The sequence below is a fragment of the Paraburkholderia sp. J8-2 genome (genome assembly GCF_905220195.1).
In the GTDB taxonomy this organism is placed as follows: Bacteria; Pseudomonadota; Gammaproteobacteria; order Burkholderiales; family Burkholderiaceae; genus Paraburkholderia.
Genome location: NZ_CAJMZA010000010.1, coordinates 112260 through 169930, shown reverse-complemented (window position 1 = coordinate 169930; position 57671 = coordinate 112260). Strand labels below are relative to the sequence as shown.

Genomic DNA, 57671 nt, shown 5'->3' with positions numbered 1-57671 from the left:
CGAGTAGACCGCAATATTGAAGATGTCGAGTATATTTCCGCTTCCAGCGGCAAATACCGCTGTCCAAATCTTTCGCCTCGAAATCAGGATTTCCAATTTTCGCTCCTTCAGACTGTACCGCTGCGACGACAGGTTCCTGCGTTATAGGCTATCGTCGCAACGCTTTAACACAACGATGGGCTCATCGCGGAAATAGATCAAAATACGTGACGAATGCCCGCAGTAACTACGAGTTGGTCTGCACTACTTGAGGGAGTCAAAGCGGTGATAGCCGCAACAGCTCGCTTGCCGGTCGAATCGACGCCACTCGCGTGCTGGTAGACGGCAACCGAGTAAAGACTCGTTGACTTGGACAGTGCGTAGTCTGCGCCAAGATTCACCGATCGGTAGGCTACGCTTCCAAGACCAGCCCCCGGACTTTCCAGGTAGTTGAACGCGACCCCCAATTGCAGTGCTGGCACGACCCGCCACTTGAAGTTGAGTTCACCATCATTGAAATGGACATTTCCGCGATATTGGCTTTCCGCCGCATTCAGACCAGTAACCGCCGTTGAGCCCAAACCGAGGAATCCGATGTTGCTATAAACGAGCGCCAACGTCGCGCCGCCAATGGTGTATGAAGCTGCGACACCGGCAATCTGCTGCGTGTGGGCTGTCGAGTAGCCCGCGAAGACGGGTGAGGTTATATTGTTGGCCGTTGTGCTGCTGGACGGAACACCGCCCCAGAAGCTGAAATTTGGCTGCCGGGAATTAAGATAGCCGGCGGCGAACTGGAAGCCGCTATACGCATACGTCAACCCCAGCGAATAAATCTGCTTCTGCGAAGGAGCTCCGCTTACCCCACCGAAGGAATAGTCCCCACTGAGGTGAAGACCGAGAATGGACGGCGAAAAGTACTTGACCGAATTATTCAGGCGATTGCTGCTGTCGAAGTTGTCAATGTCGCCGGGGTGCGTACCCAACAAACTACCCGATGCCGCCCAACTGTTGCCAGATGTGAACGGGCCGACAGCAAGCGTTGACGCTGCATATTGCCGGCCGAAGGTTGCCGTGCCCGCGCTCACCGACGACAGCCCGACAAAGGCCTGACGACCGAAGAGAGCGCCGCCCTGCTGGAACGCTCCGGTGGTTGTATTGAATCCGTTCTCCAGGGTGACGATGGCCGATAGACCACCACCAAGATCCTCTACGCCCCGTAGACCCCAACGATTTCCTGCGCTGTTTCCTCCTGACTGCATGATCTGACTATGTCCGCCGCTATTCGACACGTAAGATAGGCCACCATCCACAACTCCATACAGCGTGACCGAACTTTGTGCCCTGCTTTGAGCCGCCCATAGCGCCAACCCCGCCAGTGCGAAACACATATGCAGTCGCTTGACGGTGAATATGCTTGATTTCACTTTCTTCTCCAGACTGATCTATTAGGGAAAACAAGAACCCATCTGATAATCTATTGGTGATCCTAAATGTATAGATTTGAAGATGCTGTAAAAAACAGCGTGTTAATACGTCATCGGTGCGAGTTCATATACATGAACACATAACATCTATATGAACAGACAGTAGCATCGCCATTTTCAGTGGTCAACGGGTAAAAAGCCGTAGGTTTCCGACCGTGACCGCTCTTGGCAGCGTGTTGATATCGAATGGGACTCAGCGCGTTGAGCTCGCGCGGCGTCGGCGTCGGATCAAGCTGATCAGCAACGCCCCATGGCCATAGTTCTTTGACGCGGTTGACAGGATGCTCGGCGACGCCAGCGGTGACCTGACGTTAAGAAGGCCACGAAATCACGGGCCATACAATTCTCGATTTTTGTCGTGCGCCGCTATACCGATTGGGCGCGCGTTCAGTCGCATGCTGCTGCTCCGCTGAACGCTCGACCGGCGGCCGTTACATGGGCGACTTTGAAGTGTCCATCCGGGGAGGAGAATTCACTGATTTTCAGGGAGTCACTTCACGGCCTCCCCGAGCGATATTTATCTGGTTCAAACCTGAGAGCTTGGGGACGGCGACATGACCGACGATTCCTTCCGCGGCCGCGTGAATGCAGATGATCGCTCTGGGTCATCCGCTCGCGGTACTTGTGACGCACATACTGCCAGGGCAGGTCGAGGCGTTGGTTTCGCCGCTGCTTGAGTGTCGCGATTGCGGCGGTTCTACCGAAGCAATCGCCCCTTCCCGCTTGTCGGGCACCGAACCTCCCCGGAGCCCGCACAGCGCCGTGAACAGCCGCCGGGCTGCCAATTCGCCAATTCGCCCGTTGGCCGGCATGCCGTGTTCAAGCACGCACAACCCGTTAGACGAACTAGCCTGCAGCCCCATCCGCGGCGGGTTCGGGCAAACGCAAACGCTGTCCGAATTGCGAGATGAGCACTCCAAGCTTTGTTCAAAACACTCCCCCGGACGGGAAATCATGCGCGCGCGAAACGCCTGCGCAATCGGCGGAATTTTCGGACAGTCATCATCACGGGCAGGCGCAGATTGTGAAACGCATAACGCGCTGGCTCCATGACTGCAACCGGAAGGTCTGTGTGCGTAATCCCACGAATCCGCTCGGCTGCGAGTCTCCCCATGACGGTGGCCAGTGCCACGCCCCGTCCGTTGCAACCGTAAGCCGCAACGAGGCCAGGCTCGAGCTCGATGACTCGCGGCAGATGATCCCGCGTGAGAGTGAGCTTTCCGCCCCAACGCGACGTAAATGGCGTCTCCGAAAGCTGCGGGAACAATATGTTCGCCGATCGCGCCAAAGCGTGAAAAAGTGCCGGCTCTTCCTTGTCTGTGAGGCTTCCACCCCCGCCTGCAATAAATCGCCCTGCATCATCGCGTCGAAAATATAGCCCGAGGTCCATGAGATCCGACACTGGCAGCCGGCTTGGCACAACCGTCCGGTCGAGATCTGGAGGCAGCGGCTCCGTGGCGATCTGATAGCTCTGCACCACAATCATCGCCGTCTTGAGCACTGGATACAAATCACCAAGATAACCGTTGGTCGCAAGCAGAACATGCCGGGCGAGAACAGTTCCGCCCGGCGTCTCGAGTCGCCACGCAGCTCCATCCCGCGTGAGCCTCCTGACTGGTGTATTGCCAAGGATTGTCGCGCCCATCGAAGCAGCCGCGCCTGCCAGTCCGCGCGCGTAGCTGAGCGGCTGCACCATACCCGAGCGGCGGTCGATCATGCCACCCTTATAATAAGGTGTCCCGATCATGCGCTGGATGACCTCGGAATCAAGCCATTCCACGTCAGCGCCCTTATCCTGCAACTCGGTGACCCGCCGCCGGACAGCCTTGAGCATGGCCGGCGAATGGGCTGCCTGAATCCAGCCATCCCGATGTGCTTCGCAACGAATCTGGAAGCGCTCAATCAGAGAAAATACCGTCTCCGCGGTCCCGGCGCCAAAGCGGTAAAGTGCTTCCGCTTCCGCAGGTCTGAAGCGAACGGCCAGTTCACTGGGGTCAAGCTTGATACCCGCTATGACCTGTCCGCCGTTTCTGCCCGAGGCGCCGAAGCCCGGCTCCTGCGCCTCGAGAACGAGCGGAGCCAGCCCCGCTTCAGCCAGGTGCAGGGCTGCCGAGAGACCACAGAATCCCCCGCCGACAATCGCAATATCGGTCGAAACATCGCCATTGATCCGCCTGGCTTCGCTGCGGGGCGCCCCGGTTATCTCCCATAACCCGTAAGGCGTGGTTTGTTCTGGAACCCTCAACATGATCTCTCTACTCCCGATTATCGAAGATGCGCCGATCGCGATTCAGTGTCACCGACAAGGAGCTGCCGGCGACGCTGGGCGTTGGTCCTGGCGCCCCCCCTGACTCACGTCGCCACTCTCTCCGGAATCAGCAGCGCGACTCCTTCATCCAATGCTCGCTTCTTGCGCTCGTGTGCCTTCTTACGCTGCGGAATAGCCTTGATGCTATTGCCGACAGTCTCCGCATTCAGACTCGCACGACCTATTTGTTCCACCCTGCCATCCGAATGCTTCGCTGCGAACCCTGCAGGTGTACAGATCCACTAGGAATCGAAGCCCAGTCCAAGTGCGTCCAACACCCGCAGGTAGAGATTCCGCCGGCCACCATTATGATCTGCTCGATTGAGGGACCACCGCGCCAGCTGGATCGACAGGTAGCGCATCGGCTCCGGCGGAAACGGAAGCGGCATTTTCCGTACCATTCTCAGCTTCGTACGCTCCGTAGACAAACCTTCGCACCGGTCCAGCAGTACATTGGCGGCAAAACGCGTGGCTCCAACACCAAGACCGGTAAAGCCCGCCCCATAATGGACACGCCCGCGCATTGCGGTCGCGAAAAATGCACAGAACTGCGTTGACGTGTCGATTGCTCCTGCCCACCGGTGGGTGAACCTGATACCGGCAAGCTGGGGGAACGTGGTGAAGAAATGTTTCGCGACCGTCCGATATGAATCTTCCCGGTCCTCATACCCAGCTTTTACATCTCCACCGTAGTGGTAAATTGCGTCATAACCGCCGAAGAGGATCCGGTTATCCCGGGTCAGCCGGTAATAATGGAACTGGTTACCCATGTCCGATACACCCTGCCGGTGATGCCATCCGATCGAAGACATCTGTGCCGCGCTAAGGGGCTCCGTCATCAGCACGTAGTCGTATACCGGAATCGTGTGATACCGATATCGGCGCAACAGACTCGGATAGGCGTTCGTCGCCAGGATGACCCGCGAAGCGCGTACCCGCGCGCCCGAAGCAAGCTCGAGCACGACTTCGTGTCCTTCGCGCGCGAGCTTCGCCACCGCACTGTTCTCGAAAATGCACACACCAAGTTCAGTTGCCACTCGCGTCAGTCCGTGAAGGAGTTTGGCTGGATGCAACATCGCCGATCCCTCACGATTCCAGCGACCAGCAAGGTAGGTCGGTGAATTCACTTCGGCCCGCACTTCTTCCTGGGAGAGCAACCCCGGCCCCTCGAGCTCGTCAATCTGATACGGCTCAATGGCAACCGTCAGGCTGCCTGTGCGTTCGAAATCGCAATCTATCTGGTAGCGCCTGAGCGTTTCCTCGAACTCGGCGATATTCCTTAAGCCAAGTCTGCGCAACTGGTCCATCTCGTCGGCCCAGCGTTGTGTGCCGTTTTTTTCACCGTGGGTAATGCTGGGCGAACAGAATCCTCCGTTCCGCCCCGACGCTGCGTGGCCGATGGTGCGCCCTTCAAGCAGTATTACCGAACGCGCCGGATTCCGCTCTTTTGCCATCAGGGCAGACCACAGGCCAAGGAAACCGCCTCCGACAATCACAAGATCAGCATGAGCGTCTTCGTTACAGGACGGAAATACGGAGAACGGAGCCGCGTCGTCGAGCCAGAAGGGTTCAAGCTTCGAATTGCGGAGCGATTGGCTGACAATCTTGTCACAGGGCGGTTTCAGTTCAAAAATAGTCTGATTCATAGAGTCTGGTTATCCCATGACGCGTTTGTTCCCGGTCGGCTCGCGAAACAATAGCGCATGTTTCGAACCCTTCCTTCAGATACCGATAACGGCTACACCAACCAACATCACCCGGCCATTCGCCTCCCGAATCCGCAGAGCCGGAGATATCGTGGGCAAGTACAGCGTCGATCGTCCCGAAAACTCCCAAACCGAAACTCCGCTCATATCCTGGGATTCAGTCTTCGACTTCAGTGACTGTCCGCCAATCTTTCGGAAGGCCGGACGCTTTGTCTGTCAGCCAGCGATGCCACACATCTCGGCCGACGATCAATGCGTCTCTATCGGGTGTACCAGCCAAATGGCCCCGGACGCAGGTTGGTATACTCATGTAATTTCCCATAAACGACGGGATACGATTCGGGAGACGATGCCTGAACATCGTCCGTGCCCGGACCAATTGAATCCGTGGTAGCAACTAACGCGATGGTGTGCTGGCCTCAGATTCCTACCTAAGCCAACCAACTTGCTGATCAGAACCGATGCCGGATGCCGACAATCGCCAATTCCTGTGTGCTATTTCCGGCATTAGGCCACGAGTCGCCGATAACCGCCTGTGCTGCCCCCAGTCCGTTGTTTCCAGAAGCATGGCCATATCCCAGCGATAGGTACATATCTGTCCTTTTCGAGAGAAGGTAATCCCCTGCTAACGAAATCTGATGATACGTTGCGGACGAATCTCCGTGAGATTTCAGAAAATCATAGCCAGCCTCAAACTGTAAAGCAGGATTCACCTGATACACGCCATAAATTGCCACATTGTTATATCGTTCTGTCGTGTGGAATGTCGAAGAGCCGTCGGGTACATATTCCGAGTAACTATAGTAGGCGCCTACAGTGATAGGATCGAAATTGTAGTTTGCGCCGGCCCGAACGATGTTGATGTGGCTCGCTGAGGAATAGGCTGAATTGACCACGGACGAAAAGAGTCCAGTCGCCGAAGTTGTACCACGACTCGAGAGCGTAGCGTTACCATTGTCAATATGTAAGTAGCCAGCTGCAGCCTCCGCCTTGTCCCAGCTATAACCTGCGGCCACACTATATGCCTGCCCTGAGCCGGTCGCCCCGGCGACGCCGCCAAAGGAGTAAGCCGAAACAACGCGAAGGCCATGGAAATCAGGGCTGGTCCATTTCACGGCATTGTTAAACATCACAGTTGAATCTGCGTTATCAACGTCACCCGGAGCAGTAAAGTAGTACTGCCAGTTATTGGGTTGAACGTCGCCAACCGGGCCCGATAGCGCGTCGAATTGACGACCAAACGTAAATGAGCCATATGTCTCTGACTTAATGCCCACATATGCCTGCCTGCCAAATAGCAAGCCACTGTTTGATTTGCCGTTATTTATGTCAAAACTACTCTCCAGTTTGAAGATAGCGGACAGACCTCCCCCAAGATCCTCACTGCCCTTTAACCCCCAGATGTTGGTGGAATATTGGCTGCCCTGGAGAGAAATTTGATTGCTTTTCCCGCCAGTGTTGTGAACATACTGCAGCGCCTGATCCAGGACACCATACAGGGTAACAGTGCTTTGCGCGAGCGCGCTGAAAGGTACGACCAGAAAAGTGGTCCCGATTAACAAAGTCTTTTTCATTTCTAAATATATTCTTAATATAACGTAAGTTACGTCTCTAACTTACAAGATCACCGCGCACAGCACCATCGCCCATCGGTATCAGTTCGGCAGTACACGAACATCAGCAGTCCTGCAATACACAGATACCGACCTCCCATGGGCCAGCGAATTGAACTTTCCGCGGCTGGAATTGGGAACCCGGACGAGAAGCGTTTGACCACTCGAAAGTTCCACCACGTATCGCCTGTCAGTCCCGATATAAATGGTGTCCTTCGTGCGCCCGTTAAATGCAAGAACGACGCCGCCGGCATCCTGAATCGGATCGAAGCTCAGCACCTCTGGCCTAATTGCCAGGGTTACGTCGCCGGAATCAACATCGGGCCAGTGAAATGCGCCCGCTATTGACGTAATCGTTGAGCCGCCTCCCGATTTCCGTGCTGCCTTCGCAGGAACGAAATTCATCTCCCCTATGAACGAGGCGCCAACTTTTGTTGTCGGGAATTCGTATATGTCGCTCGGCGTGCCAACCTGTAGAACCGTTCCCTGATGCATGACCGCGATGCGGTCTGACATCGTCAGCGCCTCTTCCTGGTCGTGGGTGACAAATATGAACGTCATCCCGAGCTCGCGCTGCAACTGCTTCAGCTCTATCTGCATCTCCTTGCGCAGCTTAAGATCAAGGGCGCCCAACGGTTCATCCAATAACAGCACGGAAGGCTCATTGACGAGGGCGCGGGCCAACGCAATACGCTGCTGCTGCCCACCAGACAATTCGGACGGACGGGACCGTGCGTACTTTTGCATCCGGACGAGCTCCAACGCACGGCCAATCCGACGTGTACGTTCTGCCTTGGCTACCCGACGCATTGTCAGGCCAAAACCGACGTTGTCGGTTACGCTCATATGCGGAAACAATGCGTAGCTCTGGAATACCGTGTTAACCGGTCGAACGTGTGCGGGCAGATCCCGGGCCGGACTTCCGGCGATCATCAGCTCCCCACGGGTCGCGAACTCAAATCCGCCAATCATCCGTAAAGTGGTCGTCTTGCCACAGCCGCTTGGCCCAAGTAAGGTAAAAAACTCTCCCCTATTGATTTGTAGATTGATCCCGCGAACGACAAATTCATCACTCTTCGCTGGGTTCAATCGACTCTGATAGCTCTTCCAGACATCGATTAATTCAACAACGATTTTTTCATTAAGCTTTGCGGTCATCGGTTACCTCGTAATACAAATCAGGTGTACTAAGGAATGGCTCTACCCATAGAGCCGTTCCTTTCATCCTTTATGGATGCCTTGCGCGCGGAATCAACTGCTATTGGGCTGCCTGAACCTTCGTCCACCCGTCGCGATACAGGTTCGTCGCCTCGCCAACATCATGGACAAAATCGGTATTCCTCACCTTTGACGCCGGGGGAAAGATTGCGCTATTGCTGGCGATCGACGCAGGCAAAAGTGCCTGCGACTTCTCTACTGTGCTTGCCGTTTTCGTGAGTTCGGTGATTCTGGCAGCTACGTCCGGCCTCAACACGAAATTCAGGAATTGATAGGCGAGCGTCTTGTTCGGCGCTCCTACCGGAATGGCAAAGTCATCAACCCACCGCGTACCGCCCTCATCGGGAAGTATGAACTTAACCTTGGGGTTCTCCTCCACAACCCGCTCCACATCGTTGCTGTATGCTTGAGCGATGCACGCCTCTCCGGAAGAAAGCAGGTCGGCATAGTTAGTGCTGTTATATCCCCCCAGGATCGGCTTCTGGGCGATCAACGATGTCGTTGCCTTTGCAACTTCCGCCGGGTTTGTGGAATTTACATGAAAGCCGTTGAGCTGAAGTGCAACAGCGTAAGCACCGCGCATATTGTTCAGCATGTAAGAACGCCCCTGGTAGCGTTTGTCCCATAGCGCTTTCCAGCTGGTTACAGGGCTTTTCACGCAATCCGTGTTATATGCAACTCCAGTCGTCCCCCAAACATAGGGAACACCATACTGACTACCGTCGTTGTACTCAGCCATGATAAAATCACCTCCGATATTACCGATATTTGGAAGCTTCGTACGATCAAGAGGCTGGACAAGATGATTCTTGACAAGAATCTGGATTGCGTAATTAGATGGCTCAATAAGATCATAACCACCAGCACCAGCCTGAAGCTTTGCAATAACGGTCTCGTTGCTATCGAATGTGTCGATGATGACCTTCGCCTTTGCTTCCTTTTCAAAGTCCGATACAACTTGCTGCGGAATTTCACCGTCCCAGGCGTACACATGAAGTTCATTATTTCCCGCAGCCTGCGCGGAAGAGACCAACGCAACCGCAGAAAGCGCGGCGGCAAATTTCGCAGCTCCAGACATATCATTTCTCTCCAAAAAAGTCGTGCGTAGTTTTACAAAAAAATGACCAATACTCCCATCTTTCCCAACTGGGGAATCGGATATAGCTATTTCTGACGAGACCATGCCACCCGCCTTCTCAGCCCGAGATATGCAACCGCCACATTAGCCACAATCATCAGAGTTCCTATTGCGTCGATTTCCGGTGTAAGTCCTGTCTTTAGCTCGCTGTAGATGAAGAGAGGAAGTGTCGTTCCGCCAACACCAGACACGAAGGTCGACATGACGAAGTCGTCAAACGAAACCGTCGCAGTCATGAGAAATGACGTTCCAATTGCGGGTGCAAGCAGCGGCAAAGTGATTCGGCAAAAGATTTGCCACCCGTTCGCCCCCAAATCCGCAGCGGCTTCATCCAGACGACTATCCAAGGCTGATGCGGCAGACCGCACGATCATGATCGAAAACGGAAGAGCAACGAGCACGTGCCCGAAAATAGTCGTTCTGAATCCGAGTTCAACCCGCGCAAACACACACATGACGAGCATTCCTACGCCAAGGACAATCTCCGGCAATACCATGGGGGCCATGAGAATCGTGGCCAGGAAACCCTTTCCCGGGAAATCCCTCTTGACGAACGCCACGGCGGTTACCGTCCCGACCGCGGTGGCCAGCAGTGCTGAACTGAAAGCGATTATCGTGCTATTGAGAAAAGCGTCCTGCAGTCGCGAGTCCGAGAGGATTTTTACATACCACCGCCAACTAAACGACTTCCAGAAGACGGTCGAACTTCCGGAGTTGAACGAGTAGAAGATGATGATAAGCAGGGGCGCGAGAAGAAATACATAAACCGCAATCGTTATCAGAAGCGGCAAGTCCATTCTGAAGGTTAGCCACCTGCGCACCACAATATCCTTCTCTACGTTTTGCATATGCGCGAATTCATAGTTTTGCATCAATGCACTCCTAAGCCAGATTTCTTTCAACACGCCCCAACACTTTCATGTACAGGGTCACCACGATCGACGCGACAAAAAGAAATACGACCGATACCGCGGACCCAAAGGGAATGTTTCTGAAATCGAGAAAGAGCTGCACAATCAGATTTCCTATAATGAGTTGCTTTCCGCCTCCCAGGAGTGTTGGAACAGCGAATGCGCCCATTGACGGAACAAATACAAACAGGGCGGCAGCCATGACTCCGGGCAAAGATAACGGAAGGGTAATCCGGGTGAAGGTGTTGATGGGCCCAGCTCCCAGATCGTTGGCCGCTTCGTGGAGTCGTCTATCCATCGGCTGCAACGCCGCATAAATAGGAAATACCGCTGCCGGTAGAAACGCGTACAGCATTCCCACCTGCACCGCCCAAAAAGTGCCAAGTATCTGCACAGGCTCATCAAACAACCCGAACATCATCGCGAGCGAATTGATTTGACCTGCCCGACCGAACAGTACAATCCATGCAGATATTCTGATCAGAAAGTTCGTCCAAAATGGTATTAGGATCAGTAACAGCAGGGCTGGCGCGGCCTTTCCAGATCTGAACGCTATGAAATAAGCGACGGGATAAGCGAGCACCAGCGAAAGAATGGTGGTCCCGAAAGCCAATTCCAGTGAGTGCCAGACAATCGGACGATAAATGCTTTGCAGCAGGTTTTGATAATTCTCAACGGTAAACCCAGACGCAACATTCCCGTACGAGTCAACATGAGAAAAACTGTAGCCAACTACAATAATCATCGGAACGAATAGGAGTGCGCACATTATCAGCATCGATGGCGACAACATGAGCATCGTCATCGCCCGATTGCGATTCACTTTCTTCATGAACAGACTCAATTAAATGGGTACGCGAACTCTCGACCTGCCGTACTGGTGGTCGCTTCTGTCTGAGTGGACCGGAGAGACCGGGCCTACTGGAGTCACGGTCTTCCGGGATGTCGTCATATTCAGTCCAGTTTCACACCAGCCTTGACGGCGTCACTCAATGTGTCATCGAGCGTCTTTCCGATACGCTCCAAGAGCTCATCGAGTTCAGATTCCGTGATGATGAGGGGAGGACAGACAACCAGCGCATTGTTGTTCGCACGAGTAAGCACGCCGTTCCGACGCGCGTTCTCTCGCAGGGTCGCCGCAACGCCTTCCTCCAGCGTAAAGTTTTCCCGGCTTTCCTTGTTTCGTACGAACTCAAGACCCGCGACGAGACCTACCTGGCGGACTTCACCGATCAAGCGATGCTCGCCGAGGCGCTTCAGGCCATCTGCGAAGCGTTCTGCTACCTTGCGTACGTGCCCGACGATGTCGCGCTCTTCATAGATCTTCTGCGCTTCGAGCGCTACGGCTGCGGCAACGGGATGGCCGCCATAGGTAAAACCGTGCGCAAACGTGCCCAGTCTTTGACTTTGCACGCGAAGCCCTTCAAAGACCCGTTCATTGACCATGATGGCAGAGATGGGCATGTACGCAGCAGACAGCTGTTTCGCCAAAGTAATGATGTCCGGTTTGAGGCCGTATGTCTGTGTGCCGAACATGTTGCCGGTTCTACCAAAACCAGTGATCACCTCATCAGCAACAAAAAGAATGTCGTATTTGTTGAGGATCGCCTGCACTTTCTCGAAATAACCTGCTGGGGGCAGAATAACGCCGCCGGAAACCTGAACAGGCTCAGCAAAAAACGCAGCGATGGTGTCGGGACCTTCACGGAGAATCAGCTCCTCAAGGTTTGCGACGCACCGCCCGACGAATTCTTCCTCAGTCTCCCCCGGTTTTCCATAGCGATAGAAACCCGGGCAATCTGTATGTAGAATCGATTGAATGGGGAGGTCGAATTCAGTGTGCAAATATGGCAAACCAGTCAAACTGGCGGATGCAACCGTCACACCGTGATATGCACGCTCGCGGGAAATGATCTTTTTCTTTTTAGGCTTACCCATCGCATTCTGGTAATACCAGATCATTTTAATAGCTGTGTCGTTCGCCTCTGAGCCAGAACTCGCAAAGAAGACCTTCGACATGGGCACAGGGGAAATTGAAACCAGTTTCTCCGAAAGCTCGATGCTTGGGATGTTGGCAGTATGCGCGAACGAATGGTAGAACGGCAATGCCTTCATCTGTCGCGTCGCGGCCTCAATGAGGCTGGACTCACTATATCCAAGAGATGCACAAAAGAGTCCAGCCATCCCGTCGATAAACCGGTTGCCCTCCGCGTCCTTTACATAAATACCTTCACCGCCGGTGATGATATGGGCGCCGCTCCGCAAATGGAGATCCAGATTGCTATAAGGATGAAGCGCTGAGTGGATGTCCTTTGCGTGGGCGCTGGACATGGAATCAGAAAAACTCATCTTTTAACCCTCTAACAAAAAACGGTTTTTGCACATCGTCTCTTTGTGTTCATATATATGAACACGAGACATATAGTTGAACACAACGGTAGCATCGCCATTTTTACTGGTCAACGAGTAAAACACCCTATGCCATTGCGCCCGCGGGCGGCAGCGGGTTTGCTAGCGCCGCGGGCAACGCGGACAGACGCTACACAGAAGATAAAAGAGTGATCACGTGCAGACCGCCGCTATCCTTGCCGGCCGCATCAGCCCACGCACGATCCTCGTCGGTCCCGTGGCCTTGTTTTGGCTGGGTAAGCACCTGATTTGTACCGTTCCCCGCCTGTCGTAGAAGATGCAATCATCACTGCGACGAACTCTAGTGACTGACTCTGTCCACAAACAGCGAGAATGGACACAGTGACTCAGACAGCCGAGTTACCCGCGAGACGCCAGAGCCGACGGCATCCATTGGAATGGAAACGATCAGTCGTCGAGCAGACCTTTGAACCCGGTGCGTCGGTCGCAAGGGTCGCCCGCGACAACGACATCATCGCCAATCAGGTGTGGGCCTGGCGCGAACTGTACGCTCAGGGTCTGCTGGTCGAAGATGCGCAGGCGGAGATCATGTTGCCTGTAGTTGTCGATGTACAGTCCGATCGACGAACCCGCCATGCACCGGAGGCGACGGACGCGCCGGCATCTTCGGCGGCTGCAAACGGCAGCATCCAGCTTCAGCATGGCAATACTTCGGTCCGGATAGAAGATAGGAGGCGTGCCCGATGCGACGATATTGCGCCTGGTCCTCGAGCGGATTCTCCGATGATCGGGCCGCCTGCAAACACACGGATCTAGATCGCTGCCGGTGTCAATGACTTGCGTTCTGGCTTCAATTCGCTTGCGGCGAACGTACAGACGGTGTCCTTATGGCGGCCTATATTTATTTGCGAAGCGCCTTGAGACGGAGCGTCTTGCATGGCCTCGCGCCGACGCCGGCGTCGTGGCGCTGACCACCGCTCAACTCTCGCTCCTGCTCGAAGCGTTTGACTGGCGACAACCGGTCGAAGCGGCACGCCCGCGCAGTGCTTTGTAAACGTCTGTTACCACATGATCCGCGTGAAGTTGATGTTCGTAAATCTATGAGCCTTCCTGCAAGTATGTCGGAAGTAGGCCTACCCCGATTGCTCCTGCGGACATCAGCGTGACCGTCCAGAGAAGAGCGGGCTTTCTGCCCGACGATCACCCAATCGACCAAAAAGTATCCGCCAAGCGGCTTGACGACGGACCCAATGCAATAGACGGCGAAGGTCTGCATCAACGACCCGACCCGGTCTGTACTCGGGAAACATTGTTTGGCGATTGTCGAAGCAGATAGCGCATAGATCGCCAGACCGAATATTTCCAGAACATTGCCGCACCGGTTGTTCAGCAACTTAATTAAGGCACGATACGCGAGAGCACCGTCGGATAAGATTTCCTGACACCAGTCGGATAAGCAGCCCGTCTCTTTAAATGCTGAAGACAGGCCACCAGGAAGCTAGCAACCAATACGGTGCGTCGCAAATCAGAGCCCTAATCCAGCAGGCTACTCACCCGCAATGCCGTAAACGCTCCTTGCATGTTCCAGCGTAATGAAACCCGCTTTGATATCTGCCACTACTGCAGAGCGATCTCGCTTTGAGGGGTCTCCGTATCCTCCGCCACCCGGCGTGTAGTGGGTCACCGTGTCCCCGATATTCAGCAGCTCAATGTCTCCGATGGCAAACTCCAAAACTTTTTCCCCCTCTCGACCTTCATTGATAACCCACTTCCCACCATCTCCGGGCAGACCTCCAGCGACACCCTGAGGAAGAGATTTCGACTTTTGAGATGTGTGTTGCAGCTCTGGCGTATCGCCTTTTATAGCGTAGGAAAGGACCTGTCCGACACCTCCCCTGAACTGTCCGGCGCCGCCCGAATCGGTTCGGAATTCTCGTCGCAGATACAAAACCGGAGATTCCATTTCGATTGCTTCCATCGGGGGGATATGACAGTTCGTCACGTGACAGGCCATGACGTTGATGCCATCCTCCCGGTTCGTAGCGCCGATACCACCAGGGACCACCTCGCCGAAGATGGAGCGGCGTCCTGTATCCGGATGTGTTGCAGTCGTGAAGTTGTAGAGGCAGCCACAAGAGTCGCCCATCACCCGCTCGGGCACCGCTTGGGCAAGCGCCCCCATGATCAGGTCTACAATCGAATGACACACAATCATGCGCTGATAGCATGCGGCCGGCGACCTCGCGTTGACGAGCGTCCCCTCGGGAGCAATAACCTTGAACGGGCGTTTGCATCCTTCGCTTGAGTGAATGGACGGGTCGGTCACGCATCGCATCACGTAGTAAATCGCGGCAAGCGTTGTTGCGAGCGGACTGTTGACCGGCCCTCTTACCTGGGGATCGGTTCCGGTGAAGTCGAACGTAATATCACTGCCGCTCTTTGTCAGCTTCACCCGGAGCCAATACGGACCGCCTTCTGCACCATCATCGAGAATAGGCTCCGAGTGTGTCCACGATCCGTCGGGAATCTCTGCGATTTCTTCCCGCGTTCGACGCTCCGAGGCATTTATCAGTTCGTCGAAACACGTCAGCATTACGTCTGTTCCATACTTCACGAACAGTTTCGAGATGTCCTGCGACGCGACTTCGACGCTCGAGATTTGCGAGATCATGTCATTTTCCATGATCCCTGGCGCACGCGTGTTCAGCAAGATCACGTCCATGATCTTCTTGTCAAGTTCGCCTTCTTCAACGATCTTCAAAGGAGGCATACGCAGACCTTCCTGATAGATCTCCGTATTCCAGCCACGCGTACCCATGTTCGTGCCACCAATGTCATACTGGTGAACCATCAGACCAGAGAAAGCAACCAGCTTTCCCTCATGAAAAATCGGGTGGTAAGCCAGATAATCGTTGGTGTGGGTTGCAGCGAGCGACCCATTTCCCGCGTACGGATCATTGGTGATCACCACGTCGCCTGGCGCCCACTCTTGTGGCGGAAAATAGTGTTCGAGAATGGTCTTGAGACAAATCCCTACCGTGTTTAACTGAATCGGTGGTCCAGCTTCCTCAGCGAGCAGTTCACCATTTACGGTCAGGATCGAGGCTGAACAGTCTTCCATCTCCTTCACGATGAAAGAATTTGCGGATCTGATCATGCGCCGCGTGATGCGTCGCGCGACAGCCTTCAGTCCACTTCGGACGATTTCAAGCGTGATCGGATCCACGATATTTTTGCTCACGTATTTGTTCATTTTGAACTCCAGAAGCCCTCTTTCGCCTGATTTCAGTCGCGCGAAAGCATCAGGTTTGCGCGCGAGTCGACAGTACCCGCCCAGCCTGGCGGCACGAACAAGGTGCTGCCCGAATACTCAACAATTGCCGGCCCGGTAAATGTCTCGGTTGCCATCATCTGCTCATGCCGATAGACATCGACGTCCTGGACCTTGTCGGGCGAGATCAACACAGCTCTTTTGTCAACCGGTCTGGCAATGGCTGCCGGTTTTGTTGCGGCGGGCAGCACTGGCCACTCCGCAGGCGTGATAATGCTGATCGCGCTCACTCTAACGTTGACGATCTGAATTGGCCGGTTGCCAAGCTTGTAGCCATAAACCTTGAGATGTTCGGCCTCAAAGCCTGCTTTGAGGGCCTCGATCCTGTTCGCGCCCGTTCCTTTGCCGAGTGGCAGACTCAGTTCATAGTTCTGCCCTTGATACCGCAAATCGATAAACGGTTCGAACCGTTGAGCGCCTGCTTCGATTCCATCTGCTGCAAGCGATCGTGCGCCCTCTTCAATGAGACGAGCGATGGTGATCGTGAGGGATTCTTCGACCGATCCACTCAGTTCTGTGAAGAACGTTTGCGCATGGTCGTGTCGCGTATTCGCACAGAGAAGCCCCATCGCAGACAGATTTCCAGGTGCAGGCGGAATGACGACCTGATTGATCGCAAGTTCTTCGGCCAGCCTGACCGCGTGCAATGCACCAGCGCCGCCGAACGCAACTAGCTTGAAATCTCGTGGATCCAACCCACGCTCGACCGAAATCAGACGAATTGCGTCCGCCATGTGCGCTTCAGCGATTGCGATAATTCCCAGGGCCGCCTGTTCAACGCTCAAGCCCAGTGGCTTTGCGACAGATTCGATGGCTGTGCGCGCTGCCTCAATGTTCAGCTTTCTCGCACCCTTGAGAAAATATCCTCCATTCAGGCGTCCCGCCACGAGGTTGGCATCAGTGACGGTGGGTTGTACCCCTCCTTTTCCGTAACATGCCGGCCCCGGGACTGACCCGGCACTCTGAGGTCCAACCCGCAAGGAAGTCTTCCCTTCGATCCAGGCGATCGAGCCGCCCCCCGCGCCGATAGTGACCATATCAAGAGTGGGGGTGAGCAACGGATATGGGCCCACGGAAGTTCGATGTGAAAGAGTTGGTCGGCCATTTGCGATGAGCGATACGTCGGCACTTGTCCCTCCCATGTCGAGTGTGATGATATTTGGCGAGCCGATTTGCGAGGCGAGTGCGGTGGCCCCGACTATCCCTCCCATTACGCCCGAGTGCGTAACTTCAACTGGCGCCGAGGAGGCATTGTCGAAGCGACAGATTCCGCCATTCCCCTGCATGATCGACGGACGCACGCGCAGTCCGATCTCGCACAGCGCCGATTCAAGAGATTTCAGGTGAATAGATATCGGTGACTTGATCGACGCATTGACGCTGGTAGTACTTGTGCGCTCGTACTCCCGGAATTCACGCACCACGTCCGACGACAATGAAACATCCAGTTCTGGAAAGTCCCTCGCGGCGATTGCGGCGATACGCTGCTCGTGCTCTGGATTAACATACGAATGAAGCAAACAGACAGCAAGACTTTCGACACCGTGAGACACGAGTGCAGATAAAGCTTCGAACACGCTCTTTTCATCGAGCGGCTTAAGCACATCACCCCGATGATCAATCCGCTCAATCACGCCCTTACGAAGGTGACGCGGAACAAGCGGCGGACTTGGTCTCCAGTGAATGTCGTACACATCGGGTTTTCGCGACGCGCGGCCAATTTCAAGCACATCCTTGAAGCCTTCGGTTGTGATGAGTCCAACTTGCGCCTGCTTTCCCTCGATGAAAAGATTGGTAACGAAGGTACTCGCATAGACAAACCGATCGACATCCGAGACAGCCACATTGGCCATTTCGACAAGCTTCCTTACACCTTCAACGATGCCGACGCTGAGATCGTCTGTGGTGCTTGGAACCTTAAGAGTGAAAAGCTTTCCCCGCCCGGCCAGAACCAGATCTGTATGAGTACCACCGGTATCGACACCGATTGAGATTTCGGGCGAGGAAAGATCGTTGATGCTTGATTCCATAAAAAACCTTGATGCGTTAGTAATCCTAAGTTATCTAAAAAATCGACGTTCGTCATCCGATCGTTCAGAACCGGCCGGAACAATATATAACGACGGGCCAATTCTTTACAGGACGCTATCTACACTCACCCCGCGAACGCCCGCACCGCCGATGCCACGCGTGCTAAATGGCTAACCCGGTCGACCGCGGCCCTCCGGGTCAACTTATGCGTGAATCTGGCAGGGATTCCCGTCAAGTCACATACTTTTCGGCTGTCTACGCCACCGTTTCCGGACGAGCACTTCCGGACGGCCACTGCATCACTAGCGCAGTAGCCGTTGTAGATGCAAAACTGTAAGGCCAATGACTCACGCTCCACGATGACGACTTCGGGCTCGCTAGCCAGCTTTTCGGGTTTTGTCATTGGTGTAGGCAAGTGCCTGGGTTATCTGCTTTCCTGCGGCGACGGCGGCCTCGATGTTTGCCTGCTCACTTTTCAGAAATCGCTCACGCGGAGCCATTATGGAGAGCCCGGCCACCACCCGCCCATTGGCAAAGATCGGGACACCAACGCCCGAGGCACCGATCACACTGCTGTCGGTCAATCTTGCATACCCCTGTGAAGAGACCTCTTTCAGAGCCCGTCGGATTGTCCGCTCATCGGTCATCGTCGCGACAGTGAGCGCTTTTAACTCATGCATAGCAAAGTATTCGTCAAGCTCCGCCTCGCTCAAGCCGGCAAGTAGCACCATCCCGGCTGTTGTGGAATAGGCCGGGCGCTCGATCGATGAGTCAACGTCGTAACGGATCGCATTGTTAGGGAGAGATTTCTCAACAAACTGTATATTCATCGCCTCGGTCAGGACACCGAGAAAGCAGGACTCGTCCGTTTGCAGACTCAGTGCCTTCATAACGGGGCGACTGCTGCGGACGACCGATGACGTCATGCCACCAACCCAACCGACGTCCCTGTAGGCGGCCACAAGCTCGACACCTGCAGGACCTACCGTGACATACCCACGCGCCTCAAGAGTAGCGACAAGCCCTGACGTGCTACTCTTCGGCATGAGCATTCTCCGGGCGATTTCGCTCACCCCAATCGGCTGACTTTGCCTGACGAGCAACTCAAGAAGATCAAGCACTCGCCCCGCTGACTTCACACTGTTCATATATGTGATCATTGATCAAATCGATGAACATAGCGTAGCATCGACATTTTTTACGGTCAACGCGTAAATGCCCTATAGCAGAGGGTTTTCAGTTGGCGATCGCAACCATGTGCGTAGAGCAACGCTTTCCTCGCCACATCGCTGCGCGACTCGGATCATGGAAAGATTTGGTCTATCTGGTCGGGGGTTCGCGCCGCTGTATCTCATCGCCGTGCGACCTCCGGGATTTTCCCGGCGCAGATCGCGCCCGCTGAACATGGATGTCGAGATTGACCTGCAGATCCCTTCCAACACCAAGGCACATCACACACCATAGGGCACTCCTACGCTATGGTGTTCCACAATCGCCCGTTCGCATTTTCGCCCTCGGCGTCTGCGGGGTCGTCGAGAAGATCTAATAACGGGAGACGCCACTCATTCTTCAGCCGAGCAGCGGCAGTTTAAGAAACTGCTCGCACCGGTGGGTCAGATTTACATCGGCGCTAACACTTAGTAAACGACTCGTGGTGCCGTGCCCCAGGAACTGCTGCTTAAGCGCTTCGAAGGTAATCTTCTGATAGGGGACCTTGCAGCCTGCGACCTCTAAGAGAGTCTGTACGATCTCCGGGAACCGCGCGGCGGCTGCAACCAAATCCCGCGTCGACGTCCACGGCGCCTTGCGATCCGGGCCGGTCGCGCCGGCGAGCAGGCCCCTTCTACTTCATCGCACCGACCTGGCGCGAGAAGTTCTTCATGAGGTACGGCATTGCAAGTCCAGGGGACGCGGCGGTGCTCGGGATCGGCCTCTCGCTGGACACCTTCGGCACGTGTCAGACACTGGCGCAGGGATGCCTACCGGGCCTCGCCACCCACTGGCTGGGAGAAAACGCGGGTCTGTTCTGACTGGCATCGCCGGAGCCTGTATCGCGCTGGTGGTGATGCTCTTCGCCAAGTCACACCGCGTGGGTGTTTGCGATCATGCCAGTCGTCGCGCTCGCCAGCTTGGGCACGCCTGCCTTGCAATTGCCCACTACCTGCCTCGTCGACGCAAGTAGGCAAGGCCAGTTCCAAGGGATGCTGGCCTCGGTCATGAACTCGGCGCCCACCGTCGGACCGCCGGAGCTTTCGAGCGTGAAAAGCGCGGTCAATCAGATTTTGCAAGCCAACGCTGCCAGATATGAAGCACATCCATCCGTCCGGCCCGTTGACTCATTTTGCCCCAGGCCTTGGACGCCAAGCGACGCGGGTACGCCATCAATCAAGGTTTCTTCTTTTTCGGCGAGGGAGGGGTCGGCCTACCGCGGGCGGAAACCGGCATCTACAAAGTCAACATGGCGTTTTCATTCAACGCGCCCCTCGAGATGATGAACGATGCCTGGACCGAGTCACAAGTCTCCCAGCTACGCGACTGTCTCAAGTAGCAGAATGCGCCGAAGCCGTAGCTACTGTGAGCCGAAATACACTTTGCTATTGGATTTCGGCTCATTCGTGTGGCGACATCCGCTTGCAGATGCCGTCACACAATTCACTCGATAGCAACCATAAGACGATCAAAAACACCACTCAGTCGGAGAAAGAGGTCTGTTCCGTCACCAACGGTCCCAATGACATCGATCCCTTCAGATCGAAGCCCCAATTGAGCTTTTTATTGTGTACCCAAACTTGACTAGTTTCTGTCAATGGAATAGCGCAGACATTCTGGATGATCAGCCGCTGAGCCTCTTGCCAAAGAGCGACTTGCTTCGCTGGATCTGCCTCAGTGCGGGCTTCGTCGATCTGCTTGTCCGCAACGTTGCAATGGCTAAAGTTCGTCACGGCCCCAGGAGTTCCCACGATCGATGACGAGTGATAAAACTGCGTCAGGAAAATGTCCGCGACTGGAAATCTCGCCGCACCATAGATCACCACTGGGCTCAAATCTTTCCTGATCATCTGATGCCAGCTCGTATGCTCTACCGGCTGCAGCTGAACATTAATCCCTGACTCTTCGAGCTGACCTTGAAGTAGCTGCGCGGTCGTCTCGTACTCCGGCAACTGACTGGACAGCATCGTGAAGGTCAGGCCTTTTGCATACCCGGCTTGAGCAAGCAATGCCTTCGCCTTTGCGGGGTCATATGGGAAGACTCCCGCATTATCGGTATAGCCGAGGTTGTTGGACGGGATCACGGATTTTGGCGCACGCGTGAAACGCTCGCCTCTGTACTCAGCGATTTTCTGTGTGCTGATTGCATATGCCAACGCTTCGCGAACACGTATGTCATTAAAGGGCGGTTTGGTTATGTTGATATGTAGCAAAGTCAGTTCAGCTGGATAAAAAACGTCAACTACGGCACCCGGAATAGACGTCGTCCGCTGGAGCCAACTTTTGTTAGCCAGACCTGCCGAAGCATCTAGTTCGCCAGCAGCGAACGCCAGATCCCGGGCGGCGTTGTTACTCATAAACCGATAGTTGATCGTCTTGATCTTGGGCACACCACGAAAGTACTTGTCATTCGCGATAAGGGTGACTGCCTGGCCAGCAACGATTGATTGGGTCTGAAACGGACCGAATCCGACAGGCGCCCTGCCAAAACGGTCCTTGCGCTCTTCGTATGCTTTTTTGCAGATGATGAAGCCGCCGGCATAATTCGTTACGAGACCAAGCAGGTTTGGTACGCGCCGTGAGAGCGTAATGCGAACTGTGTGGGGACCTAACGCTTCAACCTTGTTGATGGCTGCAAAGTCGGCGGAAAAGGCTGAGCGCTTCGGATCGCGTGACTTCTCGAGACTATAGACTACATCGTCTGCGGTGACCTCTCCATAACCGGCTTGCCATTGAACCCCCGTTCGCAGTTTGAATGTCCAAATCAACTTGTCATTGCTGACCTGCCAACTCTCGGCAAGATCCGGCTCAATAGTTGATGGATCGGTTGACCCGGGGGCAAACCGCACAAGCGCACCGTAGATCCAGGCTACCAACGTTCGGTCTGAGGTACTCGTTGCATAGTGGGGATCGAGCGTACCAACATCGGTCGCGGCGGCTCCAACCGTCAAGGTTGTCTTGGCAGCAAGCGCTGGAAATGATCCAAGCAGGCCGACCCCGATGATCCCGCTGAGCGCAAATGCACGAAGTCTTTTCATTAATGTCTTCATGAACGTCCTTTCCGTGAAAAAGTCATGTGTCATCCGCTCACGCGGCCGCTCGCCGAACGAAGTGCCCGTTTGAGAGCATCTCCCAGCTCTGAGGAGCAGGTGAATAGCCCAAGGGTTTGATTGGACTGCGGGGCGGCCTATCGTCGATCAATGCGCGCTCGCGCGTTCCGCGCTGATCAGGATGCGTGATGGGGATTGCAGAAAGGAGCCTCTGGGTATATCCGTGGCCGGGTCGACCGATCACGTCTTCGCGACTGCCTATTTCGACAATTTCACCGAAGTACATGACCGCAACGCGATCGGATATTTTTTCAATCGCAGCCATATCATGACTGATGAAAAGATACGAAACACCGAACTCTCTCTGCAAATCGATCATGAGATCAATGACCTGGTCTTTGACCGCAACGTCGAGAGCCGAAACAGCTTCATCGGCGATGATAAGTTTGGGCGACATCGCCAACGCGCGAGCGATACAAATCCGTTGGCGTTGACCACCGGAAAATTCGTGCGGAAGGCTTCCGGCCCGCTTGGGGTTAAGACCAACGCGCTCGAGAAGCCACTCCATCCGCTGGTGCGCTTCCTTGCCGCGAGCAAGCCCATGTACCTCCATGGGCTCCTTGATCGCATCGCCGATCGACTGGCGGTTGTCGAGCGAACCGAATGGGTCTTGGAAGATCATCTGCACTTCTCGGCGCAGCGCCCCAAGGCTGGACGGATCGTCATAATCCACCGGCCGACCAGCCACAATGACCTCTCCGCAGTAATGAGGGGCGAGATTGATTATCGCTTTGCCGATCGTTGATTTTCCCGACCCTGACTCGCCAACAAGACCGAGCGTTTCGCCTTGACCGATTGCAAAACTCACCTGTTCGACAGCGTGAACCTCTCCAGTTAAACGTCCAAACAACCCGGAATTGGAAGGAAAGCGCACGCAAAGGTTGTTAACTTCGAGAATGGCTTCCTTCCCCCGAAACGTTAGTGGCATTTTTTCGACGGGACTTCGCACTATGGCTCCATCGACTGATTTTCCGACCAAGCTAGGTGCCGCCTCGATCAGACGGCGGGTATAGGGGTCGCGCGGGTTCGAGAAAACCTGGTGAGCCGTGCCTTGCTCGACCACCCGGCCGTGGCGCATCACTAGCACCTGATCTGCAATCTCTGCGACGACTCCCATATCATGCGTGATGAAAATCATCGACATGCCGGTCCTGCGCTGAAGGTCTTTCAGCAGCGCAAGGATTTGGGACTGGACCGTGACGTCCAGTGCGGTCGTTGGTTCATCGGCAATGATCAGCTTCGGGTTACAGGCGAGTGCCATCGCAATCATCACGCGCTGACGCATGCCGCCAGAGAACGTATGTGGATAGGCATCAATGCGGCGCTCGGGATCGGGAATACGAACCGTGCGCAACATGTCGAGGACAGCTTCCCGCAGTTCCCTGCCTGAAAGGCCTCGGTGAATGCGGATCGCTTCACCAATTTGATCACCAATTCGCTGGACCGGATTGAGTGACGTCATCGGCTCCTGGAAGATCATGCTGATCTTGCCACCACGGACGCACCGCAATTCCGGTTCCCTCAACGTCAGTAACTCCTGACCGTCAAGTCTTATTGAACCGCTCGCCCTTCCAATCCCATCGGGTAGCAATCTCATGATCGCAAGCGACGTTACGCTTTTTCCAGAGCCCGACTCGCCGACGATCGCCAGCGTGCTGCCCGCCGGAACATGGAAGTTGAGATCATGAACAACGGTATGAGTGCCGAATGCGATTTTGAGATCGCGAACTGTGAGAATCGAGTTATCGCTCATCATGACACGTCTTTCAGGCGGGGATCGATTGCGTCCCGCAAACCATCGCCAATGAGGTTAAAAGCCAGAACAAGCAAAAGAATTGCCATGCTCGGGAAAAGAGCGAGATAAAACGACCCCAGAATGCTCTCAAAGCCGTCTCGGACCATCCCACCCCATGTTGGAGTCGGGGGCGCCAACCCAAGTCCGATGAACGCAAGCGAAGCTTCCGTGCGCACCGCTGTCGCCATCCACAGAGAGGCCATAACCATAACCTCGGGGACGATCGCTGGAAGGATATGGCGGAACAGGATTCTCAGACTGGAGAAGTCCATAGCCCGGCAAGCCTGAACATACTCGCGATCGCGCTGTGTAATGACCGCCGCGCGAGCAATACGCGCGAATGCCGGAACTGCGGTGAAAGCGATTGCAATGATGATGTTTGTCATCGTTGCGCCAATCAGCGCGACTAGAGCGAGACCCAAGATCAGCGATGGGAACGCAAGGATGACATCCATAACCTGCATGAGAATGATGTCGATCCGCCCACCACGATAGCCAGCTGTCATTCCGATCAGGGTCCCCACGACCATGGCGGTCAGAATGGCGAGAACACCCATGACCAGCGAATAGCGCGCACCGAACAACAGTCGTGACCAAACATCACGCCCGAGTTGGTCGGTTCCAAGCAGATACTGTCCCCCGGGAGGAGCAAGTTGGTTCATGATGTTCTGTTTTGCCGGCGGGAACGTTGCGAGTTGCGGAGCGAAAACTGCAGCCAGGACAAGCGCCACGACGATCGCGAGGCCAACCCACGTTGAAAAACTCAGCCTTGAGAGGAACGCAGAGAAAGTACTGCGGCGCCGCTCCAGCGGCTCCGTCGTGGAAGCAATTTCGCTCATTTGTACTGTACCCGAGGATCAAGGAAACCATAGGTGAGGTCGACCATCACGTTCACGACCACGACCATAAGCGTGTAAAACACGATCAGGCCTTGCAACAGAGGATAGTCGCGCTGAGTCAGTGCCGTCAGGATCAGCTTGCCCAGCCCGGGGCGCGAGAAGACGATTTCGGTCAATACCGAATTACCAATCAGGATTCCGAAATAGAGTCCGACTACGGTCGTGATAGGGACGAGACAGTTACCTAGAGCGTGGCGCCAAACGACTGCCCAAGGACTAACGCCTTTCGCACGCGCAGTGCGCACGAAGTCCTGGCTCAACACCTCGAGCATGGCTGAACGAGTCACGCGAGTGATGTAGGCCATCATGATAAGAGCAAGACTGACCGTCGGCAGTGTCGTTTCACGCAACCAGCCTGTGAACGTGTCATCAGCTCCGGTGCTGATGACCGGAAACCAGGGCAGTTGAATGGCAAAGAGAATCAAAAGGACAATCGCCGTGACAAACCCTGGCAAAGATAGTCCAATTAAGGAAAACAAACGAATGACACTGTCCGGAATTCTATTGCGTTTTGCCGCCGCCCACACACCGGCCGGCACTCCCAATAGTGCACCCAGCAGCAGTGAGCTAATCGTCAGCTCAAGGGTGGAGGGAATGACAGCCAAGATCTCTTCGGTCACGGGCCGGCCAGAGATCAATGATGAGCCGAGATCGCCCCGAACCGCTTGAAGAAGGAAATGAAGGTACTGAACAAAGATCGGTTGATCGAGTCCAAGACGAGTGCGCAATGCGGCGGCACTTGCAGGGCTCGCCTGATCCCCAAGAATAATCAAAACGGGATCGCCTGGGAGAATTCTCACGATCAAAAACACAAGCGTAAGCACGCTAAAAAGCGTGATGAGGGCGAACCCCATCCTTCTTGTCAGAAATCGTAGCATCACATGTCTCCGGCCAGTCGCCGATTCAAATAGTCATCACGCTGAAGATGCGCTCCGCCGGCCCCCTCCCGGACTGCTCAGGTGTATTCAAGGTATCGGAAACAAAAATTTCCGTCAAAGAATTCTTTTTATCAAAATTAGTATCCAATAATTATTCTGATTATCGGAATATGAACATCACCCGACCGTGGTCTTCGGTGGGAGTAAATCGTTGCAACCAAGTCTTGAGCGTGCTGATGACGGCCGGTTTCCATGCTCCCTGGTAGGCATCATGCGGCGGCGCAGCGGGGTTCGTCGTAAGCGTGCAGGTGCCGTTTGACCGGTCGGTTGAGCGTTCACACCGCCATCGGGGTGCGCAGCACGACGTGCAACTGCACTGGATCGACCATACCGGAGGCGCTTGCACGGGCGCGTTCAGCCCAATCTCCATCTACGCTGCGAGCGTGCCCGCGGCATCGGTCTATTGCCGCGCTATATCCCAAGGCGTGCGGAGATACGCGCATCCAGGACAAGGATGGACATCTCTCGCAGGTAAGGAGCCCTCCCTCGTCTCTCATGCAGTTCCCCCCCAACTTCAGGATGTGTTTCGAGACACACGATGATCCGGGGATTTCGCGACCGGCACGTGCACGAGAGGATCCGGTCCGGCCGGACCAAGCCAAATTGAGCGCCTCGAGGCCGATGTCGATGCAATGTTGCGCTGCGACAATCATTTTTGGCTACCGGCCATGCTGCTTGACGCTATCTAGCCGGTCAGCGCCAACTATGTTGGCCGCCCGCCACACGTGGACCTCACTGGAAATGTCACGTGTGTGGCTACCAGACAAAGCTACCAGTGCGGCCTGCCCTCCGCTGACCGTCAGCCTGCGACCTTCTGCTCGGCTTCAGCGTGACGAACATCGTCCGAACGGTCACCAAAGGGCGCGCCGCCGGCTCGCGGCATCGATAAGTGCCCAAGTGGCTGATCGTCTCGCTCATGCTAGGATTTCCCCAACAAGGGAGGAAAGGCGATGGCGGTGCACGCTATTACGGCAGTTCGGATGGACGGGAATTCGCGACGGGTCACCCACGTGCTTTGGGGGCCGGTGTCCGTCAGCGGAGAACAATTCGAGGTCGCTCCGCACGCATCGCCTGTAATCGAAGTGGTGGATGCACTGGCCAAGGGCGACACCGTCGTAACAGTATTTCCGCTGAATGGACAGCGCGTTGCTGGGCCGGAGGTCCGCCGCGTCGTCGACGAGGCCGGACGCGAAGGCATCGAAATGGTGGACGCAGATTTCGATACGCGCCGAACGCTCGCGGACCTGCCACGGCTTGATCACGAGTAGAACGCTTATCAGGTCGGCTCAATAGCCACCAGCGCCCGCGAACTGACGCCGAAAGCTTGCCCAAGGCTCGCGCGCGGCGGCATCATCTGAACACGCGGGCGCGCCTGCCGTGCCTTCGCCATCAGGCAGTCATCGGCGAGAAGCGGACATTTCCTCACACCGCCTATTCCAGAGAGCTTTCAAGTTTCCATGAGACTCCTGGTGCACCGACGCCTCGTTGCTCCTGCACCTTCTCCACCATGGCTTTCCTGTGCCCAGCGTCAAGGAGAAGCACTCCATGAGAGAGTGCGCCGCGGCTCCAATAGCCATTGATGTTCTCTAGCATTCTCAGTTCGCGACGGTCATTTGTCTCGCTCCATAGAGCATAGATCTGTCCCAATCTGGCGTCGCCGATCCATTCGACGGTTGCACTGCACGCACCTCGTCGTAGATGGCTGTCCATGCTTGGGCGCAGCGATCGCTGTTGAGGTATGGAAAACCGTGGTGTCGAGGCAGTCTGGTCCATCAGACGGCGATACTCAGGGCACGTCCTTTCGACCTTTTTGAACATCTCCTCAGAGTTTCTGAAGAACTCGTCGCTTGGTTTGTTCAAGTCCACAGGTACAACGTCGACTGGACGGCGCTTGCGATAGAGGGCAACGGCAGCAGACTCGAAATTGCCGTGAGAGCCGTCTAGATAGTCAGCAAGATTGGCAGTGGGAATTTCAGCAAAGATGACGTCCGGCTGTAGGCGTTCAAGGATCGTCCGCAATTCCGCCAAGTTGGCGCGTCCACTTTCGGCGTGGACAGTTCCGATCAGCGATATACGCATCAGATTTAGGCTCCAAAGGCAGACTTGGTAGCGCTGAAAGCGTAATGACCGGAACGGTCCGCGTGGGTCGATATGACCCACTGGGTTTTGCGCCGTGAGCCACGCTCCTCCTGCGCAATCGCCCGCAAGAGCTATCGTAACGCTCAGCCTCGGCTGTGAAGCTGTTCGCCTTTGCGAACGCGAGAGTCTTCGTCCCGAGGGCATGTGAATAGCGAAACTAGTCGGGGATTTCCGAATTTTTCGGCAGGTTGCCCGCTGCCTTGCCACCGAAGCAGTCCTTCAGGGCGAGATCAGAAATCTGTCGCGGCTCTTTGCGTTCTTGATCCAGTCAGGCGCCCGTCCCCTGCCCGACCATGTCGCCCCCGTCTTGGGGTCACGATATTTGGGCGGCAAAACACCCGCGGCGGTCTTTCGCGGGCGCCCCCGCCCGCGACCGAAAATGTCCCGCTCCGTAAACCCATAATCGGCTACCTTTGCCCGGATATCTGCCAGGACTTCCTCGAACTCCGCAGCGCGGGCGGCCGCCGCCTGCTCCTCGAGCCTGGCCATCTGTGCTTTCAGTTCCTTGAACGTCGCCAAGATTACCTCCCAGACATGAAATACGGTGACGGCGATCATAGCCCGCTTTATGGTGACGCGACCGGTGGGTGGCCGACCTTGCGCTCCAACCAACCGGACGTCATTCAGGAAAACAGCCCCTGCTGCCGTACATCCCTCAGCGGTGGCAGCGAAGCCTTCGCGCGACGAGCGGAGCGCCGGCGCACGACACGCCGCACATGGGCGACAAGTTCGGTCCGTACCTCACCTGTCATCAGCACCAGCAAATAGAGACGCACGCCATCCGGGCCAGATTCCGGCAGTACACGCAACGAGATACGCAGGCCCAGCCGACGCCCACGATCGAGCAGCTGCGCGCGGCTCATTCCCGGCCAGCAGGCGGCGACCAGCGCTGCGACCGACGCCGGCAGTGATTCGGGAGCACAGCCGCGGGGCAATGCGATCGCAACGAGTTCAAAATGATCCGACATGGTGAGAGGTAAGGCTGGCCAAATGCAATGAATCCAGTGACGCCCTTATCGTGCCGTAAAACGCGGCGTGTCGACAGCGCGAGACAGGCCTGAGCCCACGGTGCGTCGGTCATGCTCCGGGATCGTCTGGAACGATCGTTGCCGCCGACCGGAGCATCGAACGGGCCCCAGTGTTTCAATAAAATCGACGATGAACACAGCCGTGAAGATAATCCTTCTTATCACAATGAACGGATTTTCAAAGAAAACTCCGGGGTCGACCAATCCGCCTGCCCCCCCGCCTGCAGCCCCAGCCCCGTCGTCCCATAAACCCGAGTCAGGCGAAGTGCGGCGGCATCACGCGCGCCGCATCGCGAATTCACTCGTATCGGACCTGTTCGACGCCTACTGGCTCGCCGGTTGGCTCTCGGCAGCGTGACTGGCAGCCTTCTCCTTCTGCTTCTTCGTCGCCTCATGGTGCCCGACGGCACATCCGGCGGCTGCTCCAGCCGTGCCGTGCTTCCCGGCAACGTGTCCTGTCACTCCGCCGACAGCGGCACCTTCCATGCAGGCCGCCGCCATTGAGGGCGTGGAGAAAATTGCAGGAAGCACAGCAGCAAGCGCAATAAAGTGTCTGGCATTTTTCATAATGAGTCGCCCTCCAGTGATGTCCGTGTACCCATGCCAATTCCCGCACGGGACATGCCTGAAGGCCACCTTGCCGATCATTACACCGGCTCAGAACGCACGCGGAATCGGCCACGTGCGAGCGCTTTCGTAGACCGCAATATTCGTCTGAGCACTTATTGAACAGATTTAGATAGTCATCTGGAGCTTCGGCAGGCTCCCCGACTGTGTGGGGTAAAGCAGACCGCATAGACTGCCGTTAACGTGTGCTGTGAAGACAGAGACTAATAGGATTGTGTAGTGGGCTACAACAGCGCAAGAACAGCTATTAACGTGGCGGCCATCATGGCGGGAACGCTGTTGGTCCCCGCCATGGCTGACGCACACGGCCACCAGCATCAGACGACTAAACACACCGAGCACATCCGGCACACAGTGCGCGCGCACGGGGGACAGGCGGTGGTCCATCACGCCCGCGGCACACACGGCAGTCACCACCTGTACCGTGTCGGCGTCAGAATGCGCAGTCATGGCCACCATCATGGAGCGTGGGCACCACGTGCGAAGGGCATTCATCACCAGGTCGATAACGAACTGTGGACTCAGCAGACAGTGCATGCGCCCACGTGGGTACTGCCACCGGTCTGTGACCGCGTGCTGACCTACACTGGTGCGTGTCAGCCCGCAGTGCTGGAGGCCCTACGCGTTCTGGGTCAGCCTACCCCAGTGGTTGAAGACCGGGAGCGGATGGCCACCCACCTCCAATCGATCCTGGACCACAGTGGGCTGCACCAGGTGGAAACCGCTTGCCAATCACTGTTGGCCCAGGATCAGCAGAAGATCGCGGGGCTTCAGTTGCTGCTTACCCAGGCGCACGTTGCAGCGTCCGACGATTGCGCATCCGAGGTCAGAAAGCTTGCTGGTGACGAGACGGTGGCCAGCGCAGCCTCAGCCGTGGCGGGGGCACAACTTCAGGACCGACCGATATTGGACTCGAAGGCAGACTCACAGTGACTGAATCGGACAGCCAAGCTGTCCACGGTTCGTGGGTACGATCAACCAGAGCCGGCCGCGTGAGGCAGACGTCGGCCAGGAAGCGTCGTTCGTTCGATACATCGCTAGGACGTTCAGTCGGCGGCTCTACGTCTTGAAACCGCCATTCGAACCCCGAGACTGCCGGTAGCGTCGGCGGCGATCGGCGGCTGTAAGGGATCGACACCCGCTGCATGACAAAGACCGTTCCTTTGGCCGAGGATGAGTTCTCGATCGTTGTAACGGGAACCGTTGGCATTTCGGTTTTCAAAGACAAACTAAAGGATCTTGAAAACTTCGCGTTCGTCAATGAGGCATCGATAAATATCGTGGATATTGGTAATATCAAACTTGAAGATCACGACTGAAGGATTCATTGCAGCAACAAGCACTGCCCATTGAAACCTTGATCGCACCAAAGACCGTTATGGCAGGCGCGCAGCAGCGAGCCGGATCGGCGGAAGGGCGGTGTAGCACAGAGACTGCCGCCCAGTAGCACAGTAGTCTCTGATTAAGTGCCGAATTTTTATATCAAACAAAAATTACTGCCACAAATGAATACTCAAGCAGCGATGCATAAAAATAACCCTATGACAACTACGGAGGGAGAGCAATTTTACCAATGGTTTTACGATCTTTATGAAGACTCGTTTTCACACTTGAGCGACGCTGGCGAAGGAAAGCTGGAAAAAAATCTTCGACTTTTCGATATCCGGCTAAATAATTCACTTGCCACGAAGATCTCGCTGGACTCGACTTTTCGACACGCCGAAACAGAGTCTGCGCGAGAAGTGTCTCGACTTACACTTCGACTTAGTAATAAATGGTTTTGCTACGAGGCGCTACTCGCGGCCTGTGAGTCATTTGGTTTGACGAAAGGATCAAAGTCGAAAGTTGACAAGATAAAAGACGAAGTATTATCTGAATTGGAATCACAGTATGACTTTTTTGACGTTATGCTCGATTTCTGGGGCATGGCGGATGATGAAGTTCATGGCAACTCAAAATATCGAACGGATCTGCAAAAATACGTAAATCATCTTGAAGTTGGCGCCACGTCTGCTGAGCAAAGGAAATTTTTATCTCACGTTTTTAATCGATACACCAACCATGAGATGTTTTCGGTTCAAGAGTCACTCGCACTAGTCTACGCAATAAGAAACCAATACGTTCATGCAGGTGAGTCGCCAAAATCTGGTGTTGAATTTTATGCGACCAAAATTACAATTCTTCGTTACGCGCACGATTTTCTAGTGCTTTTTTGCCTTCGACTCGGGACTTTGCTATTTGACAAAACGCTTGCTTCTTGGAGTAGCAACAGTAGCAACGAATAGGCGAGCAAGGAAGCTGCCTAGAGCCAACTTCCACGAGCTTCCGGCCGGGCTAGCATCGCTTCGGTTTCTCACCCACAAGGGCTGCGCCGTGCGCTTGCCGACCCCAGGGCAATCTGCGCCTCTACATCTCGCTTGATGAACTTGAGGAACTGATTGAGCACGCCATTTCAAGCTACAACGGCACGCCTTGACGAATTTCGCTGGCATCAGCTTCACCTGATGGCCCATTTCTTTCAATCGTCGCGCCCAGTGTTGGGATCCGCTACAGGATTCCATCCCGATGAGATAAGGCCTGCGATTCGCGAAGTATTCGAGAAACGCCGCCCGCTTAATAGGTCTGTTCACGATCTCGCCGGTTTCCGGATCCACCCAGTGCACCTGCATTACGTTTTTTCGATGGCCACACGTACGATCGTATGCGTCATGATGGATCCTCCGGCTGAGTAGGCCAATATGATCACCGATTTCTATTCGGTAGCGGCCGCTGGCCACTGACGTGCTGCCGACGCGACACACAGCGATGGGTCGGGGGCGTTCATATCATTCAACACGCTCGGCTCTGATCGCATCCACACTGGGTCGAGCCGATGACAAACTTATCGAGTTCTACGCTATGAGATGTGCGTTACCGCACAGTCAAATCCAATCCGAGTGACCAACCTGAAAATCCAGCCGGTGTCGGAGGCATATACCGTCACTGATCCATCGTGCAACGCGGTCATTAATTGCTCCCAGCGCATGGGACGTCGCCTAACTTTTGAATCGCCAAGCCGTACCGACGAGTCGACCGCCCGGCGCCCGCCGCGCGCGCGTCCAGGCGCATGGAACGAACCCTAAAGAGTGGGACGCGTCATGGACACTCCGAAGATCAAGAACAAGCCGTTCGCTGTCAATCCGGCGGAACTAGACCATAACTGGCTGAGCCGCTCGATCGCGTGGATCATGCCGTGGCTCTTTCTAAGCCTGCGCCGAGCGCTGATTCCCACGGTTTGTCTCATCATTCTCGCCGCGCTTTTCTATCTCGTGCCTCAGAGTCGTGACATCCTCGGCGGTTTCGCTGAGTCGGTGTCCGATGCGTCCGGTAGCGATTCGAAGCCGCAATGGGAGATCTCGGCGCTGACTTCCTATCTCTTTGGATCAGTGCTGGTCGCGCTCGCCGTCTGGTATTGCTCCCGGCTTCTCTGCACCGTCGAGGCGTGGCTCGGCATGCCGATGGTCTGGGAACTGCGCGACTTCCAGCCCCGCCAGGCGCACTACGAGGAACCCGAAGTCTCGCAGGACGAAAAGCGCGTGCGCCACGCGATCAAATGGCTGCCGCGCTCGTACGGCGTCGCCGCGCTTGCGGCCGCCATGGGTGCCCTCATGTTCGCGAACGTCGAGCCGGGCAGGCACGGCACCGGCGGACTCGCGCTGGTCGCGTTCGGTCTAGCCGGGCCTTTGCTATTCATGAGCGGCGCGATACGTCCCCGCAGGCGCGCCGGCACCGCGGCGTTAATGTGGATCGGAGTGGTGGCGTTCGCGGTTTCATGCGGGTTGTTGATCGGCTACAGCCCGTCCTGGCAGGTTGGCGTGCTTTCCGCGTTTTGCACGCTACTGCCCGCCGCCCTGTTGTGGTTCCTGGTGGCGCGACGCGCGATCGTCGTCAAGCTGTTCTCGACAGTCCTTCCGGAAGCCAACGATGCGCTGCGTCTGCGCGAGGTGGCCCTTCAGGTCATCGCCTTCATCGTGCTTGGCTTCGGTGCGCTCGGCGCGCTCGCGTTCAGCCGCACGGGCTTCATCCGTGGCATCGGTTCGGCGGCAACCGTGACCTTGTTCCTCGCTGCCGCAGTCGTGCTGATTAGCGGCATCCAGCTACTGTTGCGTCATGTTTCACGCGCCGTGCCCGGCTTCACCTCGTTCGTGGTGATCGTCGCATTCCTCGGCGCAAGCATCATCTTTCACGAGCCGCTGGGTTACGAAACACTCGAAGACCCGACGTCGTCCACCGCGCTCGTTGCGCCGACGATGCAGAATGCGCCGCCCTCCGCCGCGACGGTCAGCACACCAAACGTGATCGTCAACGCCTATGGGGGCGGTCTGCGCGCGGCTATTTATACGGCACAGGTCCTAGCCCTCGCGGACGATGCCTCGTGCGGCCAGTTTGGCGAGCACATCCGAGTGATAAGCAGCGTCTCCGGCGGCAGCCTCGGCGTCGCGGTCTATCTTGCAGCGCGCCAGGAGCTCAAGCCACGCGGCCTGTGGAAGAACTGCAAGATGGGCGACCGCAGGACACCACTCACCAAAGTCGTGACTCGAGCCCTCGTGCAGGACCATTTGTCGCCCGTGATTGCGAGAATGCTGAGTGTTGACCTCGTTCCGGCCGTATATCCGCAGCGCGGCCTGGCGATGCTCCGGAGCTGGAACGACGCGCTTTTCGAGGCCCTGCAATCATCGGATCTCATGAGGGCTGACAGCAGCTATCAGCCTTTGGTCACGCTCGCCATGCCCATAGCGCGGCTCGACGGCGCGATCTCGCCGCAACCGGAGGTGTACTTCAATACGACGGACGCCGATTCCGGTACGCGCAGCTGGTTCTCAAACGTACGCAACGATTCCGGTTACACGAGCCTGCCGACGCCTGGTAACCACGACGTATCTTCGATGCCGGTCGGAGAAGCCGTCTTGCACAGCGCGCGCTTTCCGATCATCTCCCCAGCGGGCGCGTTTCCGTCGCCGGATGCTGAGCACCCTCACCGGCTCGTCGACGGCGGCTACGCCGACAACTCAGGCGGCCAGACGCTTGCCGAGCATATGCCGAATTTTGCCTCCGGCGCAGACACGCGTCCGTTCCTGCTCGACATCAACGGCAACCCGCCGGATGCGCAGGATGCCTCGTTCGCGAAGCTTGTCTGCAAGCAGAAAGCAGTTAAAACGTCCCACGTTCCCACGTCCGTACTGGCGCTTCTGAGCGCGCGCTCCGCGCATGCGCTGGACTCCGAGGAGCGCCTCGCCCAGAGCTCGCGAAACTGCCAGGGCCCGACAGATTGCCTGAATCCTGTGCAGATCAATCTGGAAAAGGTCTATGGCATCGTAACGAGTGATGATCCACGCTGCGAGGAGATCGAGTCGACCCACATGGCGCCGCTCGGCTGGTACACGAGCCAAGCGTCCGCAACGCTCATCAGACGATCGTCCAGCGCCGTGATTGGCGATGTATGTCAAGGTGCGGGAATCGCCGGTTGCGTGGTCCCGCGGGACGAGGTTACGGGCGAGCCCGAAGCGCCTGAGCAAAAGCCGTCCTGATCGCGATCTTCAGCAAGTGATCGCGCCCATTCCCGCTCGCAGTTCAGCCAAATCGTGCGAGCAAGTACGACATGTCCGCGATGAGCAGAATATCGCTAGCGCCTACTAGCGATATTGCTTCGTTTTTCAACTTAACTGCACCCATCCGAAAATGGCAAGGTCGTAGCGGCGACGCGAAGTGTCAAATTAAGTATTAATTGATACGAAGTGCTAATCATTGAAAGGCCACCTAGCCGCCCAAAGAAGGGGCGACTAGGGTCTACTGTCGAAATGCCAAGTTCAACCGATCTGTTCTGGAGGCTGAAATTACCCCGCGAGCGCCGCCTCGGCCTCCAGAAAACTAGCGTGACGCTTTTCCAGTGCAAGCGCGCCGGGCTGATCCTGGGACAGTTCGGGTACAGTGTGCAGCACCCTTCCGTGGTACTGCCAGTACTCGGTGTGCTTGAGCGAGCGCGACACATGTACTCCGAACCGGGTGTCCACCGAGAGAAGGTGTAGATCGAAGAGCGTGTGGATGTCCGCGCGCAACAACAACCCGTTGCGCGTGTTGTAGTCGGTCATGACCGAATGCGGCACGATGTGCGCAGCCTCGAGCAGATCGATGACGAGGGAGCCGGTGACCGCACAGCGCTTGCGGTATGCCCTCAAAAGACGCTCGCGAAAATCGCGCTGTCCGCGACGGGTTTTGATGGCACGGTTCTGCACTTCCTCATAGACGTCGTCTTCATTGAATGCGTCGTCTTTCCCGTCTCCCGCGCCCGACACTTCCGGTTCGATCCCGCGAACGATCAGGCATGCTCCCGTCTCCCTGTCGTAGGCGTGGACGTACCACTCAAGGGCATCCAGACGCCGCAGCCTCACCGACGAGGCGCTTTGATCTAGGTCGCCTGCGCGCCGCCGGTCACCTTCACAGATGATGACCCGCACGGGCATCGAACGCTCCCACGATTCCTGGATCGCCTCGTCTAGCGTTCGTGCTCGGCCGACCTGATCGTGTGCACGCAGCCGCGCGTCCATTTCAGCTTCTTCGTCGTGCGCGATCTCCAGCAACTCGTCACGCGTGTCGCGGATATTGCCATCGAAGACAATCCGGCCACCCTGATCCGTTGTCAAGTTTTCATACCAGAGGCAGAGAGCAAAGCCATCGCGCAGCGACCCGAATGACCACTCATAGCAGAATCGTGGATTCGAGCGGAAGTTCTCGACGGGGTTGTCGCGCGCCGTGCGGTGCCACTCGTCGACAGGAAACCCGGCATCCTGAAGCAGATCGTAGAGCAGGCCTTTCGTGCGTGGCCGAAGACTCTCGAGTGTCGACTCGATCACCTGCTCGCGCCGGAATGTCACGAGCTTACGAGGCATGTCCAATCGCACCTGCCGCCAACCGGCAGCGACCCAGAAGCGGCCCGGGTGTCCATCCTGGGCCGTTGAGTTCGACCAGTACGGACGATGCACAGTGGCTGTGGGCGGCAGATCGTCATCGATAATCTTTTCAATCTCTTCGAAGGACAACTCGACCTCTGGGCGATCCTGCGTCCTAAGGTAATCTGCGAGGGGGGCGTATTTGGGCATGGTCTCTCGGGCAGGCGGCGACGCCTTTTGGTATTGGACGGTGAGCGCGCCGGGCACTGGGCCCGGGTTGGCTTTCGCGGATACACGGGAGACTAGCACCACTGGAAGTAGCCGGTAGTCGCGGCCACTGTGCGCTTGGCTCTAGTCGTCGTTCTTTTGCGAAACCCAGTTCTCGATCCGCTCGGCATAGGTATCGATCTCCCGTTGAGTCGGCGTTGGCTCAGCGGAGTTTCGCGAGAGCAGCACGGCGACGAAGAGCTGGCCGAGTGTGAGGTCATAGCGCCGCGAGGCGACGATCTCTCGCAAGCGGCCCGCGGCAGACTGTCAGGATAAGATGCTCGACAAGGGGAAAAAAATGCACCTATCCAAACTGGTCATCAAGAACTTCCGCAAGCTGAAGTATGCGGAGCTGTCATTCCAACCCGGCCTGAACGTCTTGGTCGGCGGCAACAACGTCGGTAAGACGGCAGTGGTCGACGCCTTGCGCGCGCTGCTGGCCGGGCATGACGAACCCTATCCGCGCCTCTGCGAAGAGGATGTGCATCGCCCTCACGGCGGCACTCCGTCCGGTGACATCGTGTTCGAGTACGTGTTCAGCGGGCTCAGCCTTGACGACGAAGCGGACTTCCTAGCCGCGCTGGTGCCCGGCGCGGCCGGCAGCCTGGAAGCACATATTAGAATCCGCTACTCAGACGCCGACAAGGCCGGCCGCCTGCGCGCCAAGCGGTGGTGTGGCGAGCACGAAGACCTGGGCCTGACGGCGGACATGATGGAAAACCTGCGGGGCGTGTACCTGCCGCCGCTACGCGATGCCTCGCAAGGCCTGAAGCCGAGCCGGACCAGTCAGCTCGCGCGACTGCTACAACTGTTGGCAGACGAGACCGGGATCGATGGCATTAACAAGGCGCTGCAGGAACTCGATGGCAAACTGAAGGCGCACCTTCCCATCGTCAATACGCATGAGGCCATCAACACCCGGCACAAAACGATGCTGGGCCCGCAGCTCGCGCAGCTGTTGGAGGTCGGCCTGAGCGCCAGCGACTTTAAGAGCCTGAAGTCCCGGCTGTCGCTGCTGGTGGATGCCTTTGAGATTGAGCAGAACGGGCTGGGCTTCAACAACCTGATCTACATGGCAGTAGTGCTAAGCGAGCTGACCAAGAACCCCGACTCCTGCTATCGGAGCCTGATCGTCGAGGAGCCCGAGGCGCATCTGCATCCCCAACTCCAGGCCGTGCTGCTGCAGTACCTGCAGTCCATCCAGGCCGTCGAAGGCGAGAAGCCCGTCCAGCTCTTTGTGACAAGCCATTCGCCGAACTTTGCCAGCATCGCCGACCTGAACAGCCTGGTATGCCTGGTCGACACAGGTACCACGGTCGAGAGTTTCCTCCCGCGCAGCGTCGTCTTCGAGAAGGGTAAGCGCGAGAAGCTCGAGCGCTACCTCGACGTCACGCGCGCCGAACTATTCTTCGCTCGTCGCCTGATCTTCGTAGAGGGCGCGGCCGAGTTAATGATGGTCAACGCGCTGGCCAAGCGCGTCGGCTGCGATCTGCGCCAGCATGGCGTGAGTCTCATCAGCGTCGAGGGTTTGAACTTCGACTCGTTCCTTCCCCTCTTTGGGGACAAGGCGCTGAAGATTCCGGTGGCGATCCTCACCGACGCCGACCCGGTGCCGCCCGAGGCCGAACCACCAGCCGCGGCGGGAGCGGTGGCAGTGGGAGGCACATCCCCGTCATCGCCGGCCGGCCCAACCGCTGACGAGTCAGTAAACGAAGGCGAGGACGACGATCCCGAGCCGGTGTATCCAGCGCCCGGAGATGTCATCACGGTGTCCGCCAATACCGCCAAGATGAAGGGCCGCGAGGACACGCATGTCAAGGTGTTCCACGGCCTGAAAACGTTCGAGTACGACCTGGCCCTGGAGTCGGACAACCGCACGGCCATGCTCAAGGCGCTGGCCGAGCTGCATCCGAGGATCGCCAAGTCGTTGACTGCCACCGTTGATGCAGAAGTTGGCGATGCGGCCAAGGCCAGGGCACTCTTCTGCGGCATGTTCGAACGCTCGAAGAACAACGTCCAGAAAGGCAGCTTCGCCCAATCGCTGGCCCAGATCATTTCGGACGACGAGGTGGCCTTCACCGTTCCGACCTACATCCAGGCCGCCATTCAGCACGCTTGCAGAATGGCGGAGGCCCCGAAGCCATGAGCGGGCTGACACCAGAGCAGCAAGCGGTCGTCGACGCGCCGATGGTGCCGCTGTGCGTAATCGCCTGCGCCGGCAGCGGTAAGACCAAGACGGCCGTGCACCGCCTCGTGCGAATGCGGCGCAATCTCGGCGAGGCTCGCGGCCGCGTGGCGCTGCTGTCGTTCTCCAACGTGGCCGTCGACACCTTCCGCAAAGCCTATGACGACCTTGCGAGCAGCCTGCCTTCCAGCGCCGGCCGGTCGAGGGTCGACATCGACACACTGGACGGCTTCATCACCACCAACATAATTCGCCCTCACGGCCACCGGACCATGAAGTCCGCACGGGCGGCATTCCTGGTGACGGGCAGCGAATCCTTTCTCGAGGGCTTCAAGTTCTCGACATCGTCCTTTCCTCAGCCGATCACGGCGCTGCACCTGTCACTCGTGAACGGCGATGAGGTGTTCTTCCACGTCTATAACGACCAGATCGAGCTGGTGGACGCGTCCACAGCGCGCAACCTCATTGCGAAGCTGGGCCGCACCGGCGCCTATACGCATAACCTGGGACGGTATTGGGCATACCGGGCGCTGAAGGAACGTCCCGAGCTCCTTGCCGCCTTGGTCCGCCGATATCCACACATCCTGATCGACGAGGCGCAGGACATTGGATCGGTGCACCAGGCCATCCTGGAGCTGCTCATCGGCGCCGGCTCATGCGTGACGCTAATCGGCGATCCCAACCAAGGCATCTACGCGTTCGCGGGCGCCGACGGTACGTTCCTGACCGACTACCACCAACGCGCCAGCGTCAAGCAGCACTCACTTGAACGGAACTTTCGGTCGACCCCCAGCATAGTGGATCTTGCCAATGGCCTCTGCGGTCGTATCGATGTCGCGGTGCGAGCTGCCCCCAGCACGCCGCATGGCGTCTTCTTCACTGGTTACAAGCGGAACCAGCACCCACAACTCATCACCGCGTTTCAGGGCGCGATGTCCGCAGCTGGCGCAGACATCACGCGCTCAGCCGTCCTCTGCAGGGGAAATGGTCTCGCCGATACGCTGCGTGGCGACGAAGCGCCGGCCGGCCAAGGCCTCGTCAAGGCTTTCGCGGCCGCTGCGTTGCTGCGCGACCGGCGAAAGGACTTCCTGAAGGCGTTTCAACGCGTAGCCGTCGCTGTGGTCGCGCTACTGGACAACGCACCCCATGGCCTGGCGAGTCAAATTACGCAACCTTCCAGTGATGCGGCGGACCGGGAACTCCGCAAGGCAATCTGGGCATTTACGCGCAACCCGGCCACTGGCCTGCCTTCCTCGTCGCTGGTCGCAGACACGCAGTGGCACGCTTTGCTGCTGGGCCGCGTCAAGGTCCTGTTGGCCAGCCTCGAGTCAAAGTTCGACCTTAAGCCGACCGACAACATCGGTCGCAAGCTGTCCAAGAAGGCTCTGCCGAACGCGCCGCTCGCAAGCGCCGAGGACCTGGCCGACAGCGATGTCAGGACGCTTCGGGTCGACACCGTTCATAAGGCCAAGGGAGAAAGCTTGGACGCCGTGCTATACATGACCCTTAAGGAGCACGCGCAGGCACTGCTGGACGGTGTCAGCACGGAGGTTGGTCGCATTGGCTACGTCGCGGCGACCCGGGCCCGAGATCTGTTGTGGGTGGCTGTGCCGGACAGTGCTCTGAAGGAACTTAGGCCAAAGCTGCTGGCCAAGGGGTTCAAAGAGGTGGGCATCCCGGCGGCGCCGATCCCTGGTGCCAAGGCCAAGGCCAGTAAGCCTGTAGGGAACTCGTCCGTCGTCGCCACATCGCTTGCCATCCCGAGTACAACTCAAACGCAATGATCCAGCCTCTGTGCCCGACCTCAGTTTCTGGAGGCGGCTAGCCGCCGTTTGCGAGCGCCGAAAACGCAGGACAACACGCCAGCCGAGGCCTCTCTTCGCTATCACGAAGAACGGTGCGCATGGACGATCGTCGAATCGAGCGGCGAGTGAACGCGCTTGGATGGCAAGCCTTGCAATCGAACTTTGGGCCTTCGTCCCCCGGTCCGGCGGCCATAGCGCGGAACGTTCGTCGCGAAACCGACGCAGACCGCTTCCGGCTGCGCTACAGACCGCCGCACAATTCAATATGCAACGGATATGAACGCAATGAACGCCGCAGAAAGTAAGAAGATGATGACCCTTGAGGAACTGGGCGCGCTGACCGATCTGAACAAGTTGAAAGTGATGTCGACTGACGAACTCTGGGGCTTTGGTGCCGAGCGGGGTAAGCTGGTCGCCCAAAAGATCATTGCGCCGAAAGTTGGAACCGAGCATTGGACGAGAGAGCATCGGCGCCTCGTCGTGAACAGCCGGAAAAACGCGATCCTGATTATGGAATCTCACGCGTTGAACATTGAGCACGGCGAACGAGAGTGTCCTGAATTCATGCTGATTGCAACGATGATCGATAGTCGCCCCGATCGCGAAGCGGCTTGGGACTCGTTTGAAAACGGCGTGGAGATCGGAATCGGATCGCACATTCGATACGTAATTTGCCCTCTCTCTTACCTGCCTGGTGAGCTTGACCAATCCGATCCAACATATTGACCTATCCACGCCGATATTGACCTATCCACGCCGAACCAGCGCCTTGAAGGCGGGGCGAGGCTGACCGCTGCGAAAAACCAAGTCGATTTACGACGATCGCCGCTACAACTCCGACACACACCGCCGGAGATCGCATGAGCGCGCAATCGTGTCAGCAATCACACCGCGTCGAACTGACCATGACAGCGCGCCGCAACGGCATTGTGTGACGGGGGGTGCCGCGCCGTAAATCCGCGCGATCTAGGATGGCAACGGATCATTGCTGTTGCGGTATGCGCTCGAGTATGGTGTACGCCCTCCCCCCCCAGGCACCGATAGCTGGCTGATTCGCACTGTCCCTGCGACGATACACGGCCACGCCTCCATCTAGAACGGTTGGCGCCGCTGGCGTATAGGGGGCCACAAAAAGCTGTTGAAGGCATCGCCTCAAACCTACCGCCGAACATTGATAGGTTCCATAGTTCGGGTCAAAGAGGTGAAACGTGTCTGCAGCCGTCTGGTGAACTGCAACCTCATGGCCGCTGCCCCCGTTCGTGGGATAGAACGCGAGCAGGGTACAGCATCCTTGACGATACGCATTATCCATTACATCCCCGAGCCACATTGTCCCGCCGTTAAACGTGGTCACGGGGCTTGAATCGACGACCCGAAGGTTGCTGAATAGTTTTTCGGAAGCATCCCTTCCCTCAGCGAATCGAATCTGCCTGAACCGTTCGTCGGCCCGAGCGGCAAAATTTGCCCATTGGCGACCAGCCACAACACGAGCTTGATGCTGTGCGTCCGGCATTCCCGTGAGCTGCTGAATCAGGTTATTGATCGTTGCATGCGGTAACCGGCCGGCCGGGTCGACAGTAAAGTTGAAGTTTGCGAATGGACCCGTCGGCGTGAAATACGTGCGCAATAGTTGCGCAGTGCTATGTGAAACGAGCACACCCACGCCGTAATTGCTACTCTGCCCCTCAGGCAATTGGAGCAGCGCATCCAGCGCTTCCAGGGTGCACTCCTTGTGGGTCCTTGCCACATAGTGCGCGGCGTGCTCACGATAGCCCACGGCCATGGGACGGACGGTAGAGTCTTGTCGAGAATCGTTACCCTCGCCGGTTCCCGGGTCACCGTACCCCGGTCTCGAATAACTCAGATAGTACGTGTTCCGAGTCGGCGCGCTCTGCAAAACCCGACGCGCCCAATCCAAAACGATCCCTGCGCACTAGCCGTCTCCGATTTGTACGTTTTCGACGGTATCAAACGTCCTGAATTCGCCCTGGTTGAATCTCTCCCCGACAAGTGTACCGCCCGAGGCAAGCAATTCGTCGTGCACCGGCATGCTGATTTCCTCACGTAGGGCGAACTAACAATTCGTCGTTGTTGCATAGCGAGCACGCGCGGTGCGAACTATGTTTTGCCGGCGGGCCGCGCCTCTTCTGTACTCCCGGGTCAGCCCACGCACGGCTTACAAATTCTCGCCGTCGCTAAACGGTAGCAGATAGGTATCGAACTTCAAGCGAATTGACGGCAGGCTGATTCTCAAAATATTCAAACCGCAGACTTATTAGGAGGATAACTAACAATGAATAAGCGCGGCGCATTCATAACCTTTGAAGGGTGCGATGGCGCGGGAAGTCATCCAATATTCCCTTCGTCAAGCAAGCATTGGAAGCACTCGGCCACCGCGTGGTCGTCACCCGCGAACCCGGTGGCTGTGAACTGTCGGAAGAGATCCGCGAGCTAGTCCTGAGCCGCCGGATGTCTCTGAAGACTGAACTCCTGCTCGTGCGTGGAGACATTGTACTTTGCGACCGATTCGCCGAACCGGGTGGTCGAAGGCACGATCAACGTTTCGAAGATCCAGTGGAACGACACCGCGGCGTTCAGCGAGGCTCAGCTCGCTCACATGGCGAACATCACCACGGGCTCGATGAGCGATGACGCGGTATTGGCTTACCAGAAGGCGTTCACGAAGCGCATGGAGCGCCGGGTGGAACTGCGTGACGGAACGTCGGCCCCGCTGCAAGTACCATCACTCCAGGAGCACGTGCTGGTGGGTCAGCGCTGGGTCAACGATATCGTCACGATGACCGACAAGGTCTTCGGGATGGATCAAGACCCGGACGCGCGCCGCGCGTATTTCAGCAACCAGGGCAAGGCGACGATGCTGCGCCAGTACGCGCACTGGATCAAGTTCGCTGAGATGGGCACGAACTCGACCGACCAGGAAACCCGTGGCGAGGAATCGCTCGCCGGCATTCTGGACGACCTCTCGGCTGACGACACCATCCGAGACGCAATCCTGAAGGCGGTGATCCAGTACGCCGAAGACACGACGGTGAGCTTCATCGCCGTGCCGACGGTGGACGCGCGCGAAGAGAACATCTTCCCGCGCCACCCTCACCTGCTGCCGATCGATGCGCTCAGCACTTTTTTTACCCTGCTCAGGCAAAAGCTCCCGCTCATCTTGATGCGCTGACATTCAAGCATGTGCAGCACGCAGATTTTGGGGACAAGGTCGATGTCCAGGCACTCTTCGAGTATGTGGTTCAACGCGTTCCCCGGATCTGCGCGACGGATGCTCAACTTCTGAGGCTTCACCATTACGAAAGTGCGTTCGGGATCTACGATCACGAGCACGCGCCAGACAAGGACGACCCTCTGGCACTGATTCGAATGCGAGAGGCTGAGCGCACCAACGGGCTTTTGTTTGAGCGTATCAAACGGGGGATCGCAAGATCAACCAGCAGTTGCGTCTGAGCCTCTACGAGTTCCTCTCCAACTCCCCGGAGTTCTGTGACTACCTGGAAGAACTCGCGCTGGAGTTACTCAAATCCAAGAGCGCAACGGATGAGGAAAAGGTCGAGGAACTGGAGCGACTGGCACGGGGATTGGCATAGGTAACGCCCGCCCTCACGGCGGGCGTTATGCCGCCGGTCTGTGGGGGATCGGTGCTCCTGGGATCGGCGAATTCGCCGATCCGCTAAGAAATGCCAAGAGCTGCCGCTCAGCACTCGTGACTTTGTGAAGGGGCGCAGTAGCGAGTTGGCTGTCGTGCAGCGTCAGCAAGATCTCGAAGATCGGAACAGCATCATCGGGCAGAATCCACTCCCCCGTCTGATGCGCGCGCGCAAGTGCGATCTCGATTGCGAGTTCTGCCGCCTTGAAAATCTCTCGGGGCTCGTTTCCATAGCCCGCACGCTGAAGAAACCATGCGAGATACGCTGCCCGGATAAGTTCATTGAGCAAAGACTCGCTCACCGTCCCGCCGCGACAGGCAGCCAGCGCGAGGTGATGGGTAAGGGACCGCACGCTCACCGACGCTGAGTTCATCGGTAGCAACTGTTCCTTTGTAAGCGGTACACGCGGGCGTGCGCACCCAGACCCGCTTCGTTTCGAAACCATATTGCTCCGCCCTGGCGCTGAAATCGACGCCCTGTATTGTAGATGATCTTAAGTCGTGAGCCCCCGTGCCGTTATCAAAACGAATGACCTCGACTTGCATCGAAGCTGCCGGCCGGGTGAATCGTCTTCTTCATACGTGAATCACTTCAGAAAATCGCAATATACAGCGGAGCACACCCGTGACAAATAGACCGAAGCTACGAAGCGCATTGAAAGAAGCGTGGAGTAAAACTGTTGAAAAATACGACAGTGGTTTTGTCAATTCTGAACGCGCCGTTCAGGCGATTCTGTGGTCCGAACTGCAAGCAAGCTTTTCCGAACGCTTTCCGAAAGTCCGTGTGTTCGTTGAGCCTCTGATCGTCCTTGGGAAAGGCACTGACGAAAGGCGCAAGGTTAGACCGGATTTTGCAATCTGCTCGGCAACGAAAATCATCGGTGTTGTTGAACTGAAGTACTCGCCACGTGGGAAAGCGGCCATGCTTGACGACGTAAAGAAACTTGCAACGATTTCGGCGGCGGGCAGTTCAATTAGCGTGTCTCACGAACGCTATCGCGGCAAGGCGCTTGCGTGTCAAACCTATTCGATGGCAACCTCTCCTCTGTTCGTCTGGGCGGGCTTCCACACAGGTGTCCTGCAAAACGAGATTAGTGAGGACGTCATGTCGAAGTTGCGAGGCGGATTTTTTGAGATGCACGCGCATACACGAGATAGACAGACGCCCCAAATCGAGTTCCGCGTCGACAGGTGACAGGGCTCGACACTACTGTGAGGATGCAGACCGCCGTATCCCATTGCCACCGTAGGTCGCGGGGGCGTTGGTTGTCGGGAACCATGGTAATCTTACCGATGGGGACGTTTCGGAGCCGAGGGGATGGCAATTGATTTCGCCGCAATTCCGAACAGACAGAGCTGGTGGCTACCAGACGATCGAACGGGCGAGCGCATTGTATTTTGGGAGATGCAGACCCCCGGGAAGAATCGCGAGTCAATTGAAAAGCGCGTTGCCGCGATTTTCGCCCATACCGAGATCGCAGACCCATGGACCAAACCAGCAGGCTACAAGCCGGTAAGCATACCGCCTTACGGTCCGATCTATGAATCGCCTAAGCGATTCGAAGTCGATCCGGTAGAGTTCATCCGGCGTGCTCGCTTGGCCAGATCCACCAATCCGGAACCCACGGCTTCTGCTTTTGCACAATGGGTCTATTCACTCTACTCGACTGCGCGAGGGGACGCCCACGATCGAGAGCGCGGCATCGAGACTGAACGTGGAATCGCGATACGGCTGGACGAATTTATCGAGGCTGACGCGGTAGACGCCGAAAAGATTGAGCAGCGCCGAGCATACAGAAGAAAAAAACTTTGCGACCTTGGCGACGAACTTCGGAGCCAGGGATTGGCTGCGTGGGAACTCGTTCACTGCGGACTACACCTGAAGGACGAGCCGACGAAATGGTTTAGCGTGACGGATCTCTGTGTCGGCGATGAACCGCTGCGCGCGTCGCCCGATCTTCTCTTCAAGAATAGGGACAGCGGCGAGGTCATCGTGGTGGAGATCAAGAGTTCGTCGATGGAGATCCCATCAAACCTCTGGCCCAACATCTGGGCGCAACTATGGTGCTATGCACAGATCCCCTCGGTGCGCGAAGCGAGTCGCGTGACGGTGGTTGGGGAGGTGTGGGGTGAAAGGTGGATACGCGAGTCGAGACGGGTCTCGCTGACATATCCACATCTCTTTATGCGCTCATCGGTGCGCCTCGATCCTCGCGCGCCAGCGTTCGATAAATTTTTCCGGAAGCTGTTCACGATATACGCGGGTGGCCTAGCCTGACCGACGTCCACTGACAGTGTGCCGTCGCGCGCAGTCGATCGCTCTCGACGCTAGACCGGAATCGCACTGGCCTGAACTAAACGGATCAAACGACGAAACTCGGCATCGTCACCATCGCTCTTCCAGCGATTGATGAAGCGGCATACAACTTGTAGGTTCCCGACCTCGTAATGCCCGTCGCTGTCAATTCGATCCAGCGAGCACAGCATTTCCTGATCTGTGTGCTCGCCATCGAACTGCAAGGGAAACGACGTGATCGCGCACAGGTTTTCTTGAGCGATTAGCAGCGCTTCAATGTACGCCTGCAGTTCGTCGTGGCTGCTGAAGCGAACTTCCTTATTCTTGACGGAGCGCGTGACCTCCTGACCGTTCGCCTGAGCCGCGGTGCTCATTGCGGTGAGTGCCATCCGATACGCCGCGCGCTTCGCAGCTCCGAACATCGTCACCCGTGCCTTTCCCGACTTCGCTTCTTTGGCCTTCCACGCGGCTTGCGTATCCCACGGAGACGGATCATCTCCGTCGATCAAGGCTTGTGCATAGGCTGCATTCTCTGCGGACAGCTGTTGGAGTGTGCCCTCGATGAACAGGAACTCGCGGGCACGAGGATGAAGCGCCTGCCAGTCTAGACGCGCGCCCATTTTGTTCTTGTTGGACCATCTTTCGGCCGGCTTATGCACGACATAGACACGAGGACCCGTCCGTGCAGGGTCAGGCGACGGTTCGATGCTTATTTGAACCGACTCCCGTCTGGATACCGTCCACCAGATCTCGTTCTTCTCTCGATGGATCCAGAGATCGCCTGCTGTTTCTGAGACGATCGTCGCGAGATTGAACCATCGAGATGGCTACTGGTTTCGTGGGTGTAATGCCAGCAACGGACCTCTTGTGCGCAAGGGCGTAGGCGATGTATCCCTCGCGATCGCCACTTTCCCAAAACGGCTACATGTCTTCGCTAGCGTCCCCCGCTCCCGGCACGCGGGCCAAAGGTAGTTTCCTTGTCCGAAGTTTGCGATGAACGTCTTCAATGTGGCGGTTCTCCCGACCCGTCGAGAATTGCGCTAACGTACGGCTGACAGGATACCGGGCAATAGTCATGAGAAGCTCAACAACAGGGGCTTGAGAGCACGGATCAGCCAGCGCGCGACCTTATGTCGCCCACGCACAATGGTGACTTCGAATACCGCTGCGACGAAGAGCGACTAATTGTCGCCCATCCCTAAAAAAAATGCATAGAGCGCTAGGGGCGTGCCCCCTAGCGCTCTATGCATCACATCGCGGTGATTAAACGACGATTCTGGTTCTGTCGATCTGAATCGACTTAACGCGACCATCCAGCAACTTCTGCCGATGCTCGTGGTACTCGATGTGTTTCGGGATGTCCTCGCACACGAGAAATGTGTACGACGGCCTCCTTCCATCGGGAAGCTTGCGCAGCCGCCCCAGGTTCTGAACACTACCCGGCGAACTGCGCATCGACTGCGACATGATCACGGCAGTGAGTTGCGGGATGTCCACTGCGGTCCCTGCCGACCCGTGCGTCGACACCGAGATATCCGGCGTGATGAGATTCTCGTACGGGTCGTTGAGGGAGCCAACGTAACGCTCGACGCGCAGATCGCGATAGTGCTCGCTAAGCCAGTTGGCGAGCAGTGTGCAGAAGTCGATCGAGGCACAAAACACTGTCGCCCGGCAAACGCTCAGCGATGTACTTGGCATCGAGTTGGCTAATGATCAGCCTCACGTAGTTGTCGAGCGCCCGAGGATGCTTCATCAGGCTCTGCTCGTACGTGTTGTGTGAATACGTGCCCGCTAGTCGCGAACCTCGAGCAGCGGAATGTTTGGGACTTGCCACCCGTAAGCCTCTCGCATGCCGGTGAGGAAGTGGCGGATCGTCTCCTGTGCCAGCCCCCAGTCGCATAGAAGTTGGGGATGGAGGTAGACAGGTGGCGACGCATCCTCCCCGGTCAAGGAAAGACAAATGAAGAGGCTGTTGCGTCCTAGCTCAGCTTTCGCTTGCTCAATCTGGTCAATACGCTCAAGCCGCGATTCGAAATCCGCCCGCTGTTCCGCCGCGTCCGAGGGCATCCAGACGCGAAGGGATTCGTTGTGAAGCTCCTGCCAGCGCTCTCCCTCGTCTGGCGTATAAGTGCGAGAGGGAAGATAGGGCGCAATGCGGTGAGCCGTCGAGTCCCGATACAGCGTCCCGTATTCCCGGAACCAACGATCAGTCTCGGGTTGCTCGAGATAAGCCACGAGGTGCGACGGGATGAACGGACGGCAGGCTTTTTTGAACAGGCCGATACTCTTGGGAGGTAGGACTTGGCCGGCTTCCAAGAGGCAGACCCAGGTCATGTTGTCGAACAGTGCGTAGACGTTCATCGCGAATGCCTGAAACTGGATCCCGATGTCGGTGCATTCGTCGTCACTGAGAAAATCTCGTCGATCGGGCGGGTAAATCGCGAAGATATTAAGCACGCATCGCTCGATCGAGTGCATCCGGCGGCCAAGCCCCTGATGGGTGAATGTCTTGGCTCGCACTGTAGTGAGCTGTTCTGCTAGATGCGCCAAATCGAACTTCAATCTAGCCGCTTCGTTGCGAAGTTTGCGAATTTGGTTCTCGAAGTCGCTGACTCGCGCTTCGGAATATCCTCCTCGCGCGGTTTTATGCTCGTCAGTTTCTTTCACGTCGTTTTCCCCTCATCCAGCCCCAGCCACGCGACGTGGATGGTAGGCGACCGCTTCAAGGTAGTGAAGAACCATCGCATCATTCGTAGACGCGTGTCGGCGAAGTTCGCCTCCCGCCGGCCTGCACTGACGAACAAACGGCTTCCGACTGAGAGGCCGCTCTCGAAGTTACGCACGGACGAAAGCTTTTGTGGGTCGATCCGAGCCCCGGCGTCGGGCGGCGGCCGGGCCAGGAACGGTCAGTCGGCATACGCCCTTGCATTGTTGACAATCGCTATCTCGAGTGAAGGCAGCCGCTGGCTAACCTTCGGATTGAAAACCGAGGTATGTCTCAGAATCGCCTCCGATTTGCGCTCTATCTAAGAGCTAGAAGTAGGCCCTCCAGAAGTCAGTTCGCGGCTTAGCGCGCGTAACCGCATTGATCCAGTCAGCAAGCGCCTGGAGCTCCGCTTCTGCCTGTGCGGTGTTGATCTCACCACCTCGCCAGGCCGTCCAAACCCTCTGGAACATTCTCTGTGAGACGGCAGGCGGATGGATGCTGTCATTCCCATCATGCCCTCAACGCTCCAGCCGCTCCATGTAGGGTCCGCGTTGTCCTGCCAATCAGCGCGGGCCGCGTTCACTCCCCTGGTGATCTCCATGTGGTTCCGTTCGAGTTCGATCTCGTACGTGTCGGCATGACCCCAACGCGGGCTGAAAATCTGCAACTCAATTGTCGGCATGCTCATCTCTCGTATGGTTGTTGTACTGCCTAATTCGCGTGGCGGTTGTTCGGCTGTTGTCCTGATCGTTTCTAATTTACGTAGGAAACAGTCGCTCGCGCAATTCCTCGCAACTACCATCAAGTCCGGGAAACAACGCACCGGCAGTTATGCCCATCAAGGCCAACTCTCGCATCACGGTCTCTCGTTCCTTCGCTGGGATGTCGATAGCGGTCAGGTATCTCTTGGCGTGAAGCTTCTCGACAAAATCAATGAACGACTCTACATCATCGACATTGGTAAGCGCGGAGAGCGCCTGCTGAGGAATGAGCCGTTCGTTTTCGATCGCCATGAACTCCATCAGAGAAAAGTGCGGGAGCGCTGGGGCCGTGATTGAGATCGGAGCTACACTATCGCGCCACTCTGCCTGGTCAAATAGAAATATTCTCACATTGCCAGCGTTACGCTTCTTCGAGTCACTGATGGTTATTTTTCTAAAAGCGAAGAACGCTGCAACGAATGGGGAATAGGTCCAGTCAATTAAGGGGGTAGGAAAGCCGTGGTGTTGGGCGAGATGCAGGAACGCACCGTTCTCGTCGCTAATCTGCCTGTTGAAGATGTGGCGCGTGCGTGCGCTTAAATGGCGGTGTAGCGTCGGAAGATCGTCGAGGGTGTAACGCAATAGGTCCGATCGACCAGTTCGATGGAAGTGAGACCGCAAACGCCAAGGCTTTTGTTGACCACGGAAGACATACTTTCGCGGGAGGAGGCCCGTAACGTGGGTCTTAAAGTCGGCCCAATTCATCGTTCGAGTAGGCAACTCAGACGCTCGAGTTGGATCGTTTCGGGTTAGCGCGGCGTTGCCTTGTCGGTTGATGTCGGAATGCCAACGCACTTCCATCTTCGAATCTGTCCAAGTCAGTACGGCCTGGGCTTTCTTGGCGATCTCCATGTTAGGAAATACTTGGGGTATCTGCTCCCACATCACCAAGTTTTGAAATTGAGGATTAACGGGGTTAAGGGAGATCGCGGCAAATGCCCGATCGGGTGCCGAGTAGATGGACCATATCTTGCCGACCATGACAGGTGCACCGGTCTTGGGAAACATCATGACGCTGCCCACTGTCTGGCCAGACAGCTCCTCAAGATCGATTACTAGCGTTCCCTCAATTTCGGTTGCTTGAAAGCTGCCGGTCCATTGTCCCACTAGGGACGGCGTCTTGGGTGTTTTTGCTTTTTTCAAGTTCGATCCGAGATGTGTCAGCTTGCCTTCCTCATGGAACCACGTGTGACGGGCCCACCGTCTGTTGATCCTTCCCGTCGCCAGTGGCGCAAAACCCCGCCCGTCAAGATCTTTGCAGTAACATCTTTATCACGTACTACGACGGCTCCCCACCCTCGAAATAGCCGACTTCTTTCAGAAACTGGGCCGCGCCGTCAACGAGGCTTGACTGGCCGGGCTCACGCTCATTTTTCCGGCTGACGTCCGTTGATGGCAACATGCCGTCAACGAGCAGTTCCGGCAAATGAGTCGATCGCATGGCTTCGTGAAAATCGGTCGAGGGCTTCTTGCCCGACCATGCCGTCATGCAATCGACCGTTGCTCCCGCAATAATGTCGGCAACCTGGAGCGGTGCGTGCGACACCGAGTCGGCAAAATCCAGCTCGCGGATCCGCAGCGGCAGTTCCGTCTGACGCTTTCCGTAGCCGATCTTCCGCGTCGCAACGGGTATCATCAGGGTACGCAAGAACGGTTCGTGCCGCCGCAGCGGCTTTGACTGGTCATGGGTCACGTCAAAGAAGCCCGTGACCGACGCCATCCATTTGTTGATCATCATGGTAAAGAGATCGGGCGCCGGGTCGAACGTGTGCAAAGGAAACGGTTCGAGAAATTCACGGATGCGTCCGAACGAGATCGCCAAGCCCGCCGCAATGTCACGGTTCTTCTGGGGAGCGGCGAGAAATGCGGTACGCAGTGTCTGGTCGAAGCCCGCGTAGGCGACCGTGCTACGCTCACGGATCGCCCGCAGGAAGGCCTTCAGTACCTTATCCCACACGCCACCCGGAAAGATGGTGTTCCCCGCGTAGTACCAGACGTTCACCAGTCCCACTGCGCCGTCCCCTTCATAGAGGTCAAGGCCGTTTTCGTGGACGGTTGGCTCGATCAGCTTGTCCACGAGATGAGTGATCAGGTAGTAGCGCTTATCTGCGATCAGCGCTTTCGCCGTCGTAGGAGTCAGGTCAGCCGAAGCAAAAAACTGTAACAACGCGGCCTGTCCATCCCGGCTTCGACGAAGCTTCGTGTATTTCGCCTCAACCTGTTTCTGGCGCAGGAGCGGCTGCACCAGCGCCGCCGCGCGCTCGCTATCCAGATTCGTACTCGCCAGAGCGAAGAGCGGCTGGTCAACATTGAGCAAGTCGACGCCCGTGTTTCCCGATTCGTCGCAAAACAGATGCACGGCTTGCTCCTTCTGAAAAAGATATGCGGGCGGTGCGAGAAACTGGCGGCGTCACTAGTGCATTATCAGAAACATCGACACTGGACGACGATCCACGACCGTTTGACTCACCGTCTTATGCGCGTCCCGAACGATTCATCGAATTCCGCCGAGTCGGCTGAATCTTCGTCGGAGAGTGGTTTCGCCAAGCCGTCGCCGATTACCCATTCAGGACCGTCCGTGAGCTGCGCGGTAAGCAGGCCGAGCTTGCCCATGACCAGCGGACGACGGATTGCATTCTCGACAGCTGCACAGTCAGGTTCTATCCTGCGGATCGCCGCATCGGCTTCCTCGATCCATTGCGCGCGCAACTCGCGCCCGCCTTCCACGCTCGCGTCTTCGCCGATTTCGACATCGAGGATCGCCGGTTTGCTGACTCCCGCATTGAGCACAAGCCGCGTGAGTTGCGTTGCGAGGCCCAGATCCAGGTCGAGATTGACTGGGGAGCTTTCGTGCGCCAGGTCTGATCGCGTTCTGTATAGGCCGCGGACGGCTTGCGTCTGCCGTATTGCTTCCGCCTTGCTGCCCCCTAGGGAGATCACCGCTCGCCGAACAAGAGTCTGGATGGCCGCCGTGTGTGACTCCATTTTCAGGCCGCCCAGCGCGCTTATAAGTGCTTTGTCCCCAAACACTTCAGCCTCGAGGCATTTCTGGTCGATCCATTTAGCGACCGCAACATTGCGCTTCGCGCGAATGGCCAGGCCATCAAGGATCGTCAGTTTCGCCAGAAAGCGCGAGCGCGACTGAAAATCATACTGCGACGTGATGAACAGCTCGAGCGCAGCGCGCAACCGGTCGTCGGTTACAGACGGGCAATCCGCGAGCGTGATCTCCAAGACATCCTTAGCTTCCCAACTGCATGAACCAGGGCGGTCGTCCCACACCGGGGCCGGCGTCAGATCAACCGGGATCAGGGTGGGCCGCGAGCCGTCATAGCCGGCGTTCGACACCACTGCGGGTTCACTGCCGGCAATGCGGAAATTCGCACCATCGTTCATCGAGACGACGGGAAGCCGTTCGCACAGGTCGACCAGCAGGCGTCGTGCTTCGCCGGCGGGCAGGGGATCAAACAGGAGCCACTGCTTGATCACCAGCGCGCTCGACGTCAAGAACGAAATATATGGCTCGCGCTCGAGCAGTTGCGCGGTGCAGCCCAGCACCGTCAAGCGCCGGTCCGGGGGAGCGCAGAGCTGCATGCCGGGCGTGGTTTCAAGGGGAACATGCAGCCAGTAATGGTCGGGTCGTGACATCGTGTCTTTTGGGGTATGCCGTGTACGAGCCAACGTCCAGTTGGCGGGAGCAGATTCATCTCGCTCTAAGGCCGGATTCATTCTCGATTGAGCGGCGGTAGCCGGCCGTACTTGAGCGCGAACTCATAAAGCAGCGCCCTCTCGTAAAGCTTGAGTGCCGCGATTTCTACCACCGGTTTCGCTATCCCGGGCCTTGCGTACATGCTCCATTCGGAACGCCACGCTGAAAATCGCAGCCGCTGGTACGTGCGATCATCCTGCTCGCGTCGGTAGGTACGGACTGCGCTATGGTAGCGCTCAAGCCGTCGATCGACGTGCGTGGACATGCCGATGTAAAGCACGCCGGGATGAAGATGTTTCGCGCCTCCGGCCCCTGTGTGGTGGCTGTCCACGTCGGACGTCGCAAGCAGATAGAGGCCAAGGCATCCAAAGTCAGACGGTACATCGTCAATTTCGTGTGATGGACGACCGCGATCGTTCCATCGGCTCCAGTCATCGAAGATGATTTGCGGAATATCCATGCGCGTTAAGTTGCTGGTCATTGGGGCGGGTTGGAAACCCCGTATATCGTATCGGCGCGTACGCCGGGAAAACCGATCGCATCGCCAACCACGATGCCATAGAGGGTGAACCGCCAGAAGGTCCGCGACGGCGCGAGTGAATCCTGTACCGCCCGATAGGTCATCGTGCCAGCCCCAATGTCCTCGTCGATTTTCGCGCCCCAACGCTCGTTCAGAAAGAGGCTTTCGAGACTACGGATCGCGGTGGGATGGAAGAACGACGCCCGCACCTGAGTGGGCTCGGTCAGGTCTGCCCCCCAGTGATGCCAGGCCAGTCCCGTCATCATGTATTCGCACAGGCGGGTCACCTTGGTGCTGTCCAGCGGCAGCTTCATCTCCGGCGTCCAACGCTGCGCGTATTCGCCCTGCCACTGGCGGTTCCATTCGTCGAGCAGTGAGCGATGCAGAGGTGCGTTGCGCGCGAGGCGCCCCGGTACGAGTTCGTTGAGCGTGCGCGCGGCGGCCGCGTGTCGTGCACCAAACGGCAGGATCGTCAGCACGTGATGTTCGAGCTGCGATTTCATGTTGTTGCAGGTCTTGCAAGCGGGGACCTTCGGTAGATCGAGCCGTTCGGACGGCAAGAAAAATCCCCGCGCAATCACGTGGTCGGCCGTGTCCGATACGCCCTCCCGCCCACAGTACACACACCGCTTGCCTCGATAGCGCTTGCTGGCCATGTTTCCCTCCCCTGTCGCCGCGCCTGCCCGAGCGCTAGTCGCTCTCTTCGCCGATGACATTGCCACTTTCATGCGGCCAACCGGTGGCGCCCGGCAGGCCTACGAGCCCACGTCGAAAGACATCCCTGCGCCACGCGCCGGGATTCTTGCAGCGAATCCTGAAGGCAGCTCACCCAGCATGACGTGGGTGAGGGACTGGATGAACCTGATCGTGTCGCGCGACACAGGGGTGACCTTCACCGCGCGGGGAAGCTTCAGGCGGCCAGGCACGCCACGCAGGTCCATGGTATTCGCCATACAGGATGCATCAGTGGCTGCCGAGCAACACGAGACCCCTCAGCAGCGCCTTGCCGGGTAGACGGGACTCGATCGGCTTTCGCTGGCACTCGAGCGTGCCGTCTTTCAGGCGGTACAGGTACCTTGACTGCGAGACAAACAGGTTGTGCTCGCGCCCAAGTCTGGCATGGACGTCCCAGTGATTGATGAAGGCCTTGTTCACGCGCACCCCCTCGCTTTTCGTGCCCGGTGGTCGCCATCGCTTCGGTCGAGCACGCACGACGACTGAGGCACGGCGGGCTTATTTTCGCATGCGAAAACGCGCCGCGCCCCATCCGTGGGTTTATCCGACCGGCTGCGGAACCGTACGGTCGGCAGCGGTCGCAACCCAGGCAGCACGCGGACGCTCGCCGCCCGACCAGGCGTCAGCGAGCGCCTGCGGTTCCCAGATCCAGATCAGCTGGGGGCTGTGAATATCCGCAATCTTTGAATGGAAACCACTTTCACCGGCGACCATCAAGGCAGGCAGCATCAGGTAGGGGTACATGTCGAGATCCACCCCGTCGTTGCGTTTTTTCTTGCTGGACGGGTTATAGCCGTCTTTCTCCTGGCGGGAACGCACCCATTGCCGCCACTCATAGCGCAACTGGAGGTCCGCGCGTACAGCCATATCCGGGTGACGCTGGACGCTACGGGTAGCGAGGCTGGCGAACTGCAGGTCAAGCAACGGATGCTCGTACGGATTCAAGGGGAACAGATGCTTGCGGTTGGGGTCCTCCGTAACCCATTGCTCATAGCCCGCATCGAACTTTGCAAAGGCGCCGATCCAGTCATCCCGGTCCTCCTGCAGCTCAGCTGCGGCGCTGACGCGCTTATCCAGCGGTGTGCTTACCGATGCCTTCAAGGTCTGCCAGGCGCGCTGTGACAGCCCCCGAACTTCGGCTTCCCATTCCGCCGGAGCGTCCGCTTCGCCAATCATCCTCATGATGTCGACCTTCCCAAGCATGACGGGAATGTCTGGATTCAGGAACGGTTCGACGGCGTCAATGATCGTCCTCAGTTCGTCATCGGTGATCGACGTACCGCGGGCATGTGCGCTCAGTAGTTCGGCGCAAGCGCCATCCGCGAGCGAGAACACGTAGCCGTCCTTGGCCATGTCGGCAAACGTTGCGACCCACGCGGGAACGCCGTGGTGGCCGATGTCGCGCACGGGGCTGGTATCGAGCACCACAATGGTCTGCTCGTCGGGAATGAGTCTGCGTTTCGAGTGTGTCATCGGTGCCTGTTGTACGTGTCGGTGTCGTTATGGAAAGCGCTGGATAGTGACCGGTCAGTTTCCGTTTGCGGCATCGCGTCGGACCGGTTGTCTGCGCAACATCCGCAGCAGCCGGCCTGCGCCATGGGCACATGGCGGCGATCGACCCTTTCGCAAGAGTCAAAACGAACGACTCACGAAAACATCGAACGCACACATCTGATAACTCCGGTTGCCACGAGTGCGGGTCTGAGGTGTCTGCGTTTAGGTGTTGACCGGCGGTTTGCTTTACGATCCGCCTAATAGAAGGATCGTCGTACCTCGCAAGCGGTGCTCGCAACAACACAACGACGACCGGCAGTTGTGGGTCACACGCAGCCCATCGTTTCGCTGCACCAAACTGCAACCTATGCAATTGGCATGCAACCTCAGTCGACCAAGAGCCGTCGTTGAAAGATAGAATCTGAGCGGCTGCTAGTAGCTGGCGAGAAACACTAATGACGGACAGTCCGCGCGGCTGCTTCGCTCGTCACCCGACATTCGAGGGGCGCTGCGTCGAGCCAACTCTGAACCACTGGTCCGGCCCGTGGCGAACTGGCATTATCGATCCTTTGGTCTACCGGTGACCACAAGGCCCAGCCTCATCAAGAGTCCTGATGTCAGCCCCGCCGCGAGCGGATTCCAAGAATGCGAACAGTCGCGATTGAGGTGTCCGTCGATCGCTCATGCTTTCCGCTGTGCCCTGAACCACAATTCGAGGTACGGGCGGCCCGACCAACGTAGACGGCCCGCCAATAAATCAGA

Annotated in this window: 49 protein-coding genes and 4 pseudogenes (1 of these 53 only partly in view); 15 read left to right on the top strand and 38 right to left on the bottom strand. The window is 57.1% G+C overall.

Going from position 1 to position 57671, the window contains the following annotated elements:
* The 10 genes from U5A52_RS22630 to U5A52_RS22585 all read right to left on the bottom strand — a co-directional run.
* Positions 1-96, bottom strand: the beginning of a protein-coding gene (locus U5A52_RS22630) for an MFS transporter (RefSeq protein WP_321936297.1). 1197 nt of this gene lie to the left of the window's left edge; the window shows 96 of its 1293 coding nt (coding positions 1-96); it begins with the start codon at positions 94-96; the stop codon falls past the left edge of the window.
* A gap of 101 nt (positions 97-197) precedes the next feature.
* Positions 198-1403, bottom strand: coding sequence for a porin (locus U5A52_RS22625; RefSeq protein ID WP_321936296.1), 1206 nt, complete (start codon positions 1401-1403; stop codon positions 198-200).
* Between the two features lie 1012 nt (positions 1404-2415).
* Positions 2416-3711: an FAD-binding oxidoreductase gene (locus U5A52_RS22620; RefSeq protein ID WP_321936295.1), complete on the bottom strand. Its 1296-nt coding sequence runs from the start codon at positions 3709-3711 to the stop codon at positions 2416-2418.
* 302 nt (positions 3712-4013) lie between these two features.
* A complete protein-coding gene (locus U5A52_RS22615; RefSeq protein ID WP_321936294.1) occupies positions 4014-5417 on the bottom strand; it encodes an FAD-dependent oxidoreductase in 1404 nt (467 codons plus the stop codon).
* Between the two features lie 512 nt (positions 5418-5929).
* A complete protein-coding gene (locus U5A52_RS22610) occupies positions 5930-7051 on the bottom strand; it encodes a porin (protein WP_321936293.1) in 1122 nt (373 codons plus the stop codon).
* An 81-nt stretch (positions 7052-7132) separates the two neighbouring features.
* The gene (locus tag U5A52_RS22605; protein ID WP_321936292.1) at positions 7133-8248 is read right to left on the bottom strand and encodes an ABC transporter ATP-binding protein; all 1116 of its coding nucleotides are present in this window, start codon (positions 8246-8248) and stop codon (positions 7133-7135) included.
* 100 nt (positions 8249-8348) lie between these two features.
* Complete coding sequence (locus U5A52_RS22600) at positions 8349-9491, bottom strand: spermidine/putrescine ABC transporter substrate-binding protein (protein WP_321936291.1); 1143 nt, start codon at positions 9489-9491, stop codon at positions 8349-8351.
* Positions 9473-10318 carry an ABC transporter permease gene (locus U5A52_RS22595; protein ID WP_321936290.1) on the bottom strand — a complete coding sequence of 282 codons (846 nt, stop codon included), beginning with the start codon at positions 10316-10318 and terminating at the stop codon, positions 9473-9475. The genes U5A52_RS22600 and U5A52_RS22595 overlap by 19 nt, the downstream gene beginning before the upstream one ends.
* 10 nt (positions 10319-10328) lie before the next feature.
* Positions 10329-11189, bottom strand: coding sequence for an ABC transporter permease (locus U5A52_RS22590; RefSeq protein WP_321936289.1), 861 nt, complete (start codon positions 11187-11189; stop codon positions 10329-10331).
* Between the two features lie 122 nt (positions 11190-11311).
* Positions 11312-12706, bottom strand: coding sequence for an aminotransferase (locus U5A52_RS22585; protein WP_321936288.1), 1395 nt, complete (start codon positions 12704-12706; stop codon positions 11312-11314).
* Between the two features lie 393 nt (positions 12707-13099).
* Here U5A52_RS22585 and U5A52_RS22580 point away from each other — a divergent pair, with 393 nt between their 5' ends.
* On the top strand, positions 13100-13543 hold the full coding sequence (locus U5A52_RS22580) for a transposase (protein WP_321936287.1): 444 nt from the start codon (positions 13100-13102) through the stop codon (positions 13541-13543).
* Between the two features lie 16 nt (positions 13544-13559).
* Complete coding sequence (tnpB, locus tag U5A52_RS22575; RefSeq protein ID WP_415774036.1) at positions 13560-13781, top strand: IS66 family insertion sequence element accessory protein TnpB; 222 nt, start codon at positions 13560-13562, stop codon at positions 13779-13781.
* A 492-nt stretch (positions 13782-14273) separates the two neighbouring features.
* Here tnpB and U5A52_RS22570 read toward each other — a convergent pair whose 3' ends face one another.
* The 7 genes from U5A52_RS22570 to U5A52_RS22540 form a co-directional block, all read right to left on the bottom strand.
* Positions 14274-15980, bottom strand: a complete 1707-nt coding sequence (locus U5A52_RS22570; protein ID WP_321936286.1) for a hydantoinase B/oxoprolinase family protein — start codon at positions 15978-15980, stop codon at positions 14274-14276.
* Between the two features lie 32 nt (positions 15981-16012).
* Positions 16013-18088, bottom strand: a complete 2076-nt coding sequence (locus U5A52_RS22565) for a hydantoinase/oxoprolinase family protein (protein ID WP_321936285.1) — start codon at positions 18086-18088, stop codon at positions 16013-16015.
* A 378-nt stretch (positions 18089-18466) separates the two neighbouring features.
* Entirely contained in the window at positions 18467-19249 is a 783-nt protein-coding gene (locus U5A52_RS22560; RefSeq protein ID WP_321936284.1) for an IclR family transcriptional regulator, read from the bottom strand.
* Between the two features lie 1530 nt (positions 19250-20779).
* Complete coding sequence (locus U5A52_RS22555; protein WP_321936283.1) at positions 20780-22348, bottom strand: ABC transporter substrate-binding protein; 1569 nt, start codon at positions 22346-22348, stop codon at positions 20780-20782.
* Positions 22349-22385: 37 nt separating this feature from the next.
* Positions 22386-24164: an ABC transporter ATP-binding protein gene (locus U5A52_RS22550; protein ID WP_321936282.1), complete on the bottom strand. Its 1779-nt coding sequence runs from the start codon at positions 24162-24164 to the stop codon at positions 22386-22388.
* The gene (locus tag U5A52_RS22545) at positions 24161-25042 is read right to left on the bottom strand and encodes an ABC transporter permease (protein ID WP_321936281.1); all 882 of its coding nucleotides are present in this window, start codon (positions 25040-25042) and stop codon (positions 24161-24163) included. Before U5A52_RS22545 ends, U5A52_RS22550 begins: the two co-directional genes overlap by 4 nt.
* Complete coding sequence (locus tag U5A52_RS22540) at positions 25039-25980, bottom strand: ABC transporter permease (protein WP_321936280.1); 942 nt, start codon at positions 25978-25980, stop codon at positions 25039-25041. Before U5A52_RS22540 ends, U5A52_RS22545 begins: the two co-directional genes overlap by 4 nt.
* A gap of 1010 nt (positions 25981-26990) precedes the next feature.
* Between U5A52_RS22540 and U5A52_RS22535 the strand changes: the two genes are divergently transcribed.
* Positions 26991-27308, top strand: a complete 318-nt coding sequence (locus U5A52_RS22535) for a phosphatidylserine/phosphatidylglycerophosphate/cardiolipin synthase (protein WP_321936279.1) — start codon at positions 26991-26993, stop codon at positions 27306-27308.
* Positions 27309-27471: 163 nt separating this feature from the next.
* On the opposite strand, the gene U5A52_RS22530 is transcribed toward U5A52_RS22535, so the two are convergent.
* The 4 genes from U5A52_RS22530 to U5A52_RS43315 form a co-directional block, all read right to left on the bottom strand.
* Complete coding sequence (locus tag U5A52_RS22530) at positions 27472-28119, bottom strand: hypothetical protein (RefSeq protein WP_321936278.1); 648 nt, start codon at positions 28117-28119, stop codon at positions 27472-27474.
* 279 nt (positions 28120-28398) lie between these two features.
* Positions 28399-28698, bottom strand: coding sequence for an H-NS histone family protein (locus tag U5A52_RS22525; RefSeq protein ID WP_321936277.1), 300 nt, complete (start codon positions 28696-28698; stop codon positions 28399-28401).
* Between the two features lie 104 nt (positions 28699-28802).
* The gene (locus U5A52_RS22520; protein ID WP_321936276.1) at positions 28803-29147 is read right to left on the bottom strand and encodes a hypothetical protein; all 345 of its coding nucleotides are present in this window, start codon (positions 29145-29147) and stop codon (positions 28803-28805) included.
* A 384-nt stretch (positions 29148-29531) separates the two neighbouring features.
* Positions 29532-29774 carry a hypothetical protein gene (locus U5A52_RS43315; protein WP_415774040.1) on the bottom strand — a complete coding sequence of 81 codons (243 nt, stop codon included), beginning with the start codon at positions 29772-29774 and terminating at the stop codon, positions 29532-29534.
* A 279-nt stretch (positions 29775-30053) separates the two neighbouring features.
* Here U5A52_RS43315 and U5A52_RS22515 point away from each other — a divergent pair, with 279 nt between their 5' ends.
* The 4 genes and pseudogenes from U5A52_RS22515 to U5A52_RS22500 all read left to right on the top strand — a co-directional run.
* Positions 30054-30767, top strand: coding sequence for a hypothetical protein (locus U5A52_RS22515; protein WP_321936275.1), 714 nt, complete (start codon positions 30054-30056; stop codon positions 30765-30767).
* Between the two features lie 212 nt (positions 30768-30979).
* Positions 30980-31153, top strand: coding sequence for a hypothetical protein (locus U5A52_RS22510; protein WP_321936274.1), 174 nt, complete (start codon positions 30980-30982; stop codon positions 31151-31153).
* 186 nt (positions 31154-31339) lie between these two features.
* Complete coding sequence (locus U5A52_RS22505) at positions 31340-32119, top strand: hypothetical protein (protein ID WP_321936273.1); 780 nt, start codon at positions 31340-31342, stop codon at positions 32117-32119.
* Positions 32120-32188: 69 nt separating this feature from the next.
* Positions 32189-32310: pseudogene (locus U5A52_RS22500) on the top strand (integrase catalytic subunit); the annotation flags it as partial.
* Here the strand turns inward: U5A52_RS22500 and U5A52_RS22495 are convergent.
* Positions 32303-32503 (bottom strand): annotated as a pseudogene (locus tag U5A52_RS22495) (IS110 family transposase); the annotation flags it as partial. The pseudogenes U5A52_RS22500 and U5A52_RS22495 overlap by 8 nt on opposite strands.
* A gap of 468 nt (positions 32504-32971) precedes the next feature.
* Here U5A52_RS22495 and U5A52_RS22490 point away from each other — a divergent pair.
* Positions 32972-35401: a hypothetical protein gene (locus tag U5A52_RS22490; RefSeq protein ID WP_321936272.1), complete on the top strand. Its 2430-nt coding sequence runs from the start codon at positions 32972-32974 to the stop codon at positions 35399-35401.
* 306 nt (positions 35402-35707) lie between these two features.
* Here U5A52_RS22490 and U5A52_RS22485 read toward each other — a convergent pair whose 3' ends face one another.
* Both U5A52_RS22485 and U5A52_RS22480 read right to left on the bottom strand, forming a co-directional pair.
* A complete protein-coding gene (locus U5A52_RS22485) occupies positions 35708-36970 on the bottom strand; it encodes an HNH endonuclease signature motif containing protein (RefSeq protein WP_321936271.1) in 1263 nt (420 codons plus the stop codon).
* A gap of 141 nt (positions 36971-37111) precedes the next feature.
* Positions 37112-37276, bottom strand: a complete 165-nt coding sequence (locus U5A52_RS22480) for a hypothetical protein (RefSeq protein ID WP_321936270.1) — start codon at positions 37274-37276, stop codon at positions 37112-37114.
* Between the two features lie 49 nt (positions 37277-37325).
* Between U5A52_RS22480 and U5A52_RS22475 the strand changes: the two genes are divergently transcribed.
* The 3 genes from U5A52_RS22475 to U5A52_RS22465 all read left to right on the top strand — a co-directional run bounded on the left by U5A52_RS22475 (position 37326) and on the right by U5A52_RS22465 (position 41743).
* Positions 37326-39173 (top strand): ATP-dependent nuclease, encoded by a 1848-nt coding sequence (locus U5A52_RS22475; protein ID WP_415774039.1) that lies wholly within the window; start codon positions 37326-37328, stop codon positions 39171-39173.
* The gene (locus tag U5A52_RS22470) at positions 39170-40996 is read left to right on the top strand and encodes an ATP-dependent helicase (RefSeq protein WP_321936268.1); all 1827 of its coding nucleotides are present in this window, start codon (positions 39170-39172) and stop codon (positions 40994-40996) included. Before U5A52_RS22475 ends, U5A52_RS22470 begins: the two co-directional genes overlap by 4 nt.
* A 306-nt stretch (positions 40997-41302) precedes the next feature.
* Positions 41303-41743, top strand: coding sequence for a hypothetical protein (locus tag U5A52_RS22465; protein WP_321936267.1), 441 nt, complete (start codon positions 41303-41305; stop codon positions 41741-41743).
* Between the two features lie 256 nt (positions 41744-41999).
* Here U5A52_RS22465 and U5A52_RS22460 read toward each other — a convergent pair whose 3' ends face one another.
* Positions 42000-42800, bottom strand: coding sequence for a hypothetical protein (locus tag U5A52_RS22460; RefSeq protein WP_321936266.1), 801 nt, complete (start codon positions 42798-42800; stop codon positions 42000-42002).
* Between the two features lie 545 nt (positions 42801-43345).
* Between U5A52_RS22460 and U5A52_RS22455 the strand changes: the two are divergent.
* Together U5A52_RS22455 and U5A52_RS22450 are read left to right on the top strand one after the other, a co-directional pair.
* Positions 43346-43504: pseudogene (locus U5A52_RS22455) on the top strand (dTMP kinase); the annotation flags it as partial.
* Between the two features lie 22 nt (positions 43505-43526).
* Positions 43527-44207, top strand: coding sequence for a hypothetical protein (locus U5A52_RS22450; RefSeq protein WP_321936375.1), 681 nt, complete (start codon positions 43527-43529; stop codon positions 44205-44207).
* A gap of 446 nt (positions 44208-44653) precedes the next feature.
* Here U5A52_RS22450 and U5A52_RS22445 read toward each other — a convergent pair whose 3' ends face one another.
* Entirely contained in the window at positions 44654-45061 is a 408-nt protein-coding gene (locus U5A52_RS22445; RefSeq protein WP_321936265.1) for a hypothetical protein, read from the bottom strand.
* 281 nt (positions 45062-45342) lie between these two features.
* Between U5A52_RS22445 and U5A52_RS22440 the strand changes: the two genes are divergently transcribed.
* Together U5A52_RS22440 and U5A52_RS22435 are read left to right on the top strand one after the other, a co-directional pair.
* A complete protein-coding gene (locus U5A52_RS22440) occupies positions 45343-45882 on the top strand; it encodes a hypothetical protein (RefSeq protein WP_321936264.1) in 540 nt (179 codons plus the stop codon).
* Positions 45883-46005: 123 nt separating this feature from the next.
* Entirely contained in the window at positions 46006-46965 is a 960-nt protein-coding gene (locus U5A52_RS22435; RefSeq protein ID WP_321936263.1) for a hypothetical protein, read from the top strand.
* 50 nt (positions 46966-47015) lie between these two features.
* Here the strand turns inward: U5A52_RS22435 and U5A52_RS22430 are convergent, their stop codons facing one another.
* The 12 genes and pseudogenes from U5A52_RS22430 to U5A52_RS22385 all read right to left on the bottom strand — a co-directional run bounded on the left by U5A52_RS22430 (position 47016) and on the right by U5A52_RS22385 (position 56888).
* On the bottom strand, positions 47016-47603 hold the full coding sequence (locus U5A52_RS22430; RefSeq protein ID WP_321936262.1) for a hypothetical protein: 588 nt from the start codon (positions 47601-47603) through the stop codon (positions 47016-47018).
* Between the two features lie 643 nt (positions 47604-48246).
* On the bottom strand, positions 48247-48681 hold the full coding sequence (locus tag U5A52_RS22425; RefSeq protein WP_321936261.1) for a hypothetical protein: 435 nt from the start codon (positions 48679-48681) through the stop codon (positions 48247-48249).
* 93 nt (positions 48682-48774) lie between these two features.
* Positions 48775-49650, bottom strand: coding sequence for a hypothetical protein (locus U5A52_RS22420; protein ID WP_321936260.1), 876 nt, complete (start codon positions 49648-49650; stop codon positions 48775-48777).
* 366 nt (positions 49651-50016) lie between these two features.
* Positions 50017-50187 (bottom strand): hypothetical protein, encoded by a 171-nt coding sequence (locus U5A52_RS43310; RefSeq protein WP_415774038.1) that lies wholly within the window; start codon positions 50185-50187, stop codon positions 50017-50019.
* A 23-nt stretch (positions 50188-50210) separates the two neighbouring features.
* A pseudogene (locus U5A52_RS43305) lies at positions 50211-50372 on the bottom strand (hypothetical protein); the annotation flags it as partial.
* Between the two features lie 76 nt (positions 50373-50448).
* On the bottom strand, positions 50449-51594 hold the full coding sequence (locus tag U5A52_RS22415; RefSeq protein ID WP_321936259.1) for an FRG domain-containing protein: 1146 nt from the start codon (positions 51592-51594) through the stop codon (positions 50449-50451).
* A 136-nt stretch (positions 51595-51730) separates the two neighbouring features.
* A complete protein-coding gene (locus U5A52_RS22410; protein ID WP_321936258.1) occupies positions 51731-52810 on the bottom strand; it encodes a DUF3800 domain-containing protein in 1080 nt (359 codons plus the stop codon).
* A 107-nt stretch (positions 52811-52917) separates the two neighbouring features.
* Complete coding sequence (locus U5A52_RS22405; protein WP_321936257.1) at positions 52918-54099, bottom strand: hypothetical protein; 1182 nt, start codon at positions 54097-54099, stop codon at positions 52918-52920.
* Between the two features lie 77 nt (positions 54100-54176).
* Entirely contained in the window at positions 54177-54620 is a 444-nt protein-coding gene (locus U5A52_RS22400; RefSeq protein ID WP_321936256.1) for a hypothetical protein, read from the bottom strand.
* Positions 54621-54637: 17 nt separating this feature from the next.
* Positions 54638-55336 carry a hypothetical protein gene (locus U5A52_RS22395; protein WP_321936255.1) on the bottom strand — a complete coding sequence of 233 codons (699 nt, stop codon included), beginning with the start codon at positions 55334-55336 and terminating at the stop codon, positions 54638-54640.
* A gap of 307 nt (positions 55337-55643) precedes the next feature.
* Positions 55644-55835 (bottom strand): hypothetical protein, encoded by a 192-nt coding sequence (locus tag U5A52_RS22390; RefSeq protein ID WP_321936254.1) that lies wholly within the window; start codon positions 55833-55835, stop codon positions 55644-55646.
* Between the two features lie 120 nt (positions 55836-55955).
* Positions 55956-56888 carry a hypothetical protein gene (locus U5A52_RS22385; protein WP_321936253.1) on the bottom strand — a complete coding sequence of 311 codons (933 nt, stop codon included), beginning with the start codon at positions 56886-56888 and terminating at the stop codon, positions 55956-55958.
* Positions 56889-57671 lie beyond the last annotated feature (783 nt).

What these genes read in the sequence shown, in the direction of transcription:
- U5A52_RS22620 (WP_321936295.1), bottom strand. Translation starts at nt 3,711, where the DNA reads ATGTTGAGGGTTCCAGAACAAACCACGCCTTACGGGTTATGGGAGATA.
- U5A52_RS22615 (WP_321936294.1), bottom strand. Translation starts at nt 5,417, where the DNA reads ATGAATCAGACTATTTTTGAACTGAAACCGCCCTGTGACAAGATTGTC.
- U5A52_RS22610 (WP_321936293.1), bottom strand. Translation starts at nt 7,051, where the DNA reads ATGAAAAAGACTTTGTTAATCGGGACCACTTTTCTGGTCGTACCTTTC.
- U5A52_RS22605 (WP_321936292.1), bottom strand. Translation starts at nt 8,248, where the DNA reads ATGACCGCAAAGCTTAATGAAAAAATCGTTGTTGAATTAATCGATGTC.
- U5A52_RS22600 (WP_321936291.1), bottom strand. Translation starts at nt 9,491, where the DNA reads ATGGTCTCGTCAGAAATAGCTATATCCGATTCCCCAGTTGGGAAAGAT.
- U5A52_RS22595 (WP_321936290.1), bottom strand. Translation starts at nt 10,318, where the DNA reads ATGCAAAACTATGAATTCGCGCATATGCAAAACGTAGAGAAGGATATT.
- U5A52_RS22590 (WP_321936289.1), bottom strand. Translation starts at nt 11,189, where the DNA reads ATGAAGAAAGTGAATCGCAATCGGGCGATGACGATGCTCATGTTGTCG.
- U5A52_RS22585 (WP_321936288.1), bottom strand. Translation starts at nt 12,706, where the DNA reads ATGAGTTTTTCTGATTCCATGTCCAGCGCCCACGCAAAGGACATCCAC.
- U5A52_RS22580 (WP_321936287.1), top strand. Translation starts at nt 13,100, where the DNA reads ATGGACACAGTGACTCAGACAGCCGAGTTACCCGCGAGACGCCAGAGC.
- tnpB (WP_415774036.1), top strand. Translation starts at nt 13,560, where the DNA reads ATGACTTGCGTTCTGGCTTCAATTCGCTTGCGGCGAACGTACAGACGG.
- U5A52_RS22570 (WP_321936286.1), bottom strand. Translation starts at nt 15,980, where the DNA reads ATGAACAAATACGTGAGCAAAAATATCGTGGATCCGATCACGCTTGAA.
- U5A52_RS22565 (WP_321936285.1), bottom strand. Translation starts at nt 18,088, where the DNA reads ATGGAATCAAGCATCAACGATCTTTCCTCGCCCGAAATCTCAATCGGT.
- U5A52_RS22560 (WP_321936284.1), bottom strand. Translation starts at nt 19,249, where the DNA reads ATGATCACATATATGAACAGTGTGAAGTCAGCGGGGCGAGTGCTTGAT.
- U5A52_RS22555 (WP_321936283.1), bottom strand. Translation starts at nt 22,348, where the DNA reads ATGAAGACATTAATGAAAAGACTTCGTGCATTTGCGCTCAGCGGGATC.
- U5A52_RS22550 (WP_321936282.1), bottom strand. Translation starts at nt 24,164, where the DNA reads ATGATGAGCGATAACTCGATTCTCACAGTTCGCGATCTCAAAATCGCA.
- U5A52_RS22545 (WP_321936281.1), bottom strand. Translation starts at nt 25,042, where the DNA reads ATGAGCGAAATTGCTTCCACGACGGAGCCGCTGGAGCGGCGCCGCAGT.
- U5A52_RS22540 (WP_321936280.1), bottom strand. Translation starts at nt 25,980, where the DNA reads ATGCTACGATTTCTGACAAGAAGGATGGGGTTCGCCCTCATCACGCTT.
- U5A52_RS22535 (WP_321936279.1), top strand. Translation starts at nt 26,991, where the DNA reads ATGGCGGTGCACGCTATTACGGCAGTTCGGATGGACGGGAATTCGCGA.
- U5A52_RS22530 (WP_321936278.1), bottom strand. Translation starts at nt 28,119, where the DNA reads ATGCGTATATCGCTGATCGGAACTGTCCACGCCGAAAGTGGACGCGCC.
- U5A52_RS22520 (WP_321936276.1), bottom strand. Translation starts at nt 29,147, where the DNA reads ATGTCGGATCATTTTGAACTCGTTGCGATCGCATTGCCCCGCGGCTGT.
- U5A52_RS43315 (WP_415774040.1), bottom strand. Translation starts at nt 29,774, where the DNA reads ATGAAAAATGCCAGACACTTTATTGCGCTTGCTGCTGTGCTTCCTGCA.
- U5A52_RS22510 (WP_321936274.1), top strand. Translation starts at nt 30,980, where the DNA reads ATGACAAAGACCGTTCCTTTGGCCGAGGATGAGTTCTCGATCGTTGTA.
- U5A52_RS22505 (WP_321936273.1), top strand. Translation starts at nt 31,340, where the DNA reads ATGAATACTCAAGCAGCGATGCATAAAAATAACCCTATGACAACTACG.
- U5A52_RS22490 (WP_321936272.1), top strand. Translation starts at nt 32,972, where the DNA reads ATGGACACTCCGAAGATCAAGAACAAGCCGTTCGCTGTCAATCCGGCG.
- U5A52_RS22485 (WP_321936271.1), bottom strand. Translation starts at nt 36,970, where the DNA reads ATGCCCAAATACGCCCCCCTCGCAGATTACCTTAGGACGCAGGATCGC.
- U5A52_RS22475 (WP_415774039.1), top strand. Translation starts at nt 37,326, where the DNA reads ATGCACCTATCCAAACTGGTCATCAAGAACTTCCGCAAGCTGAAGTAT.
- U5A52_RS22470 (WP_321936268.1), top strand. Translation starts at nt 39,170, where the DNA reads ATGAGCGGGCTGACACCAGAGCAGCAAGCGGTCGTCGACGCGCCGATG.
- U5A52_RS22465 (WP_321936267.1), top strand. Translation starts at nt 41,303, where the DNA reads ATGAACGCCGCAGAAAGTAAGAAGATGATGACCCTTGAGGAACTGGGC.
- U5A52_RS22460 (WP_321936266.1), bottom strand. Translation starts at nt 42,800, where the DNA reads ATGGCCGTGGGCTATCGTGAGCACGCCGCGCACTATGTGGCAAGGACC.
- U5A52_RS22445 (WP_321936265.1), bottom strand. Translation starts at nt 45,061, where the DNA reads ATGAACTCAGCGTCGGTGAGCGTGCGGTCCCTTACCCATCACCTCGCG.
- U5A52_RS22435 (WP_321936263.1), top strand. Translation starts at nt 46,006, where the DNA reads ATGGCAATTGATTTCGCCGCAATTCCGAACAGACAGAGCTGGTGGCTA.
- U5A52_RS22430 (WP_321936262.1), bottom strand. Translation starts at nt 47,603, where the DNA reads ATGGGCGCGCGTCTAGACTGGCAGGCGCTTCATCCTCGTGCCCGCGAG.
- U5A52_RS22425 (WP_321936261.1), bottom strand. Translation starts at nt 48,681, where the DNA reads ATGCCAAGTACATCGCTGAGCGTTTGCCGGGCGACAGTGTTTTGTGCC.
- U5A52_RS22405 (WP_321936257.1), bottom strand. Translation starts at nt 54,099, where the DNA reads ATGTCACGACCCGACCATTACTGGCTGCATGTTCCCCTTGAAACCACG.
- U5A52_RS22400 (WP_321936256.1), bottom strand. Translation starts at nt 54,620, where the DNA reads ATGGATATTCCGCAAATCATCTTCGATGACTGGAGCCGATGGAACGAT.
- U5A52_RS22395 (WP_321936255.1), bottom strand. Translation starts at nt 55,336, where the DNA reads ATGGCCAGCAAGCGCTATCGAGGCAAGCGGTGTGTGTACTGTGGGCGG.
- U5A52_RS22385 (WP_321936253.1), bottom strand. Translation starts at nt 56,888, where the DNA reads ATGACACACTCGAAACGCAGACTCATTCCCGACGAGCAGACCATTGTG.